40 protein-coding genes and 1 pseudogene are annotated in these 41,445 nt (G+C 67.2%); 20 read left to right on the forward strand and 21 right to left on the reverse strand.

The features are described 5' to 3' along the window. Positions 1 to 84: 84 nt before the first annotated feature. Positions 85 to 606, reverse strand: coding sequence for an O-acetyl-ADP-ribose deacetylase (locus LDO29_RS27100; RefSeq protein WP_224082829.1), 522 nt, complete (start codon positions 604 to 606; stop codon positions 85 to 87). 53 nt (positions 607 to 659) lie between these two features. Continuing rightward, positions 660 to 1,808 carry an iron-containing alcohol dehydrogenase gene (locus LDO29_RS27105; RefSeq protein ID WP_224082830.1) on the reverse strand — a complete coding sequence of 383 codons (1,149 nt, stop codon included), beginning with the start codon at positions 1,806 to 1,808 and terminating at the stop codon, positions 660 to 662. A 274-nt stretch (positions 1,809 to 2,082) separates the two neighbouring features. Between LDO29_RS27105 and LDO29_RS27110 the strand changes: the two genes are divergently transcribed. From LDO29_RS27110 to LDO29_RS27120, 3 genes are all read left to right on the forward strand, one after another. Then, entirely contained in the window at positions 2,083 to 3,111 is a 1,029-nt protein-coding gene (locus tag LDO29_RS27110) for an alpha/beta hydrolase (protein WP_224082831.1), read from the forward strand. A gap of 76 nt (positions 3,112 to 3,187) precedes the next feature. Continuing rightward, on the forward strand, positions 3,188 to 4,171 hold the full coding sequence (locus LDO29_RS27115; RefSeq protein ID WP_224082832.1) for a tripartite tricarboxylate transporter substrate binding protein: 984 nt from the start codon (positions 3,188 to 3,190) through the stop codon (positions 4,169 to 4,171). Between the two features lie 107 nt (positions 4,172 to 4,278). Continuing rightward, positions 4,279 to 4,716: a YbgC/FadM family acyl-CoA thioesterase gene (locus LDO29_RS27120; RefSeq protein ID WP_224082833.1), complete on the forward strand. Its 438-nt coding sequence runs from the start codon at positions 4,279 to 4,281 to the stop codon at positions 4,714 to 4,716. Between the two features lie 117 nt (positions 4,717 to 4,833). Here LDO29_RS27120 and denD read toward each other — a convergent pair whose 3' ends face one another. From denD to LDO29_RS27155, 7 genes are all read right to left on the reverse strand, one after another. After that, positions 4,834 to 5,808: a D-erythronate dehydrogenase gene (gene denD / locus LDO29_RS27125; RefSeq protein WP_224082834.1), complete on the reverse strand. Its 975-nt coding sequence runs from the start codon at positions 5,806 to 5,808 to the stop codon at positions 4,834 to 4,836. A gap of 20 nt (positions 5,809 to 5,828) precedes the next feature. Continuing rightward, on the reverse strand, positions 5,829 to 6,611 hold the full coding sequence (otnI, locus tag LDO29_RS27130) for a 2-oxo-tetronate isomerase (protein ID WP_224082835.1): 783 nt from the start codon (positions 6,609 to 6,611) through the stop codon (positions 5,829 to 5,831). Positions 6,612 to 6,648: 37 nt separating this feature from the next. Further along, entirely contained in the window at positions 6,649 to 8,025 is a 1,377-nt protein-coding gene (locus tag LDO29_RS27135) for an MFS transporter (RefSeq protein WP_396022725.1), read from the reverse strand. Between the two features lie 94 nt (positions 8,026 to 8,119). Further along, positions 8,120 to 8,773: a 3-oxo-tetronate 4-phosphate decarboxylase gene (gene otnC, locus LDO29_RS27140; RefSeq protein WP_224082836.1), complete on the reverse strand. Its 654-nt coding sequence runs from the start codon at positions 8,771 to 8,773 to the stop codon at positions 8,120 to 8,122. Beyond that, positions 8,770 to 10,071, reverse strand: coding sequence for a 3-oxo-tetronate kinase (gene otnK / locus LDO29_RS27145; protein WP_224082837.1), 1,302 nt, complete (start codon positions 10,069 to 10,071; stop codon positions 8,770 to 8,772). The genes otnC and otnK overlap by 4 nt, the downstream gene beginning before the upstream one ends. A gap of 15 nt (positions 10,072 to 10,086) precedes the next feature. After that, complete coding sequence (gene ltnD, locus LDO29_RS27150) at positions 10,087 to 10,992, reverse strand: L-threonate dehydrogenase (RefSeq protein WP_224082838.1); 906 nt, start codon at positions 10,990 to 10,992, stop codon at positions 10,087 to 10,089. Positions 10,993 to 11,044: 52 nt separating this feature from the next. Next, complete coding sequence (locus LDO29_RS27155; protein ID WP_224082839.1) at positions 11,045 to 11,791, reverse strand: FadR/GntR family transcriptional regulator; 747 nt, start codon at positions 11,789 to 11,791, stop codon at positions 11,045 to 11,047. A 197-nt stretch (positions 11,792 to 11,988) separates the two neighbouring features. Here LDO29_RS27155 and LDO29_RS27160 point away from each other — a divergent pair, with 197 nt between their 5' ends. After that, positions 11,989 to 12,414, forward strand: coding sequence for a GNAT family N-acetyltransferase (locus LDO29_RS27160; protein ID WP_224082840.1), 426 nt, complete (start codon positions 11,989 to 11,991; stop codon positions 12,412 to 12,414). On the opposite strand, the gene LDO29_RS27165 is transcribed toward LDO29_RS27160, so the two are convergent. The 3 genes from LDO29_RS27165 to ygfZ are packed head-to-tail and all read right to left on the reverse strand — an operon-like array spanning position 12,415 to position 14,585. Continuing rightward, positions 12,415 to 13,242, reverse strand: coding sequence for an NRDE family protein (locus tag LDO29_RS27165; RefSeq protein ID WP_224082841.1), 828 nt, complete (start codon positions 13,240 to 13,242; stop codon positions 12,415 to 12,417). Positions 13,243 to 13,270: 28 nt separating this feature from the next. Next, on the reverse strand, positions 13,271 to 13,561 hold the full coding sequence (locus tag LDO29_RS27170; RefSeq protein WP_224082842.1) for a DUF4936 family protein: 291 nt from the start codon (positions 13,559 to 13,561) through the stop codon (positions 13,271 to 13,273). Between the two features lie 16 nt (positions 13,562 to 13,577). Continuing rightward, positions 13,578 to 14,585: a CAF17-like 4Fe-4S cluster assembly/insertion protein YgfZ gene (ygfZ, locus tag LDO29_RS27175; protein ID WP_396022726.1), complete on the reverse strand. Its 1,008-nt coding sequence runs from the start codon at positions 14,583 to 14,585 to the stop codon at positions 13,578 to 13,580. 193 nt (positions 14,586 to 14,778) lie between these two features. On the opposite strand from ygfZ, the gene mltG reads away from it, so the two are divergent. The 8 genes from mltG to LDO29_RS27210 all read left to right on the forward strand — a co-directional run bounded on the left by mltG (position 14,779) and on the right by LDO29_RS27210 (position 20,169). Continuing rightward, on the forward strand, positions 14,779 to 15,774 hold the full coding sequence (mltG, locus tag LDO29_RS27180; RefSeq protein ID WP_224082844.1) for an endolytic transglycosylase MltG: 996 nt from the start codon (positions 14,779 to 14,781) through the stop codon (positions 15,772 to 15,774). A 6-nt stretch (positions 15,775 to 15,780) separates the two neighbouring features. Further along, positions 15,781 to 16,392: a dTMP kinase gene (tmk, locus tag LDO29_RS27185; RefSeq protein WP_224082845.1), complete on the forward strand. Its 612-nt coding sequence runs from the start codon at positions 15,781 to 15,783 to the stop codon at positions 16,390 to 16,392. Between the two features lie 116 nt (positions 16,393 to 16,508). Then, a complete protein-coding gene (locus tag LDO29_RS27190; protein WP_224082846.1) occupies positions 16,509 to 17,522 on the forward strand; it encodes a DNA polymerase III subunit delta' in 1,014 nt (337 codons plus the stop codon). 95 nt (positions 17,523 to 17,617) lie between these two features. Beyond that, complete coding sequence (locus LDO29_RS27195; RefSeq protein ID WP_224082847.1) at positions 17,618 to 18,013, forward strand: PilZ domain-containing protein; 396 nt, start codon at positions 17,618 to 17,620, stop codon at positions 18,011 to 18,013. Positions 18,014 to 18,049: 36 nt separating this feature from the next. Further along, positions 18,050 to 18,178, forward strand: a complete 129-nt coding sequence (locus tag LDO29_RS28265) for a hypothetical protein (protein ID WP_290369625.1) — start codon at positions 18,050 to 18,052, stop codon at positions 18,176 to 18,178. A gap of 37 nt (positions 18,179 to 18,215) precedes the next feature. Next, complete coding sequence (locus tag LDO29_RS27200) at positions 18,216 to 19,010, forward strand: TatD family hydrolase (protein ID WP_224082848.1); 795 nt, start codon at positions 18,216 to 18,218, stop codon at positions 19,008 to 19,010. Then, positions 19,003 to 19,749, forward strand: a complete 747-nt coding sequence (locus tag LDO29_RS27205; RefSeq protein WP_224082849.1) for an ankyrin repeat domain-containing protein — start codon at positions 19,003 to 19,005, stop codon at positions 19,747 to 19,749. Before LDO29_RS27200 ends, LDO29_RS27205 begins: the two co-directional genes overlap by 8 nt. Positions 19,750 to 19,836: 87 nt before the next feature. After that, a complete protein-coding gene (locus LDO29_RS27210; RefSeq protein ID WP_224082866.1) occupies positions 19,837 to 20,169 on the forward strand; it encodes a YkvA family protein in 333 nt (110 codons plus the stop codon). A gap of 32 nt (positions 20,170 to 20,201) precedes the next feature. Here the strand turns inward: LDO29_RS27210 and egtB are convergent, their stop codons facing one another. Further along, the gene (gene egtB, locus LDO29_RS27215; protein WP_224082850.1) at positions 20,202 to 21,491 is read right to left on the reverse strand and encodes an ergothioneine biosynthesis protein EgtB; all 1,290 of its coding nucleotides are present in this window, start codon (positions 21,489 to 21,491) and stop codon (positions 20,202 to 20,204) included. A gap of 168 nt (positions 21,492 to 21,659) precedes the next feature. Then, positions 21,660 to 22,280, reverse strand: coding sequence for an FMN-dependent NADH-azoreductase (locus tag LDO29_RS27220; RefSeq protein ID WP_224082851.1), 621 nt, complete (start codon positions 22,278 to 22,280; stop codon positions 21,660 to 21,662). A gap of 153 nt (positions 22,281 to 22,433) precedes the next feature. On the opposite strand from LDO29_RS27220, the gene LDO29_RS27225 reads away from it, so the two are divergent. The 5 genes from LDO29_RS27225 (at position 22,434) to LDO29_RS27245 (ending at position 28,259) form a co-directional block, all read left to right on the forward strand. Continuing rightward, entirely contained in the window at positions 22,434 to 23,381 is a 948-nt protein-coding gene (locus LDO29_RS27225) for a LysR family transcriptional regulator (RefSeq protein WP_224082852.1), read from the forward strand. Positions 23,382 to 23,551: 170 nt separating this feature from the next. Next, positions 23,552 to 23,965: a DoxX family protein gene (locus tag LDO29_RS27230; protein WP_224082853.1), complete on the forward strand. Its 414-nt coding sequence runs from the start codon at positions 23,552 to 23,554 to the stop codon at positions 23,963 to 23,965. A gap of 29 nt (positions 23,966 to 23,994) precedes the next feature. Next, positions 23,995 to 24,564: a DUF4136 domain-containing protein gene (locus tag LDO29_RS27235; protein WP_224082854.1), complete on the forward strand. Its 570-nt coding sequence runs from the start codon at positions 23,995 to 23,997 to the stop codon at positions 24,562 to 24,564. Positions 24,565 to 24,693: 129 nt separating this feature from the next. Further along, positions 24,694 to 27,885 (forward strand): DNA translocase FtsK 4TM domain-containing protein, encoded by a 3,192-nt coding sequence (locus LDO29_RS27240; RefSeq protein WP_224082867.1) that lies wholly within the window; start codon positions 24,694 to 24,696, stop codon positions 27,883 to 27,885. Between the two features lie 14 nt (positions 27,886 to 27,899). Beyond that, positions 27,900 to 28,259 carry a cupin domain-containing protein gene (locus LDO29_RS27245; RefSeq protein ID WP_224082855.1) on the forward strand — a complete coding sequence of 120 codons (360 nt, stop codon included), beginning with the start codon at positions 27,900 to 27,902 and terminating at the stop codon, positions 28,257 to 28,259. A gap of 53 nt (positions 28,260 to 28,312) precedes the next feature. Here LDO29_RS27245 and LDO29_RS28440 read toward each other — a convergent pair. The 3 genes and pseudogenes from LDO29_RS28440 to LDO29_RS27265 all read right to left on the reverse strand — a co-directional run bounded on the left by LDO29_RS28440 (position 28,313) and on the right by LDO29_RS27265 (position 31,920). After that, positions 28,313 to 29,442 (reverse strand): annotated as a pseudogene (locus tag LDO29_RS28440) (CMD domain protein). A gap of 26 nt (positions 29,443 to 29,468) precedes the next feature. Continuing rightward, positions 29,469 to 30,929, reverse strand: coding sequence for an NAD(P)-binding domain-containing protein (locus tag LDO29_RS27260; RefSeq protein ID WP_224082858.1), 1,461 nt, complete (start codon positions 30,927 to 30,929; stop codon positions 29,469 to 29,471). Next, complete coding sequence (locus LDO29_RS27265; protein ID WP_224082859.1) at positions 30,922 to 31,920, reverse strand: LysR family transcriptional regulator; 999 nt, start codon at positions 31,918 to 31,920, stop codon at positions 30,922 to 30,924. Before LDO29_RS27265 ends, LDO29_RS27260 begins: the two co-directional genes overlap by 8 nt. A gap of 211 nt (positions 31,921 to 32,131) precedes the next feature. On the opposite strand from LDO29_RS27265, the gene LDO29_RS27270 reads away from it, so the two are divergent. The 3 genes from LDO29_RS27270 to LDO29_RS27280 all read left to right on the forward strand — a co-directional run bounded on the left by LDO29_RS27270 (position 32,132) and on the right by LDO29_RS27280 (position 36,888). After that, a complete protein-coding gene (locus LDO29_RS27270) occupies positions 32,132 to 33,598 on the forward strand; it encodes an ABC transporter permease/substrate-binding protein (protein WP_224082868.1) in 1,467 nt (488 codons plus the stop codon). 152 nt (positions 33,599 to 33,750) lie between these two features. Continuing rightward, on the forward strand, positions 33,751 to 35,031 hold the full coding sequence (locus LDO29_RS27275; RefSeq protein WP_224082860.1) for a cytochrome c: 1,281 nt from the start codon (positions 33,751 to 33,753) through the stop codon (positions 35,029 to 35,031). Between the two features lie 18 nt (positions 35,032 to 35,049). Next, positions 35,050 to 36,888 (forward strand): NAD(P)-binding protein, encoded by a 1,839-nt coding sequence (locus LDO29_RS27280; RefSeq protein WP_224082861.1) that lies wholly within the window; start codon positions 35,050 to 35,052, stop codon positions 36,886 to 36,888. 2 nt (positions 36,889 to 36,890) lie between these two features. Here LDO29_RS27280 and LDO29_RS27285 read toward each other — a convergent pair whose 3' ends face one another. The 4 genes from LDO29_RS27285 to LDO29_RS27300 all read right to left on the reverse strand — a co-directional run. After that, positions 36,891 to 37,871, reverse strand: a complete 981-nt coding sequence (locus tag LDO29_RS27285; RefSeq protein ID WP_224082862.1) for a glutathione S-transferase family protein — start codon at positions 37,869 to 37,871, stop codon at positions 36,891 to 36,893. 173 nt (positions 37,872 to 38,044) lie between these two features. Continuing rightward, entirely contained in the window at positions 38,045 to 39,049 is a 1,005-nt protein-coding gene (locus LDO29_RS27290) for an acyltransferase (protein WP_224082863.1), read from the reverse strand. Between the two features lie 234 nt (positions 39,050 to 39,283). Continuing rightward, positions 39,284 to 40,231 carry a hydroxymethylglutaryl-CoA lyase gene (locus tag LDO29_RS27295; protein WP_224082864.1) on the reverse strand — a complete coding sequence of 316 codons (948 nt, stop codon included), beginning with the start codon at positions 40,229 to 40,231 and terminating at the stop codon, positions 39,284 to 39,286. 1 nt (position 40,232) lies between these two features. Continuing rightward, a partial coding sequence (locus LDO29_RS27300; protein ID WP_290369626.1) for a biotin/lipoyl-containing protein occupies positions 40,233 to 41,445 on the reverse strand: 1,213 nt, incomplete at its 5' end.

The raw sequence follows: 41,445 nt of genomic DNA on the forward strand, positions 1-41,445 counted from the left end.
ATGCTGGGCCGTATCACGGGCGGCCTCCGCGGGCCCTGCCCCGGCAGCGCGATGGCCGATGACGGCGCAGTGACGTGAATACCGTCAGGACAAGCGTTCGCGGTACAGGTTGTAGTTTTCGTCGTCGAAGCAGACGAATGTCACCTGTTCGATGCCGGGCACGGTCGCCAGCGCCTCGCGCACGGTGCGGATCGCGATGTCCGCTGCGCGTTCCCGCGGAAACCCGTAGATGCCGGTGCTGATGTTGGGAAAGGCAATGGTGCGCAGATGGTGTTCGGCGGCCAGGCGGATGCTGTTGCGGTAGGCGCTGGCCAGTTGCGCATCTTCGTTCTGCCCGCCGCCATGCCAGACCGGGCCGACCGCGTGGATCACGTATGGCGCGGGAAGCAGCCCGCCGGTGGTGATCACCGCTTCGCCGGTGGGGCAACCACCCTGCGCGTCGCGGATGGCCTTGCACGCCGCCATGATCGCGGGTCCGCCGGCGCCGTGGATGGCGCCATCGACGCCGCCGCCGCCCAGCAGCCCGCTGTTGGCCGCGTTGACGACGGCATCGACCTCCATCCGGGTAATGTCGCCATGCACAACCTGCAAATGTTCACCAGTCATTCGCTGTCTCCCGCAGTGGATGAATGCCCAGGGCCGGCCAGGGCCAGGCTGGCCTACATGGACGCTTCAAGCATACGCCGATAATCCTCCGCGCTGGCCTCTTTCGGATTGGTCTTGTGGCAATGGTCGAGCAGGGCGCCCGCGATCACCTTGTCGAACATGTCCTCGGTCACACCCATCTGGCGCAGGCCGGTGGGCAGCCCCAGGCGCGCGGTCATGTCGTGCACGGCCTGGGCGATGTCCGCGCCTTCCGGCAGGTGCATGGCGCGGCGCAGGCGCGCATAGCGGTCGTCGCGCACCACGGTGGGCGCGTCGGCGTTGAAACGCAGCACCGCCGGCATGACCACCGCGTTGAGCGTGCCGTGATGCAGGCCGGTCTTGCCGTCGATCTTCAGGCCACCCAGCGGATGCGACAGCGAATGCACGCAGCCCAGGCCCTTCTGGAACGCCATGGCGCCCTGCATCGAGGCGCTCATCATGTTGAGCCGCGCATCGCGGTCCTGGCCGTCGCGGGTGGCGCGCTCGATATGGGCCCAGCCTCGCTCCAGGCCGTCCAGCGCAATGCCGTCGGCAGGCGGGTTGAAGGCGGGGGCCAGGAATGTCTCGATGCAATGGGCGATAGCATCCATGCCGGTCGCGGCGGTCAGGCCCGCCGGCAGTCCCAGCGTGAGCTCCGGGTCGCAGATGGCCGATTTCGGCAGCAGGTGCCAGGAATGGAAACCCAGCTTGCGCCCGTCGTCGAGGATGATGATGGCGCCACGCGCCACCTCGCTGCCGGTGCCGGCGGTGGTGGGCACGGCAATCAGCGGCGCAGCGCGCTCGGTGATCTTCGTGCTGCCACCTTCGATGGTCGCGTAGGTGGTCAGCTCGCCCGGATGCGTGGCCAGGATGGCGATGCCCTTGGCCAGGTCGATCGAAGATCCGCCACCCACGGCGACCAGCCCGTCGCAACTAGCGTCGCGGTACTGCTGGGCGGCCTTGCGCACCATGGCCTCGGTGGGATTTGACGGCGTTTCATCGAATACCGTCACCGGCAGGCCCTGCATGGCGTCAATGGCGCGCTGGGCTACGCCCGCCGCGACGACGCCCTTGTCCGTCACCAGCAGCGGACGGCGGATGCCGATGCGCTCACATTCTGCCTTGAGCAGGCTTACCGCGCCGAAATCGAGATGGATGTGGGTCAGATAATAGATAAAGGCCATGGTTCGCTGTCTCCTGCGGCGATCCGCCGCGAATTTTGCTTTTTGGGAATCACTGGCAAAGCAGACCGGATAGGGCGATCATCGCCCAGAATTGCCTGCCGTGCCCATGCATGGGGGTTATCTCGTAATGCCCGTTTCCTGAAACACTGGCATGATACTAAAATCGAACGATCGTTCACAATTCGAACTTCCCCCGTTGCCCGGGGAGAGCAACAACATTTCTGCCGATGACGGTCTGGTGGTCGCCAGAGTCGCATCGAAATCAGTGTCTGCCATGTCTGCCATACCGTCCACATTGTCCGCCGCGCCCGCGAGCCAGCCTGTTCCCGGCAAGCCGGCTGCGCCGCTCGACCCGCAAGTGGCGGCGCTGCTGGACCTGATCGCGCGCGCCAAGCGCCCGCCGATCCATGTGATGGATGTCGAGGACGCCAAGATCGCGTACGAGAAAAGCGCGCCCATCCTCGATATCTCTCCGCCTGCGGTGCACGCGGTGGAGGATCTCCATGTCTGCGCGCGCGACGGCCACGCCATCCCGGTACGCCTGTATTCCCCGCGCGAGGCGAGCTGGGCCGAACCGCTGCCGCTGCTGGTGTATTTCCATGGCGGCGGGTTTACCGTGGGGAGTGTCAATTCCCACGACGCGCTGTGCCGCATGCAGGCCTCCCGCGCCGATTGCATGGTGCTGTCCGTCGACTACCGTCTCGGACCGCAATGGCGGTTCCCGACCGCGGCCAACGATGCATTCGATGTGATGCACTGGGTCTTCGAAGAGGCCGCCCGGCTGGGCGCGGACCCGCAGCGCATTGCGCTGGGCGGTGACAGCGCCGGTGGCACGCTGGCCACGGCCTGCGCGGTGCACGCGCGCGACACTGGCCTGGCGCCCGTGTTGCAGCTGCTGATCTATCCCGGTACCTGCGCACGGCAAGACACGCCGTCGCACCGGGCTTTGGCCGATGGCTACCTGCTCACCGCGGACATGATCCAGTGGTTCTTCTCGCACTACCTGGACCAGGAATCCAGCCGCGACGACTGGCGCTTTGCCCCGCTCGACGGCGGCGGCATGGGTGCCGATGTGCGCGGCTGCTGCCCTGCGTGGATCGCCGTGGCCGGCTACGACCCGCTGCATGACGAGGGCGTGGCCTATGCGGAAAAATTGCGCACGGCCGGCGTGACTGTCGCGCTGGCCGACTATGCCGGCATGATCCACGACTTCTTCAAGATGGGCCGCTTCGTGCCCGCCGTGGCGCAGGCGCATGCCGATGCCGTGGCGGCGCTCCGGGCCGCGTTCGGCACCGGGCAATAGCGTCGGGCCGCGGCATGAACCGCACCCGATCTCAAGATTTTCAGCAGTGACTTGCAGCACAAGGAGACATCGTCAAATGCAACGCCGCCAATTCATCGCCCGCGCCGGCCTCGCCGCCGCCACCGCCGCGCTGGGGTTCGCCGCCATGCCCGCGCAAGCGCAGGCAGAGAAGTTCCCGCAACGCCCGATCCGCCTGATCATCGGCTATACGGCAGGCGGTTCCACCGATATCCCGTTCCGCGTGCTGGCCGACAACGCGTCGAAGATCCTCGGCCAGCCCGTGATCGTCGAGAACAAGCCCGGTGCCGGCGGCGTGCTGCCGGCCCAGATGATGCAATCGACGCAGCCTGACGGCTACACGCTGGCACAGGTGGCCATGCCGGTCTACCGCCTGCCGTACACCACCAAGATCAACTGGAACCCGGTCAAGGACCTGAGCTACATCATCAACCTGGCCGGCTACTCGTTCGGCCTGGTGGTGCCGGCGGATTCGCCGATCAAGACTATGCAGGACTACATCGCCTACGCCAAGGCTAACCCGGGCAAGCTGACCTACGGCTCGCCCGGCAGCATGACCACGCTGCATCTGACCATGGAAGAACTGGCGATGAAGCAGGGCGTGCAGTTCTCGCACATTCCGTACAAGGGCAATTCGGAATCGATGCAGGCGCTGTTGGGCGGCCACGTGATGTCGGTAGCCGATACGCCCGCGTGGGCGCCATACGTGGAACAGGGCAAGCTGCGCCTGCTGTCGACGTGGGGTGAAAAGCGTTCGGCGCGCTTCCCCAACGTGCCGACGCTGAAGGAATTGGGCATGGGCATCGTGCAGACCTCGCCGTTCGGCCTGGTGGCGCCGAAGGGTACCGACCCGAAGATCGTGCAGAAGCTGCATGACGCGTTCAAGAAGGCCATGGAAATGCCGAACTATCGCGAATCGCTGGCCAAGTTCGACATGGAGCCGTACTACATGAGCAGCACCCAATACGCACAGTTCGCGGCAGAGACGGTGAAGAAGGAAAAGGGCATCATCGAGAAGCTGGGCCTGGCCAAGCCGCAGTAAACCCGCACGCGTTTTCCTGCATGACGGTTCAGGCCGCCATCCTGCCGGAGACCGGCGGGGTGGTGGCCTGAATGCCATGCGGAACCCTTTCCACGGAGACAAGCCAGATGGCAAAAGAAGATTTCCGCCACAGCATGCCGCTGCGCGTGCGCTGGGCCGAAGTCGATCCGCAGTCGATCGTTTTCAACGCGCACTACCTGACGTACTGCGATATCTGCGTGACCGAATACTGGCGCGATGCCGGCATCCGCTATCCGGAGGACGTGCTGCACGCGCATGGCGTCGATATCTTCGTCGTCAAGTCCACGCTCGAATACCACGCCTCGGCGCGCTTTGACGATGTGCTCGACATCCGCGGCCGCATGGCGCGGATGGGGCGTTCCAGCATGCTGTTCCGGGTGGAGATGTACCGCGGGGACGAGCACCTGATCACGGGTGAGATCGTCTACGTGTGTGCGGATCCGGAGTCGCGGAAGTCGGCGCCGATTCCGGGATCGGTGCGGGAGATTATTGAGGGGTATGAGGTGGTGAAGCCGGCGGGGTGAAGCCGACTGACAACCGGACTATCCTATCCTGTTGGTTTGCTCCCCTCTCTCGCAAGCGGGAGAGGGAACAGGCCTTCAGTAGATTTGAGGGTGGTGGCCATAGCCCACCCGCACGACTTACTTCGCCAACCCCGCGTCCTCGATATACGCGCGAATCACTTCATCGAAACTCGCATCGCTCTGGAACCCCAGCGACAGCGCGCGCTCCGCATTCCACGCCGCCGGCCACGTGCCGACAATCTTCTCGATGCGTTCCTCGCGCTGCCACGTAACACGGTTGGCTACCGCATCGCCCGCCACGCGGCGCAGCGCTTCCACCATGCCTGCGGCCGTCACCGACAAGCCAGGCAGGTTTACCACGCGGCGGTTGCCGAGGCGCTCGCCATCGAGCTCGATACCGTTGACCAGCGCCGCCACGGCCGCGCGCGGCGACAGCAGCCATAGCGGCGTGTCCGGCGCCACCGGGCAGTTGGCCTCCACGCCGGCCAGCGGCTCGCGGATGATGCCGCTGGCGAACGAGGAGGCCGCCGCGTTGGGCTTGCCCGGCCGCACGCTGATGGTCGGCAGGCGCAGCACGCACCCGTCGACAAAGCCGCGCCGGCTGTAGTCGGACAGCAGCAGTTCGCCGATGGCCTTCTGCACGCCGTAGGACGATTGCGGGTTCAGCGCCGTATCGTCCTGCACCACGGGGGGCAGTTCGCCGCCATAGACCGCGACCGAGCTCGTGAACAGCACGCGCGGCTTGTGGCCGAGCCCGCGACAGGTTTCCAGCAGTGCGCGCGAAGCGTCGAGGTTGACGCGCATGCCAAGCTCGAAGTCGGCTTCGGCCTGGCCCGAGACCACGGCCGCCAGGTGGAAGATGGCGCCCGTATCGGCATCGATGGCCTGCGCCAGTATGGCTGGGTCCGACAGGTCGCCGGTCACCACGCGCACGCGCGTGTCGTCCAGGCCTTGCGGTGCGACGACGTCGAGCAGCGTCAGGCGGTCGAACGCGATCGCGCGGCCGTCCAGGTTCAGGGTGCCGCGCTGGAGCAGCAGGCGCGCCAGTTGCAGGCCGAGGAAGCCGGCGCCGCCGGTAATCAGTACGTTCATGGCAATGCTTCTCAGTGGGTTCAGCGCTTCAGGTAAGGCTTGATCCAGCCCAGGCCGGCCGAGGTGCCGGCGCGCGGACGGTATTCGCAGCCGATCCAGCCCTGGTAGCCCAGGGCGTCGATGACGTCGAACAGGTACGGGTAGTTCAGTTCGCCAATGTCGGGCTCATGGCGCTCCGGCACGCCGGCGATCTGGATGTGGCCAATGCCGGCAAAGTCTCGCTGCAGCTTCTTCGTGACATCGCCCTCGACGATCTGGCAGTGGTAGCAGTCGAACTGCACCTTCAGGTTGGCAGCGCCGATTTCCTTGCAGATGGCCTGGCCGTCGTCCTGGCGGTTCAGGAAGTAGCCGGGTATGTCGCGCGTGTTGATCGGCTCGATCAGTACCGTGATGCCTTGCGCGGCGGCGGCGCTGGCAGCGTGGGCCAGGTTTTCCAGGTAGGTGGCGCGGCAACGGGTGCGGTCGGCATCGGCGGGAATCAGGCCGGCCATCACATGGATGCGGTCATTGCCGATGACACCGGCATATTCCAGGGCGCGGCCAAAGGCGGCTCGGAATTCGGCTTCGCGGCCCGGCAGGGCAGCGATACCGCGTTCGCCGGCGGCCCAGTCGCCCGGCGGGGCGTTGAACAGCGCCTGTACGAGGCCACTGGCATCGAGACGTGCGCGCAGTTCGGCGGCCGGGTACTCGTACGGGAACAGGTATTCGACTGCCTGGAAGCCGTCCGCCGCGGCGGCGGCAAAGCGGTCCAGGAAGTCGTGCTCCGTGTACATCATCGAAAGGTTGGCGGCAAAGCGCGGCATGATTGGATTCCGGTTGTGAGTCTTGAATGCGGGCCGGTCAGCGGTTGACCAGCCTGGCCGGTGTCAGCCACACGAGCACGGCACCGACGACCAGGATCGCGGACAGCACGTACATCGGCAACTGCGTGCTGTGCGTCATGTCCTTGAGCGCACCGACCATATACGGCGACACGAAGCCGGCCAGGTTGCCCACCGAGTTGACCACCGCGATGCCCGAAGCCGCGGCGATGCCCGACAGGAACGCGGTCGGCAGCGACCAGAACAGTGGCGCGCAGGTCAGCACCCCGGCGGCGGCCAGCGACAGCGCGGCGATGGCTACGGTCGTATTGTCGGTAAACGAGGCCGCAACCGCAAAGCCCGTGGCACCCATCAGCGCGGGCACGATCAGGTGCCAGCGGCGCTCGCGACGGGCGTCGGCGCTGTGGCCGAGGATATTCATCACGACAATCGCGCAAAGGAACGGGATCGCCGACAGCAGACCGATGTTGAAGTTGCCGCTGACGCCGCTGGCCTTGACCAGCGTCGGCATCCAGAACGTCAGCGCATACTGGCCCGTCACAAAGCAGAAGTAGATCAGGCACATCCACCAGACACGGCTGTCGCGGAACACGGCGCCGAGCGAATGGCCATGCGACTTGCCCGAGGCGGTGCCAGCCGCCTTGACCGCATTCTGCTGGTCCTCCTCGACATTGCGCTTGAGCACGCGCTTCTCGTCGGCGTCGAGCCACGGGGCCTTGTCGATGCCGTCGCGCAGCACGAAGACAGTCAGGACGCCGATCAGCAGCGAAGGCAGTGCTTCGATCACGAACATCCATTGCCAGCCGCGCAGGCCATGGGTGTTGTTGAAGGCGTCCATGATCCAGCCCGACAGCGGGTTGCCGAACATGCCGGCCACGGGAATGCCCGACATGAAGAGCGCGATCATCTTCGCGCGGCGGTTGGACGGGTACCAGTAGGTCAGGTACAGGATCACGCCCGGATAGAAGCCCGCTTCGGCCAGGCCGAGCAGGAAGCGCATCACGTAGAACTGGGTCGGCGTCTGCACGAACATGAACAGCCCCGAGACGATGCCCCATGTGATCATGATGCGCGCGATCCAGATGCGCGCGCCGAGCTTGTGCATCAGCAGGTTGCTGGGCACTTCGAACAGGAAGTAGCCGATGAAGAAGAGGCCGGCGCCAAGACCGAATACAGTCTCGGAGAAGGCCAGGTCCTGGCCCATCTGCAGCTTGGCGAAGCCGACGTTGACGCGGTCGAGATACGCGATCACGTAGCACAGCATCAGGAACGGCATGATGCGCCAGAACACCTTGTTATAGGCGCGCTTCTCGATCTGGGCTTCGGTGTCGAGCCGGGCGTTGCCGCCCAGGCTGTCGTAGGCGGGCACGCTGGCCGCGGGTTGGTTCGGGGTCACGGTGGTCTCCGGTTCGGGTTTCGGGGGCGCGAGTGTTCTCCGCGCGGCAGCCTGGCGGCAGCCGCGTCCGGGTCGCGTCGGTATCAGTGGGGTACTACCAGCGGGCCTGGAAGCTGTCCCGCAATTCAGCCAGTGCGCTTTCGCTGAGCGCGGCGCGGGCAGCGAAGCCCGGTATGTCCTTCATCATCATCCAGAGCTTTGCGGTCTCCTCCAGCTCCTCAAGCGCGAAGGCCGCGCGCGAAACGCTGGATTCCCACACTACCGGGCCCAGCCGCTCCAGCATCACGCCGCGCACCTTGGCGGCAAGCGTGGCAACACGGGCCGCCACAGCCGGATCGCCGGGGCGGTGGTATGGAATCATCGGGATGTGGCCGACCTTCATCACGTAGTAGGGCGTGAGCGGGGGCACGATATCGTCAGGCTGCCACACGCCGGCCAGCGTCAATGCGACGAGGTGCGTCGAGTGCGTGTGCACGACCGCCTTCGCATCGGGGTTGTTGTCGTAGATGGCACGGTGCAGCGTCAGCGTCTTCGACGGCTTGTCGCCCGAGACCCAGTTGCCGTCGCTGGACACCTTGGCCACCGCAGCGGGATCCATCATGCCCAGGCAGGCGTCGGTCGGCGTGATCAGCCAGCCATCTTCCAGCCTTGCGCTGATGTTGCCAGCGGAGCCGACGGTATAGCCGCGCTGGTAGAGGCTTGCGCCGATGCGGCAGATCTCTTCGCGCAGCCTGCTTTCCTGGCTCATCGCTGGCCTCCGAGTTGGGCGAGCGCTTCGGCGAAGAAATCCGCGCCGCCGAAGTTGCCCGATTTCAATGCCAGCGCGACCGGTTGCGCGTCGAGCGTGACGGTGGCGGGCACGCCCGGCGCGATCTGCGCGCCGATGCGCAAGGCGCGCACGCCGAGCGCCTGCACCACCGCGCCCGAGGTCTCGCCACCGGCCACGACAAAGCGCCGCATGCCGCGAGCGAGCAGGCCGGCGGCGATGCCCGCCAGCGCCTGTTCGACCAGATGTCCGGCGCGCTCTACACCCAGCTCGGCCTGCACGGCCTTGACCTCGTCGGGGCTGCTGGTGGCGTAGATCAGCACGGGCTCTTCGTGGCTGGCGGCAAAGGCGAGTGCGGCATCCACGACGGCTTCGCCGCGTGCGAGTGCCAGCGGATCGATGCGCAGCGCAGGGCGGCCCTGTTCGAGCCAGCGTGCCACCTGGCCGTTCGTCGCACGCGAAGCGCTGCCGGCCAGCACCACGCCGTGGCCGTCGAGTCGCGGCACCGATGCGGCATCGCCACGCTGCGGCAGGAGGCCGGCGCGGCGGAAATTCTCGGGCAGGCCCAGCGCGATGCCCGATCCGCCAGTGATCAGCGGCAGATTGGCGCAGGCTTCGCCCAGCGTGAACAGGTCGGCGTCGGACACCGCGTCAGCAATCGCGAGGCGAACACCGTCGCCGCGCAGGGCTTCGATGCGCTCCGCCGTGGCGGCCGCACCGCGCGCGACGGCGTCATAGCGCAGCAGGCCGACCTTGCCCTGGCTCTGCCGCTGCAGCACGCGCACGAGGTTGGCGTCGGGCATCGGCGTGAGCGGATGGTGCTCCATGCCCGATTCGTTCAGCAGCACATCGCCGACGAACAGGTGGCCGCGGAAGATGGTGCGGCCGTTCTCGGGGAAGGCCGGGCAGGCGATGGTGAAGTCGCAGTCCAGCGCTGCCAGCAGGGCTTCGGCGACCGGGCCGATATTGCCGGCGTCGGTCGAATCGAAGGTCGAGCAGTATTTGAAAACGAACTGCCGGCAACCCTGCGCACGCAGCCACGCCAGTGCGGCCAGCGATTGCGCCACGGCCTCGGCGGCGGGAATGGTGCGCGATTTCAATGCGACCACCACGGCGTCGGCCAGGCCGATGTCCTGCCCGGCACCGGCTTGCGGCACGCCAATGGTCTGCACCGTGCGCATGCCGTTGCGCACCAGCGTGTTGGCCAGGTCGGTGGCGCCGGTGAAGTCGTCGGCGATGCAGCCCAGCAGCGGGCGGTTTTGCGCTTGGGTTGCGGTCATGATGCGGGCTCCGCCTTACTCTGCCTTGGCCGGCAGTTCGATGCCGGGGAAGATCTTGATCACGGCGGAATCGTCCTCGCCACCGTGGCCGGCGGTGGAGGCCATCATGAACATCTGGTGCGCGGCCGCGGACAGCGGCAGCGGGAATTTGCTGGTGCGCGCGGTGTCGAGCACCATGCCGAGGTCCTTGACGAAGATATCGACCGCAGACAGCGGCGTATAGTCGCCGGACAGGATATGCGGTACGCGGTTCTCGAACATCCACGAGTTGCCGGCGCTGTGCGTGATGACGTCATACAGCGCATTCGGGTCCACGCCTTCGCGCAGGCCCAGCGCCATGGCTTCGGCCGCAGCGGCGATATGCACGCCGGCCAGGAGCTGGTTGATGATCTTGACCTTGGAGCCGGCGCCGTGGGTGTTGCCCAGGCGGTAGACCTTGCCCGAGATGGCGGCCAGCACGTCCTCGGCGAGCGAATAAGCTTCGGCGGGGCCGGACGTCATCATCGTCATTTCGCCGCTGGCTGCGCGCGCAGCGCCACCCGATACCGGGGCATCGAGCATCAGGATGCCTTGTTCGCCCAGGCGGCGGCCGAGAGCTTCGGCAAAGGCGGGCGGCACTGTCGCGCTGGCGATGACGAGCGTGCCCGGACGCATCGCGGTGGCTGCGCCATCGGCACCGAACAGCACGGCCTCCGTCTGCTGGGCGTTGACCACGAGGGTGATCACGATATCGCAGCGGCTGCCCAGTTCGGCCGGGCTGGCGCACGGCACGCCGCCGGCATCGGCAAAGCGCTGCAGCACGTCGGGCTGCAGGTCGCAGGCGTGCACCCTGAAGCCGGCACGCAGCAACGACTGCGCGACACCATTGCCCATGGCGCCAAGGCCGATCACGCCGATATTCCGGCCGATATTCCGGGACATAGAAAACTCCTGATGCAGGTAAGGCAGGTCAATCAATGAGAGTGGCGCCGGGTCAGTTCGGCGTGCCGGAACGCTCGCCGTCCCGTTCGTCCCCTTCGTCCTGGCCGAGGTGGGACAGGCGGCGGGCGGCGTTATACATGTGGTTCTGCGCGGCGTTGCGCGCAGCCAGCGCGTCGCCGGCGCGGATCGCGGCGACGATGGCCTGGTGTTCCTCGCGCACCTGGCGCGAAAAGTCGGCGCGGCGGGCCTCGTTGGTCCGCGTGACACGCGTGGCGGCTTCCAGGTACTGGCTGAGGAATTCCAGGGTCTTGAGGAAATACGGGTTGCCGGTGGCCGAGGCAATGGCGCGGTGGAAGGCCACGTCCGCAGCGACGCCGTCGCCGCCTTCGGCTACCTCGGCGTCCAGCCGGGCCAGCGCGGCGTCGATGGCGGCCATGGTGGCGTCGGTACGGCGGCGTGCGGCCTGCGCGGCGACCTCGGCCTCGATGGCGCGGCGCAGTTCGACGATCTGAAGGACAGAATCCAGCGTGCCGGTATCGGTGTAGTCGATTCGCAGCGGGCGGATACCGGCCTGTTCGGTCACGAACACGCCGCTGCCCTGGCGCGATTCGACCACGCCTTCGTACTTGAGCCGGGAGATCGCTTCGCGGATCACCGTGCGGCTGACACCGAATTCTTCCGATAGCACGGCTTCGGTTGGCAGCTTGTCGCCACGGGCGAAAGCACCACTCTGGATCTTGTCGAGCAATTGTTCGGCAACGTTGTCGGTCAGGGCACGGGCCGGGACTTTTTGGAACACGGGCTTATCCAGTCATCGGGTAGTCAGGTCATCATACAAATTTCACGTAAATCTGTTACCCGCGTAAACCCTGATCTGGTGCCTCGTGCCCAGTCTCGGTGCAGGCGACGCGCCCGGATTGTGGCGTATCATGACGGCCGCCAGCCCCATAGCCGGGCAGGCCGTTTAGCCATTTCTGCCATCTTCAACGTACCGCCATGCCTGTCACCGTCCTGATCTGCCCCTGGTCCGAAGCCCGCGAACGCGCCCGCGCCATTCGCTACGCCGTGTTCGTCGAGGAGCAGGGCGTTCCGGTCGAGCTGGAGTGGGACGAATGGGATGAACCGAGCTGGCACGCGCTGGCGCTGGCCGAAGATGGCAGCCCGGTCGCCACCGGCCGCCTGCTGCCGGACGGGCATATCGGCCGCATGGCGGTGCTCGGCCCGGCGCGCGGCACGGGTGTCGGAGCGTTGGTGCTGGACGCGCTGATGAAGAAAGCTGCGGAGCTGGGCTACCCGGAACTGGTGCTGAATGCGCAGACACATGCCGCACCGTTCTATACGCGCGCAGGCTTTGCGCAAGTCGGGGATGAGTTCGAGGAAGCCGGCATCCCGCATGTGGAGATGCGCAAGCGGCTGGCCTGATCAGCGCGGCGCCGGTACGGTGCCCGTGTCGCGGGCGAGGTTCAGCTTGCCACGGTACGAGACCTCGCCGGTCTGGCCGCTGGCGTCGAAGCTGCGCTCGCTCAGGTCGAAGCGTCCGTCGTGGCGCACGCGTAGCACCGTGCTGGCGCGCGTGCCGTAATTGGCCGAGCGGATGAACGCGGACGACAGCAGCTTTTCCCACTCGGGCGAAACACCGGTCGAAGGCAGTTCGAAATCCGCAGCCTTGCGCTCGTCCGCCAGCAACTGCAGATAGGGTTCGGCGCTGGCATTGGGGTGGCCGGTGTCGGCCGCGAGCACTTCCGCGAGTGCGCCGACGCGGCTGCGCACCTTGGGCCAGGGTGTGTCGAGCAGGGCGTTGGACAGGCCGTACAGCCCCGGGCGCAGACGCTCCGGCTGGCGCGAAGCCGACCGGTTGCTGTACCACCAGAGTTCATGCAGGTCGCTGGTCAGCAGGTTGAAGCCGTTGTAGCACCCATCCGCTCCAGCCAGCGCGCCGAGGTAGTCGGCCGGCGCGTCATGTCCGCGCAGGAAGCCGGATACCAGCTCGCCGCGCGAACGCGCATCGGTGCGCTTCTCCGATGGGGCGCGGTAGTTCGTCAGCGCGGCAAAGCGGCCTTCTCCGGCGACGCCCATCCACGTGCCGGGCTCCCCGATCACATCCGCCAGGTCGCGGCCAGCAAGCACCTGCGAGGCATCCTGCCACCAGTGCGCCGGTGCCGCGGGGCGGACATAGAATTCGTCGCGATTGCCGGCCACCACCAGGGCATAGTCCGGGTGCGATTGCCAGGCAACCAGGATCAGGCACATTGCTTTGCTTCCTTTACTGCGTTGGGATCTACAGCATGTCCAGGTCGATGAAATGCTCGACCTGGCGTTCGCCGTCCACCCACTGCTCCAGTCCGCTCTGACGCCACAATCCTGCTAGCGTGGCATCGAAGGCGGGCGGCACATCGGCGTAGCATTCCATCCAGGTCTGCACGCCGGCGCGGGTTTCGGGCCTGCGCATCAGCGTACCACCAATTCCGGTCGCCTCGGCAACCGTCTCCATCCAACGGTGCCAGTGCGGCAACGCTTCCGCCGCATCGGCCTCGGGAACACGGAAATAGACGAAGAGGTGATCGCTCATGGCAGCGTCCTGCGGGTCAGCCGGCGGCCTGAGTGGCTTCCGGCAGCGGTACTTCATACGGAAGGCTGCCCAGCGTCAGTGCGGCGCCGTCCACACTGCCCAGGTGCAGCGCGGATGCGGCGGCATCGATCTTCAGTTCGGCCAGGCCCGCCCAGCCGCCCTGGGGCGCCGGGGCGGCGTTGACGATCATGCCGCAAGGCTGCGCCGGGTCTTCCGGACGGAAGATCTCCGCGGCCGGCGCCGGCACGGCACCGTCGCCCTGCACCAGCCACATGCGGCGCTTGAGCGTGCCGCGATACTGGCTGCGGGCCACGATTTCCTGGCCGGGGTAGCAGCCCTTGCGGAAATTGACGCCGCCAACGATTTCGAAATTGACCATCTGCGGCACGAACTGCTCCTGCGTGGCCGCCACGATGCGCGGGATGCCGGACTGGATGTCGCACCAGTCCCAAAGTGCCGCATCGGCTTCAGCCAGCTGGCTTGTCAGGGCGGCGCGGATTTCGCCGGCGCGCCCAGCGGGCAGCACCAGTTGCCAGCGCGGCTGGCCGGCGGCGTCCGGCAGGCGGACGACGGTTATGTCGCCGGCACTGGCAGCGGCAAACACTGCCTCCGGAGCCGGCAGGCCGGCCGCGGCCAGTGCCTGTGCGGCTTGCGGACCGGCCACGCCCACCATGGCTACCGCGGCCGTGATATCGCTGAGCTTCGCCTTGGCGCGCAGCACGAACATGCTCAGGCGCTTCTGCAAGGCGGAGAGGATGTCGGCCGACAGCTGCAGTACGATGCCTTCGGCATCGCGCCACATCAGGAAGCTGGCCTGCAGGCGGCCCTTGGGCGAGCAGTAGCCGGCCAGGCGCGCGGCGCCCGGAGCCAGGTCTTCGACCGCGTTGGTCAGCTGGGTGTGCAGGAAAGTGGCGGCATCGTCGCCTGCCACCCGGATCCATCCGAGCCCGGCCGGTGCGCAGATAACGCCATGTTTCTGAAGGGCGTCAAGGCTGGTGGCGAGTTCCGTGGCTGGGGCATTCATGTCAGGCATTCCGATCAGGCAAATTGGGAGCATTCGGTAGGTGCGCGCCGTGCGGCGTAGGCCGGCAAAGTCGTGGCGGCGCGAGGCTCCCGGTATTATATGGGGCTGCCGGCATTTCAGCCGGCGCCGGCGGTGCGCGGCGGGCAGGGGGCATCACCCGCCGCACGGGCGCTGCCGAGACTGAACGGATTTCATGACACGTCTTTTCATCCGCCTGGGACTCATTGTCCTGGTTCTTGCCGCGGTTGCCGCCGGCGCCTTTGCGTGGTGGGCCAATCAGCCGCTGGGCCTGTCCACATCGCCTGTCGAAGTCGTCATCAAGCCCAATTCCAGCGTGGCCAGCGTCGGCCGCCAGCTTCAGCGCGGTGGCGTCGGCATGGACCCGCGCCTGTTCCAGCTATTGGTGCGGCTGACCGGCCACAGCCCGGACCTGAAGGCCGGCGGCTACACATTCGAGTCGGGCATCACGCCGCTGGGCTTGGTCGGCAAGCTTGCGCGCGGCGAGGTGACGCACTACGTGGTCACCGTGATCGAGGGCTGGGAATTCCGCAAGATGCGCGCGGTCGTGGATGCCAGCCCCGCGCTGCGTCACGACACGCAGGGCATGTCCGACGCCGATCTGATGAAGGCGATCGGCGCTGCGGAGCCTGCGCCGGAAGGGCTGTTCTTCCCCGACACATACCTGTTTGCGCGTGGCAGCAGCGATATCGAGCTATACCGGCACGCGTACAAGGCCATGCAGCGGCGCCTGAATGAAGCGTGGAACGCACGCTCGCCGGATCTGCCTTACAAGTCGCCGTACGAGGCGCTGGTCATGGCGTCGATTGTCGAAAAGGAAACCGGCCACGCCGCCGAGCGGCCGATGATCGCCGCGGTGTTTGTCAACCGGCTGCGCAAGAACATGATGCTCCAGACCGACCCGACCGTGATCTACGGCATCGGCGAGCACTTCGACGGCAACCTGCGCAAGCGCGACCTGCAGACCGACACCCCGTACAATACATACACCCGTACCGGCCTGCCGCCCACGCCGATCGCGCTGCCTAGCCTTGCCTCGCTGGCGGCAGCTACCGCGCCGGCACCGTCCGACGCGCTGTATTTCGTGGCGCGCGGCGACGGCACCAGTCATTTCTCCAACACGCTTCCCGAACACAACCGCGCGGTCGACCAGTACCAGCGCGGCAAATAGGCATCCATGCGCGGAAAATTCATTACCTTCGAAGGCATCGACGGCGCCGGCAAGAGTACCCATATCGACTGGGTAGCGGCCCGCCTGCGTGAGCGCAAGGACATTGGCGCCGTGGTCACCACGCGGGAGCCTGGCGGCACGCCGCTGGGCGAAGACCTGCGCCAGATCCTGCTGCACCGGAAGATGCACCTGGAGACCGAGGCGCTGCTGATGTTCGCCGCTCGGCGCGAGCATATCGCCGAGGTCATCGAGCCGGCGCTGGCGCGCGGTGACTGGGTGATCTCCGACCGCTTCACCGACGCCACCTTTGCCTATCAGGGCGGCGGCAGGGGGCTGGCCACGTCCCGGCTCGAAACCCTGGAAGACTGGGTGCAGGGCAGCCTGCAGCCGGACCTGACGCTGCTGTTCGACGTACCGTTGGAGACGGCCAGCGAACGCCTGGCTGGCGCGCGCGCGCCGGACAAGTTCGAGGCTGAATCACGAGCGTTCTTTGAACGCACCCGTGCCGAGTATCTGCGCCGTGCCGCACAGGCGCCCCGGCGTTTTTGCGTGATCGACGCCACGCAGAGTATCGAGGCAATTCGTGTCGAACTTGAGAAAATCATCACAACACTTTGATTTTCAAGCTTTATATTGATCGATAATATTGCCACGAATTCATGATGTTGTGCCTTCCGCAACGGCGTTGGTATGAAGAAGACACTTCAGCTTTCGTGGCTAACTGACTGATCTGCATGCTCTATCCCTGGCAAACGGAAGACTGGCAACGGCTTGGCGCGCTGCGCGAACGGCTGCCCCATGCGCTGCTGATCCACGGCCAGCAGGGGACCGGCAAGCGAGACCTGGCGCTGCACTTCGCGCAGGGCCTGCTGTGCGAATCGCCGCTGCCTGACGGCCAGCCTTGCGGCCAGTGCGCGGCATGCCACTGGTTTAGCCAGGGCAACCACCCCGACTTCACCGTGGTGCGCCCCGAAGCGCTGGAGGCTTCCGGCGCAGGCGAGACGGATGACAGCGGCAAGAAGAAGGCGCCCAGCAAGATCATCCGCATGGAGCAGGTGCGGGCGCTAATCGAGGCAATTGGTGTCGGCACGCACCGGGCCGGACTGCGCGTGGTGGTGATCTACCCGCTGGACGCGCTGCAGGTCGAAGGTGCCAACGCCCTGCTGAAGACACTGGAAGAACCTCCGCCGTCGACGGTTTTCCTGCTTGTCACCGATCGGCTGGACCGGATCCTGCCGACCATCCTGTCGCGCTGCCGCCAGTTCTCCACGCTGCGGCCGACGCCCGATGCTGCGCTCGCCTGGCTCAAGGGGCAGGGCGTGGCCGACGCCGAAGCCCAGCTTGCGCTGGCCGGCGGTTCGCCGCTGACCGCACTGCATGCGGCCGAGGCCGAGGAGCAGCCGCTGCAGCGCTGGCTGATCGGTCAACTGGGCGCCGGCGCCGAATTCGACGCCTCTGGTGCGGCGGAACAACTACAAAAGCTGCCGGTGCCCGCCGTGCTTGGCATCCTCCAGCGCTGGACGTACGATCTGCTGAAGTGCCGGCTCGATGCCTCCGGCGGCACGGTGCCGCGCTACTTTCCGAAGGAGCGCGCAGCGCTGGCGCGTTGCGCGAGCGCATCCAGCACTCATCGGCTGCAGGCGTTTGCCGCGCGCATCAATGCGCACCGGCGCAGCGAGAACCATCCGCTTGCGGCAAGGCTGGTGATGGAATCCGTGTTTCTCGAATACCGGCAGCTGTTCCACTGACAGCGCCGGCGCAGCGGGCAGGGCCCGGCCATGGCCGGATGCAGTTCCAAAACACCTATAAAACAAGGCTGTAGCAGGTCAGAAGGGGGTCAATCATGAGTACAGATGTCGCAACCATCCCGGGGCGAACGGCCGGGGCCACGGGCGGCGCGCCATCGCGGCCAAACGTGTTGTCCTTGTCGATCAAGGACCAGGCGGGGCTCTATGCGGCTTACATGCCGTTCCTGGCGCGCGGCGGCATTTTTGTGCCTTCGAACCGGCCGTTCCGGCTAGGCGAGCAGGTGTTCCTGGTCCTGTCGCTGCTGGACCGCCCGCAGAAGTACCAGGTTGCCGGTCATGTTGCCTGGATCACGCCGCCGGGCACGCCGATGAAGACACCGGGGGTGGGCGTGCATTTCCCTGATGACGACAATGGCCGCAACCTGCGGCGCGCGGTTGAGGAAATCCTGGGCAAGCAACTGGAGTCCGGGCGACCCACACAGACTTTGTGAAATACGCGAGGTTAGCTTCGCAACTGGTTGTTAATATTGAGTTTTCTGAGATTCATCCCGAGAATTGCCGATGCCGGGTACCTGCCCGGCATTGTCGCCATCCACCAGCGCACGGTGACGGCCGGTACTGCGCCGGTGTCCGTGGCGTTCCGCCAGGCCTGGTAATTTCCGGCGCCTGTGCCGCCGTCCCGAGGTTTTCCCCATGTTTGTCGATTCACACTGCCACATCGATTTTCCCGACCTGTCCGCCCGGTTGCCGGAGCTGCTCGACAATATGCGCGCCAACCAGGTGTCGCATGCGCTGTGCATTTCGGTGACGCTGGAAGACTTTCCACGCGTGCTGGCGCTGGCCGAGCAGCACCCGAACCTGTACGCCTCGGTAGGCGTGCATCCGGACTATGAAGAGGGCGAGGAGCCCACGCTGGCGCGTCTGCTCGAACTCTCCGCGCACCCGCGCGTGGTAGGCACCGGCGAAACAGGCCTGGACTACTACCGCCTGAATGGCCGCAGCATCGCCGACATGGAGTGGCAGCGCGAACGCTTCCGTACGCATATCCGTGCCGCGCGCCAGACTGGCAAGCCGCTGATCATCCATACCCGCTCATCGGCCGACGACACGCTGCGCGTGATGCGCGAAGAAGCCGCGCGCGACGCCGGCGGCGTGATGCACTGCTTCACCGAAACCTGGGACGTTGCCCGCCAGGCGTTGGACGAGGGCTTCCATATCTCGTTTTCCGGCATCGTCACCTTCAAGAGTGCGGCGGATTTGCAGGAAACCGCGCGCAAAGTGCCGCTGGACCGCATGCTGATCGAGACCGATTCGCCCTACCTGGCCCCGGTGCCGTACCGCGGCAAGACCAACGAGCCGGCCTGGGTGCGCCACGTGGGCGAGTTCATCGCCAGGCTGCGCGGCATTCCGGTGGAACAGCTGGCGGAGCAGACCAGCGACAATTTCTTCAAGCTTTTCAAGCATATCGACAGGGAAGTTCATGTTTAACTTGAAATCTATCCGCAGGCTGTCCGGTGCCATGCTGCTCGGATGCGCAGCACTTGCCTGGGCCGCACCGGCCGACGACATGCGCAAGGCCGTGGAATTCGACGACGCGCGCACCATACAGAAGTTGCTGGCCCGCGGCGTGGACCCCAATTCCGTCGACAGCCGCGGCGACCCGGTGCTGGTGGCGGCATTGCGGGAAAAATCGCTGAAAGCTGCCGCGGCGCTGATCAAGGCCAGGGACATCGACTTCGACAAGGCCAATCCCGCCGGCGAAACCCCGCTGATGATGGCTGCGCTGCAGGGCCAGCTCGACATGGTCAAGCTCATGGTTGACGACATGGAGGCCGAGATCAACAAGACCGGCTGGACGCCGCTGCACTACGCGGCCACCGCCGGCCATAACGATGTCGTCAAGTACCTGGTCGATCATGCGGCCTATATCGATGCCGAAAGCCCGAACGGGACCACACCGCTGATGATGGCCGCGCGTGGCGGCCACATCGAGACCGTAAAGCTGCTGCTCGACGAAGGCGCGGACATGCGCCTGAAGAACCAGCAGGGCATGACGGTGATCGACTTTGCCGAGCGCTACAACCAGGCGGAGATCGCCAAAGGCCTGAAGTCGCGCTGGCAGAAGCTGTACCCGCAGGTACCCATCGTGGCCGCGCCGCCGCTGAAGGCACCGGTGGCGCAACCGGGCGGCCAGCCGATCAAGGCGGCGCCGGCCAGCGGCAAATAAATACTGGCTTCCGGGACGCCGGCAGAGGTGGTGCCACCGAACCAGCGCCTGCGGCAGTGGGCGCGCCGCCTGAAATCCAGCCTGGTGATGCTGTGGTTCTGCAGCCGCCATCCGGACACGCCGCTCACGGCGCGGCTGCTGGCGGCACTCGTGGTGGCCTATGCGTTCAGCCCGATCGACCTGATTCCGGACTTCATCCCGGTGCTGGGTTATGTCGATGATGTCCTGCTGGTGCCGCTGGGCATCTGGCTGGCATTGCGGCTGGTGCCGGCGGCCGTGAAGGCAGATTGCCGCGTGCGGGCCGAGGCCTGGCAGGCGGCGCAGCGCGAGCGCCCGCGCAACCTGTGGGCGGCCGCGGCCATCGTGCTGGTCTGGGTGCTGCTGGCGTGGCTGGGCTGGCGCTGGTGGTCAGGCCGCTGACCGCTGCAGACCGCCGCTGACCGTAACAGGGCTCAGGCGTCGTCGGCCAGGCGCACACCGGCGAACTGCCAGCGCTGGTGCGGGTAGAAGAAGTTGCGATAGCTGGCCCGGATATGCGATTCGGGCGTGACGCAGGATCCGCCGCGCAGCACCATCTGGCTGCTCATGAACTTGCCGTTGTACTCGCCCACCGCACCGGCGCCCGGGCGGAAACCCGGATAGGGCAGGAACGCGCTGCCGGTCCATTCCCACACATCGCCAAACATCTGGCGCAGCACGCCCGCCGTGTTCTGCCGGTCTGGCAACGGCCGCAGCGCGCGGCCTTCGACGAAATTCCCCGTGGCCGGCAGGTCGCGCGCCGCGTGTTCCCATTCGGCCTCGGTCGGCAGCCGCCGCTCGGCCCAGCGCGCAAACGCGTCCGCCTCATAGAAGCTGATATGCGTGACGGGGCTCTCAGGGTCGACCGGATGCATGCCGCGCAGCGTCATCTGCCACCAGGTGCCTTCACGTTCCTCCCAGTACAGCGGGGCCTGGATGCCTTGCTCGCACACCCAGCGCCAGCCATCCGACAGCCACAGGCCGGCGGTCTGGTAGCCGCCGTCGTCGATGAATTCGAACCACTGGCGGTTATTGACCGGGTGCGAGCACAGTGTGTAGGGCTGCAGGTAGACCTTGTGGCGCGGCCCTTCGCAGTCAAAGGCAAAGTCTTCGCCGCGATGGCCGATCTCGACCACGCCGCCGTCAAAGCCGACCCAGTCCGGCGCGGGGCGCGGGTCGGCGATCACCGGTTCCAGCAGTTCCGGCGCGAACGCGGGCCGCAGCGGGTTCTGCGCGAACAGGTGGAGAATGTCGGTCAGCAACAGCTCCTGGTGCTGCTGCTCATGGTGCAGGCCGAGCGTGATCAGGGCCGCTTCGGCATCGGTCTGGGCGGCGCAGAGGAGATTCAGCATCGATTCGTCCACCGCCTCGCGGTAGGCCAGGATCTCGTCCAGCGACGGCCGCGTGAGCAGGCCGCGGCGCGGGCGCGGATGGCGCGGGCCGACGGACTCGTAATAGGAATTGAACAGGAAGCGGTAGTCGGGGTCGACCGGCTCGTAGTCCGGCACGCGTGCGGCCAGCACGAATTCCTCGAAGAACCACGTGGTGTGGGCCAGGTGCCATTTGGCCGGGCTGGCGTCCTCCATCGACTGCACCGTCGCGTCGGCGTCCGACAGGTCCGCGACCATGGCCTCGGTGGCGGACCGGATGTGCCGGTACAGCGATAGCAAGGCGGGTTCGTGCGGCGGGTGGACGGCGGCGGCTGGCAACAGGGCTGAAGTCATGCGGGCTCCCGGGATCGGTCGATGACTGGGCGAAGGACGCGGCTGGCCGTGCAGGCTGGCCAGTGACGTCGCCAATGGCACGCGGGGCGCCGTAGCGCCCCGCATCCATCATAGACCCGATCCGCCCCCGGGGCGACCCCAGGGGTGAGCCGGCGTGCCGGCGGCCGGTCAGGCGGCCAGGCGGGCGCCGTCGTTCAGTGCCGCGATCTCGGTGCGGGCACTGGTCAGGCCGGCTTCGCGAGCCTGCGGACCCATGGCCAGGCCGTGGGCGCGCACGTAGGTGATGTCGGTGATGCCCAGGAAGCGGAACACCACGTCCACGGTCTTTTCGTGCAGGTCCAGTTCATTGGCGTCCTGGCGCACGCCGCCGCGCGACGAAACGACGATCACGCGCTTGCCGCCAGCCAGGCCTACCGGGCCGGTCTCGGTGTACTTGAAGGTACGGCCGGCCTGGGCGATGCGGTCGATCCAGGCCTTGAGCTGGCTCGGGATGCCGAAGTTGTACTGCGGCACGCCCACCACCAGCACGTCAGCGGCCAGGAACTCGGCCAGCCACGTTTCGGTGCGCTGCAGTTCGGCTTCCTGCACGGCGTTCAGGCCGTCCTTCGGGCCGCCCAGCACGGGCAGCAGGTTGCCGGACAGGTGGGCCGGGGCATCCTGGTCCAGATCGCGCACGGTCACCTTGGCGCCGGGGTTGGCGGCGACGAGGTCGGCCACCACGCTGGCGGTCAGGCTACGCGAAACGGAATTGTCACCAAGAACGCTCGAATCGATCTGCAGGATGTTCATGTCTTTCTCCACGAAGGTGCGGTTGCGATGGAGGAAAGATAGCGTCTGGCCATTGGTATCGGTAGTGAGGCAAAATGCAAATAATTGTTCTATTCATGCAACGAGACGTGCCGCCCTGGCGAGCGCGTCGTCGTTGCGTTGGCGGAGGCCTTCATGCAGGACCTGAACGACTTGTCGCTGTTTGCCCAGGTGGTGGAACACGGCAGCTTTTCCGCGGCCAGCCGCGCCACGGGGATTCCCAAGTCGAGGCTGAGCCGGCGCATCGCCCAGCTCGAACGCGATCTCGGCGTGCAGCTGCTGCGCCGGACCACACGCCAGGTGCGCGTGACGCCGCTTGGGGAGTCCTACTACGAGCGTTGCCGCGCCATGCTGAACGAGGCGGAGGCTGCGCGTGATGTGATCGAACAGGCGCGCGACCAGCCCGGCGGCACGCTGCGCGTGAGTTGCCCGGTGGCGATCGCCCAGATCCTTCTGGCGCCGGCCATCGGGCATTTCATGCGCGCCAACCCGGCCGTGCGCATCGAACTGGAGGCCACCAACCGGCGTGTCGACGTGATCGGCGAGGGCTATGACCTGGCGTTGCGCGTGCGCGAGGTCATGGAGGATTCGAGCCTCGCGGTGCGTACCTTCGGCGAGAGCCAGCTCATGCTGGTGGCGAGCCCGGGCTTGCTCGACAGCATCGGCCGTCCGCGCACGCCGCAGGCGCTCGATGGCATGCCGGGCGTTGGGCAGAAGCCGCACGACGGCAAGCATGTCTGGATCCTTGGCTGCAAGACCGGTGAAACCATCCAGATCGCTTACGACCCCCGGCTGGTGACGGACGAGTTCGCACTGCTGCGCGAGGCGGCGATTGCCGGCATCGGCGTGGCCATGCTGCCGCGCATGTACTGCCGCGATGCCATCGACAGCGGCGAACTGGAACTGCTGTTGCCCCAGTGGGAAATGCCCGTGGGCACGCTGCACGCGGTGTTCCCCTCGCGCAAGGGGGTAACCCCGGCCGTACGGCGCTTCCTCGATTTCCTCAGCGAGATCCTGCCCGAGAACGCACGCAAGGTCGGCATGCACGAGCCCAGGCAGCCGGCGATGCACCGCGTGGTCTGAAGGCGCGGCCGTGAAACGCATGCGCCACTCTTGCGCCTTTACCTTCACGCCGCGGGGCACTAAGGTACATGGGCGAGCCCCGTGCGTGCGGGCGAAGTCGCTTGGCGGTGTCGACGGCCGCGGCGCTTCCCGGGAGCTCCGACTGTTCTCAACCGGCAAGGAGGATGGCCATGAGTGGCTCTCAGGGATCGCAGGACTTGGGCAAGGCGGTGTTGCGCATTGTGTTGGGGGTGCTGATCCTGCTGCATGGCATTGCCAAGCTGAAGGGCGGCGTTGACTTCATCACGCAAACAGCGACTGGGGCGGGACTGCCGGCGTGGGTCGCCTATGGTGTCTATATCGGTGAAGTCCTGGCGCCGGTGCTGCTGATCATCGGCTTGTGGACGCGTGCGGCGGCGCTGATCGTGGTCCTGAACATGCTGTTCGCGATTGCGCTGGTCCACTCGAAGCAGCTCGGTATGCTCAATGAAACCGGCGGCTGGCAGCTTGAGCTGCAGGGCATGTACCTGGCGGCCGCGCTGACGCTGGTGCTCATCGGCGGGGGCCGGCTGGGCGTGGGTGGTGCCGGCGGCAAGTGGAACTAGATACTGCCGCCGACCCCTGGAGACGTATCGTGGATGCTCCGAGAAGCAGGACGGCGACCGCCGTTGCCTTGGCGTCAGTGTTGCTGGCGGCCTGCGCCAGCACGCCAGACATCAAGACCGACTACAACCGCAGCGTGAATTTCGGCGCTTACCGAAGCTTTGGCTTCGTGAAGAACCCGGGCACGGACCGGCAGGGCTACGAAAGCCTGACGACGCAGTACCTCAAGGGCGCCGTGCAGCGCGAGATGACGTCGCGCGGCTACCAGTACAACGCCCAGTCGCCCGACCTGCTGGTCAATTTCAATGCGCGCACGCAGGAAAAGGTGCAGGTCACCCCGGTACCGCCGCCGATGGGCTACTACGGCTATCGCGGCGGGCTCTATGCGCCGTGGCCCGGCTATGGCTTCTATAACGACGTGTACACGTACACCGAGGGTACGCTGAACATCGACCTGGTCGACCGCAAGGACATGAAGCTGGTCTGGGAAGGCGTTGCCGTGGGCAGCGTGGACACAAGCAACCAGTCCAATATCCAGCAGCGCATCGAAAAGGTGGTGGGACAGATCTTCGCCAAGTACCCGTTCCGCGCCGGCCAGTAGGGCAGGGCGCCATGTTGCCGCCGCGCAGCGCTTACGAAAACTTGCGCTTTATTGCGCTGCCGGAGGCCATGGCCGGCCGCCTTAACCGCTACAATCGCTGCCCGTAGTTTTGAACGTGGCATGGCGATCATGGGTTTTGGCTGGTTCGGATTTTCGACTCTCTGGCTGGTGCCGCTGGTGTGGCGGTTCTTCGGCGGCCTGCTTGCGGGCGAACGGCGCCCGTCCGGCCCCGGCTCGCTGCGGGTCTGGCTCGGTACGCTGATCGTGCTCTGTGCGAGCGCCTCGCTCGAGGCGCTGACCAGTGGCGAGGGCGGGACCGCGGGCGGCTCGGCAGGGCGCGCGCTCGGCGGCATGGTCGGCAACCTGTTCGGCTGGACGGGCGCGTTATTCGTGATGCTGGGCGTGCTCGCGCTGGCTGCGCCGATGGTGTTCGGCGAGACATGGCGCAGCCTGTTCCTGTTGCGCAAGCCGCGCAGTGCCCCGCGTGCCGAAGACGAGCCTGCCGAGTTCGTATCGACCCAGCCGATGCGCGAACCCGAACGCTGGGAATCCGCCTCATCCAACGGTGCCGCGTCCGGCGGCTGGAACGCGCCATCGGGGCGCCACCGCAGTTTCGACGCCGTTTCCGCGCGGCGACAGCCGGCCTGGCAGCCGCCGCCGCGCACGCGTGAATCGCCGCCGCAGCCGGGCGAGATCTGGCTGCATCATGCCGAATCGCCTGGCGCGGTGAAGCCGCCTGTGCGACCCGCCGCGCAGGCCGTGGCCGAGACAACGGCACCGCGCGTCGCACAGACGCCTGCGCCGCGCCGGCCGGTCAGCCTGCAGGCCGCTGCGGCCGCGGTTGCCGCCTCGACCCCGGCTGCAGCCGCTGCGTCCCGCCCGGCCACGCCGGTGCGTGCCACGGTAGTCAGCACACCATTCCGCCAACCGCAGCCCATCGTGCGCTCCGCCATTACGACTTTGCCTGAAGCATCTGCCGCCTCCGCTCCCGCGAAGGCTGCGGCAACGGTTGCGGCGGCCTCTGCGGTGGTTGCCACGGCCGCGGAATCTGCTGAGCCGGAAGCTACGGTTGTCACTGCACCCGCCACCGCGGCAGCCGTTGCATCGGCTGAAACGGCGACCGATGACGCCGTCGCCGTGGCCGAGCCGGTCGTTGTCGAGACGCCTCCGTCCATGGACGTGGCTGACAGCCAGGCCACCGAGGCCACCGCGGATACCCCCGGGATGGACGGGTTTGACGCGGACGAGGCCACGCTCGAAGCCATCCGCCAGGAAGCCCTGCAATTGCTGGCCGAATTGCAGGTGCTGTCACGCAAGGCAGTGAGCGTTGAGGCTGATGCGGACGCGCAGACGCCCGTCGTTCCAGCGGTCGAGGAAGTTGCGCCGGAGTCGACGGAATCCGCGGAACCTTTATCGTCCACCGACCTCGCCGCCGAAGCCGAAGCCGAAGCCGAAGCCGAAGCCGAAGCCGAAGCCGAAGCCGAAGCCGAAGCCGATGTTGTGGTCGAGGCAGAGGTCGCGACGGAGCCCGCTTCGGAAGAAGCCCCGGCATTCGTCATGGAAGACGGCCCCCTTTCCGAATCCGCGACGGAAGACACGTCCGAAGCGGAAACACTCGTCGATGCCAATGCGCTGCTGGTTGCCTCGGAGCCTGAAGCGGCGCCGCTGCCGGAACCCGAACCCGAACCCGAACCCGAGCCGGTGGCCGTAGTGCCTGCTGCGAAGCCGCGCATCGTGTTGCCTGCCGTGGTGGGCAAGACGGTCCCTCTGAACGCGCAGTTGTCCCAACCGGCCCAGCCGGCGCTCGCCGTGCCGCCTCCCGCGCCGCGTGTTGTGGTGGACTATCGCTTGCCTTCTGCCGAGCTGCTCGAAGCCGCGGCGGACCAGACCGAACTGGTATCCGAGGAGCGCCTGCGCGAAACCGGCGAACTGATCGAGCAGCGCCTGTCGGAATTCAAGGTGCCGGTGGCCGTGGTAGGCGCCAGCGCCGGCCCCGTGATCACGCGCTTTGAAGTCGAGCCCGCCATGGGCGTGCGCGGCGCGCAGGTGGTCGGGCTGATGAAGGACCTGGCACGCGCGCTCGGCGTGACCTCGATCCGTGTGGTCGAGACCATCCCCGGCAAGACCTGCATGGGGCTGGAACTGCCGAATGCGCGCCGGCAGATGATCCGGTTGTCCGAAATCGTCCGCGCGTCGTCGTTCAAGTCGCACAATTCGCGCCTGGTGCTGGCGATGGGCAAGGACATCACCGGCCATCCGGTCGTGACCGACCTGGCCCGCGCGCCGCACCTGCTGGTGGCGGGTACCACGGGCTCGGGCAAATCGGTGGCGGTCAACGCGATGATCCTGTCGATGCTGTACAAGGCCACGCCCGAGGATGTGCGCCTGATCATGATCGACCCCAAGATGCTGGAGCTGTCGGTCTACGAAGGCATTCCGCACCTGCTCGCGCCGGTGGTGACCGACATGAAGCAAGCCGCGCACGCGCTCAACTGGTGCGTGGGCGAGATGGAGAAGCGCTACCGGCTGATGTCGGCGCTCGGCGTGCGCAACCTGGCCGGCTACAACCAGAAGATCCGTGCGGCCGAAGGGGCAGAGCAGAAGGTGCCCAACCCGTTCTCGCTGACGCCGGATGCACCGGAGCCGCTGTCCACGCTGCCGCTGATCGTGGTGGTGATCGACGAGCTGGCCGACCTGATGATGGTGGCCGGCAAGAAGATCGAGGAACTGATCGCGCGGCTCGCGCAGAAGGCGCGCGCCGCGGGCATCCACCTGATCCTGGCGACGCAGCGTCCGTCGGTGGACGTCATCACCGGCCTGATCAAGGCCAACATCCCGACACGCGTGGCGTTCCAGGTGTCGTCCAAGATCGATTCGCGCACCATCCTCGACCAGATGGGCGCCGAGAGCCTGCTGGGGCAGGGCGACATGCTGTTCCTGCCGCCGGGCACCGGCTATCCGCAGCGCGTGCATGGCGCGTTTGTCGCTGACGACGAAGTGCACCGCGTGGTGGAGCACTGGAAGCAATTCGGCGAGCCGGACTACGATGAGGCCATCCTTGCCGGTGATGCCGCCGAGGCCGGCGCCAGCGACCTGTTCGGCGAGAACGGCGGCGACGGCGAAGCCGACCCGCTCTATGACGAAGCCGCGGCCTTCGTCCTCAACACGCGCCGCGCGTCGATCTCGGCGGTGCAGCGCCAGCTTCGCATCGGCTACAACCGTGCCGCGCGGCTGATCGAGCAGATGGAAGCCGCGGGCCTGGTCTCGCCGATGGGCCGCAACGGCGCGCGCGACGTGCTTGCCCCCGGGCCGGGCGACTGACACCGGGAGCCGAGATGGATCTCCAGCATGGCAACCTGCTCTGCGATGTGCCGTCCGGCGTGCCGGACGAGATCTTCCAGTCCCTGCTGGAGCGGCCCGGCCTGAAGATCGAGCGGATCATCTCCAACGGCCAGGCCAGCCCGCCGGGCTTCTGGTACGACAGCCCGCAGGACGAATGGGTACTGCTGCTCGGCGGCAGCGCCGGGCTCGAGTGCGAGGGCGACACCGCCCCGCGCGTCATGCGGCCCGGCGACTGGCTGCACCTGCCGGCGCACTGCCGGCACCGCGTGGCATGGACCGATGCCGGTGAACCGACCGTCTGGCTGGCGGTGCACTGCGACGCAGATAGCGCACCGACCGCGCGCATCGGCTGATTTGCCGCTCCCGGGTAAAAGTGACTCGCCGGCAGAGCCGGCGAACCACCCCATCACCCCGGAAACACCGGCTCCCCCAAATTCAACATCAACCGATTCGCCCAGGCAAATATCGCCACGGAGTGAATCAAATCCAGAATCTCGGCATCGCCGATGCCAGCCGCGCGCAGGGCGGCCAGGCTTTCCGCCGATACACCTGCAGGATCTTCAGTCAACTCGATCGAGAACTTCGCAATCGCCTTTTCCCGCTCGGTCGTGCCCGCCGTACGCGGGTCCTCGAACACCTCCTTGATCACGTCATTGCGCTTGGCCAGCTGCTCGAAGCGCTGCGCATGCACCGACGCGCAATAAACGCAGCCATTGAGCCGTGACACCACCGTGGTGGCCAGCTCGCGCTCGGCGCGCGGCATGCCGCCAGGCGCGTACATGATGGCGTTGAACGCGGTGGAGCGCTGGCGCAGGATCTCGGGTTGATGCACCAGGAACCGGTAGTAGTCCTGCACCCTGGCCTTGGGGTGGCTCTCGTCGAGCACGGCGATCTGTTCCGGCGTGGCCTGGTCCAGCTCGACGACATCGAGCCAGGCCTTCCAGTCGAGCACTTCATTGGTAAAGCCGTGGGATTGGATGATCTCGCTCATGCCTGTGCTCCTGCGTTGTCGTTCAGTGCCTTCAGCGCATCAAGGCCGGCCACCAGCCGCACCTGATACGACAGGAAGGCAATCAGCTGCGCCAGCGTGACCACGGCGGGCGTGCTCAGGCCCGCGGCGGGCAGCGCTTCGAGCGCGGCCTTGTCGCCTTCTACGGGCTTTTCGATCAGCGTGCGCGTGAATGCCAGCATGGCACGCAGGCGCGGATCGGCGGCGTCTGCGGGAGTGCCTTGATCGGCAATGGCAATGGCCGCGGCATCGGCGCCGGCCGCAGTCAGTCGCGCGCGATAGTGAGCCGCCAGCTTCGGCGACGGCGTGAGCCGCGCGGCGTACATCGCGACCAGCAGGCGTTCGGCCAGCGTCAAGCCGGGCAGGGCCGGATCGAACAGGGCGTCGTGGCTGCCTTGGGTGGCGGCCACCACCTTGTCGCGCTTGTGGCGCAGCGCGTGCGTGGCGCTGCCGGGCTGCAGGCCGGTGACGGCGTCGATCAGGTCCGGCGGCGTGGCGCCGCCTTCGGGTGTGGGGGCTTGGTTCATGGCGGTTGTCACGGTTCGGGGTGGATTCAGGATTTCAGTACGGGCGGCGGTGCCGGCGCCCATTCGTCGCCGAAGATTTCAGGCTCGGCATAGGCCTGCAGCGCGGCATAGTGCAGTTCAACGTCTTCCTGGTACAGCAGGCCGGCGATGCCCTGACCCAGTCGCCGGGCGCCGTCGCTGATGGCCGGAATGTCGCCAGACACGGTGCCATGCGACAGCGCAGCCGGGTAGCAGAACGCATGGATGCGCGACAGCCCGGGACAGGCGCCCGGCGTCTTCTCCTGGAATTCGAAGACCGGGCCGAGGTCGGGCGAATCGGACAGCTCGCCATCCTCCTGCCCTGGCCGCGGCGCGAAGCGGTCGCGCCAGAAGCGGATATGCGGCGCGAACGCGGCGAACTCCGGGCGCGTTTCCAGCGCGATGCGGAAGCCCGTCGAGAAGATCAGGAAATCCAGCTCGAACACGCCCTTGGGCGTGCGCACGCGCAGCACGTCGCCGTCCACGTCGATGGCATCGAGCGCGCAGCCCAGGTGGAAACGCGCATTGACGTGGCGCGATACGCGCAGCGTGCTGCCGCGCGGCGGCGGCACCTGCTGGCTGTTGATGTAATGGCGCAGGCGCCATTTCCATTCATCCGGCAGGCCGTAGTGGCCAAAGGTCAGTCCGGGATTGCCGGCACCCTTGCCCTTGTTGACGCGCGGAATGTCCGCGCGGCGGATCAGCATGTCGACGCTTGCGGCACCGGCCTCCAGCGCGGTGGCGGCACTGTCCATGGCCGAAGCGCCGGCGCCGACCACGCCGACGCGCTTGCCACGCAGGTTGCCGTAGTCCATATCGTCGGAGGAATGCGCCCACAGCGTGCGGGGCAGGCGCTCGGCAAGCGGCGGCACATAGGCGCCGCCAAGGCCGTCGCGTCCGGTGGCCAAAACCACGCGGCGAGCCAGCACGGTACGCGGCCCGTCCGGCGTCGTCATCGCCAGCGCGACCAGGCCGTCGGCGCGCGGCAGCACCTGCTCGACGCGGTGTCCGTTGCGGATATCGAGGTCGAGCACCTGCCGGTACCAGCGCAGGTAGTCCATCCACTGCAGCCGCGGGATCTTGTCCAGCGCTTCCCACGCTTCGTTGCCGTACTGGGCTTCGAACCACGCGCGGAAGGTCAGTGCCGGCAGGCCCAGCGCAGGGCCGGTGAGCTGCTTGGGCGAGCGCAGGGTCTCCATGCGGGCGGTGGTGGCCCATGGCCCTTCAAAGCCGGCGGGAGACTGGTCGAACGCGCGCGCCTGGATGCCCAGGTGCTTGAGCGTGGCGCTGACGGCGAGTCCGGCCATGCCGCCACCGATCACGGCAACGTCGAGCACGGCTTGCCCGCCGTGGGTGCGCGGCATGGTCCAGGCCTTGGCCGGCAGTTCCAGCCAGGCCAGGTCCTGGCGCAGGCGCGCTTCAAGTGCGGCCAGTCCGGCCTGGCCGCGTGGGGTGTCGGTATCAGTCATGGCTTAGGGGTTCAGTGTCTTCAGTCGGGGCAGCGCCGTCGCCATACAGCGATTGCAGCAGTGCGCCGTGCTCGGCGGGGTCGCGGCGGACGAAGTCGGGCAGCAGCGTGGCGGATGCCTCGGCCAGTACATCGACCAGGCTCAGCACGACCGCGCTGGCCGGGCGCGCCTGTGGCGTGATCACGCCGAAATAGAACGGGATATCCGCGTCGACGGGGCGCACGGCAATGTCGGCCAGCGGCAGGCCACGCGCGGTCACCGGTTCCAGCACGGCGATGCCGAGCCCGGCGCGCACCAGTGTCAGCGCGTTGATCGAGGTGTTGGTGTCGATCACGCCTGCGGGGCCGATGCCGGCGCCGGCAAACGCGGCATCGGTGCGACGCCGCAGGCGGTAAGGGTTCTGCATCGTGACGATGCGGCGTTCACGGCAGTCCGTCAGGCGTACGGTGTCGCAGGCCGCGAGCGGATCGTCCGCGCGCATGGCCGCCACGCACGCCGCCTGGCCGATCCAGTGGACGTTCACGCCGCGGTGCTCCAGCGGCAGGCTGTTCAGGCCAATCTCGGCGGCGCCGGTCAGCACCGCATGGACGACCTGCTCGGGCGACACGCTGTGCACTTCCACGCGCTCCGGCGAGCACAGCCCGCGCCCGAACGCCAGCGCGAGCGCCGCAGGCAGCAGGCCGGCCGACAGCGCCGGCGTGGCGGCAATGCGCAGCGGCCGGCCGTCGCCGCGCGCCAGGGCCGCCGCGCGGTTGCGGATCTGCTGGAGCCCGGCCAGCGTCTGCTCCACTTCGTCATAGAGCAGGAAACCCTGCTCGGTGGGGCTGACGCGCGGGCCGCTGCGCGTGAAGAGCGCAAAGCCCAGCTCGCTTTCCAGCTCCTGGATGAGCCGGGTGATGGCCGGCTGCGAGCGGCCGAGCAGGCGTCCGGCAGCGGTGACGCTTCCGGTTGTAACAACGGCTGCAAAGGCTTCCAGTTGCCGGATTTCCATTGGGGCGCGGTTGGTCTTGTATGCGATTTATGGATTCTGCGGCTTTAATCATGCAAATGACAAATACTATTTCGCTATGACGTCATGCGCACGCACCCGCCTATGATGTAGAGATGCCGGATGCACATCGGCCAACCAAGCCCGTCGGAGCGACGTCTTGTCCTTCCTCAGCCGTAGTGGCATTCCCGCAGGGGTGACCTGGTTTGTCGGCCTGCTATTCGCGCTTGTGCTGGCAGGGGCGTGCCGGGCACAGGGCGGCGACACCCTCCGTGTCGGCTCCAAGCGCTTTACCGAGTCCTACATCCTCGGCGAACTGCTGACGCAGGCGGCCGGAAATGCGCACCACCAGGCGGGGCTGGGCAATACGGCGATCGTGTTCGAGGCGCTCCGGGCCGGCAGCATCGATCTTTATCCGGACTACACCGGCACGCTGGCCAGCGAGATCCTGAAACTGCCGCCGGGGGCGACGCTGGAGCAGATCAACCGCGCGCTGGCGCCGATGGGGCTGGGCACGGGCATCGCGCTGGGCTTCGAGAACACCTATGCGCTGGCGGTGCAGGAGGCGCGTGCCGGCGGATTGCAGCGGCTGAGCGACCTGGCGCGGCAGCCACAGCTGCGGCTGGGCCTGTCGCACGAATTCCTGGGCCGGGCCGACGGCTGGCCCGGATTGGCCCGGCGCTATGGCCTGCCGCAGCATCCGGTAGGGCTGGACCACGGCGTGGCCTACGAGGCGCTGGCGGCGGGGCAGGTCGATGCGATCGACATCTATTCGACCGACGCCAAGATCCGCAAGTACCGGCTGCGCGTGCTGGAAGACGACCTGCATTTCTTCCCGCGCTACGACGCCGTGGTGGTCTACCGGCTGGACGTGCCGCGCCGCTTCCCGGCCGCATGGCATGCATTGCAGTCGCTGGCCGGGCGTATCAGCGCAGCCGACATGGTGGCGATGAACGCAGCCGCCGAGATCGACGGACAGTCCTTTGCCGCGATTGCGCGCGGCTTCCTTTCCGGCCATGCGGAGCAGAGGGCCGGCCGTGGTGGGCTGGTACAGGCGCTGCTCGGCCCCGACACCCTTCGCCTGACCCGCCGCCATGTGGCCCTGGTGGCTGGTGCCGTCGGTGTTGCCACACTCGTTGGCGTGCCGCTGGGGATCGTGTCGGCACGGCGCCGGCGCCTGGGGCAGGGCGTGCTGGGCATGGTCAGCGTGCTGCAGACGGTGCCGTCGCTGGCGCTGCTGGCCATGCTGATCCCGCTGCTGGGGCGCATCGGCGTCTGGCCGGCGATGGTGGCGCTGTTCCTTTACGCCTTGCTGCCGATCGTGCGCAATACCTGCACAGGGCTGCAGCAGGTGCCCGCCGGCATGCGCGACGCGGCACGCGCGCTGGGATTGCGCGATATGCAGGTGCTGCGCTACGTGGAGCTGCCGCTGGCCCTGCCGGTGGTGCTGGCTGGCGTGAAGACCGCGGCCATCATCAGCGTGGGGACCGCGACCATTGCCGCGTTCGTCGGCGCCGGCGGCTATGGTGAGCGTATTGCCACCGGGCTCGCGCTCAACGACTCGGTGCTGCTGCTGGCCGGGGCGATTCCGGCCGCCGTGCTGGCACTGGTGGTACAGGCCGGGTTCGAGGCGCTGGAGTGGGCGCTGCGCCCGCGAGGGCGTGGCGGGCCGCCCATCTGATATGCAAGAATTTCTGATATCTGATCCTGTCATGTTCCGCGGCTGGCGCCGATAATCGGCGCCAGGACAGGCAGCGCCTGAGGCTGTTTGCCCGAGCGGCGACAGGCCAAACACGCCATGACCCCTTAGAGCAACAAGATCTGGACGCATCCATGCTTTTCCCCGCAAGGCGGTTGCTGATCGCCGCCACGCTGCTCGCCGGTCTGTTCGGCGGTGCTGCCTCCGATGCCGCGGAGGGTGCCACGGCCGACGTGGAGCGCGGCCGCTACCTCGCGCGCATTGCGAACTGCGTGGCCTGCCATACGAGCGAAGGCGGCAAGCCGTTCGCCGGCGGTCTGCCGATCCGCACCGCGGCGGGCACCCTCTATTCGACCAACATCACGCCGGACGCGACCGGCATTGGCGGCTACACGCTGGCGGAGTTCGACCGCGCGGTGCGGCAGGGCGTGGCGCGCGACGGCAGGCGGCTCTATCCGGCCATGCCTTACCCGTCCTACGCGCGCATGCGGGCCGAGGACGTGGCGGCCCTCTATGCCTATATGCGCGCCGGCGTAGCGCCCGTCAGCCAGCGCAACCGGGATGCGCAGATGCGCTGGCCGTACAGCATGCGTTCGCTGCTGGTGGTGTGGAATGCGTTATACCTCAGTGGCTCGCCGGTCCGGACCGATGCCGCGAAGGGCGCGGAATGGAACCGTGGTGCCTATCTTGTACAGGCTGTCGCGCATTGCGGCGCATGCCATACGCCGCGCGGCTGGCTGTACGGCGAGAAGGGGCTGGACGAGCGCAGCAAGCGTTTCCTGTCCGGCGCCAGCGTGGAAGGCTGGTCGGCCACCAATCTCACGGGGGACAAGATCACTGGCCTGGGCGCATGGTCGCGAGCGGAGATCGCCGAGTTCCTGCGCACTGGACGCAACGCGCACGCGACCTCGTTCGGGCCGATGTCCACGGTGATCTCCACGGCCACGCAATACATGACGCCGGCCGACCTCGATGCCGTGGCGGCCTACCTGAAGACGCTGCCCGGTGCACGCGGCGAGACCGAGCCGTTCCGGCATGACCCGTCGACGGCGCCGCGGCTGTTGCAGGGCCGCTTCGACAGCCCGGGCGCGCGCCAGTATTCGCAGTTCTGCATGCCGTGCCATGGCGCCGACGGCAAGGGGTTTGCGCGCGTGTTCCCGCCGCTTGCCGGCAACCCCACGGTCGCCGATCCGGACCCGGCCTCGCTCGTCAACCTGCTGCTGAGTGGCGCGGTGACCGCGCGTGTCGACACGGCGCCGACCGATTACCACATGCCGGGCTATGGCTGGACCTTGGACAACCAGGAACTGGTCAACCTGCTCACCTTCATCCGCGGCAGCTGGGGCAACCGCGCCGCGCCCGTCAGCGAAGCCGCCGTTGGCGCGCGCCGGCGCGAGCTGGATGTGGCCCGCTGACCCCGCCACGACGACCCCATGACCATTTCGCGCAGAGACTTCCTCAACGGCACCGTGCTGGCCATTGCCGCTGGCATGGCGCCTGCGCAACTGCTGGCCGCCGCGCAGGGGCAGCCGGGTGCTGCCTACCCGCCCGCGCTGACTGGCTTGCGCGGCAACCACGCCGGCACGTTCACGCTGGCCCACAGCCTGGCGCGCGAGGGGGCGAAGTACCCCACCGTGATGGCCCACGAGGCCTTCGATCTCGTAGTCGTGGGCGGCGGCCTGAGCGGGCTGGCAGCAGCATGGTTCTACCAGCGCCGCTTCGGCCCCGGCAGGCGCATCCTGATTCTGGACAACCACGACGACTTCGGTGGCCACGCCAAGCGCAACGAATTCACGGTGCGCGGCAAGCGGCTCGTGACCTATGGCGGCAGCGCGGAAATGCCGCCCACCGCCGCGGCCGATGCCGCCGTGCGGGAGTTGCTGGGTGGGCTCGGCCTTGACGCCGCGCACGCGCCCCTGGCCGAGCCGGCGGACCCTTACGCGGCACTGGGCATGGGCCGCGCGGTGTTTTTCGACGCCGACCATTTCGGCCGCGACCAATGGCTCCCGGGCGACCCGTTCGGCGATCTGGTCGATGCGCGCGGCGGGCGGCAGGGTGCCTCCTTGCCCGATGCGGCGGCCCTGCGGCGATTCCTGGATGCCGCGCCGTTGCCGCCGCAGGACCGTGCGGCACTGGCACGGCTTGCCGACGGCAGCACCGACTACCTGCAGGGCATGCCTGCAGGCGAACGTGCCACATACCTTCGCCGTACGCGCTACGCGGCGTTCCTGCGCGACAAGGCCGGCGTCGGGCTGGCCGGGCAGCGCTTCCTGCGCAGCCGCAGCAATGATGCCTTTGCACTCGATGCCGATGGCATCAGCGTGGCCGACGCCATCGGCATCGGCCTGCCGGCCGGCGCGGGCATGCCGGCGCCGGCGGTGGATCCGCGCCTGGGCAAGTCTCCGGCCTCGCGGCTGTGGTTCCCGGACGGCAATGCCTCGCTCGCGCGGTTGCTTGTGCAGAGGCTGATTCCTGCCGTGGCGAAGCTCGCGCGCCCGGCGGATATCGTGAACGCGGCCTTTGACTACGGGCGCCTGGATCAGGACGGCGCTCCGGTACGGCTACGGCTGGAAGCCACCGCCATCGCCGTCGATCCGGACGGCCCGATCACGCGCGTCACGTACGGCTGGCGTGGCAACCTGCACCGCATCGAAGCGCGCCACGTGGTGCTGGCGGGCTGGAACATGATGGTGCCATACCTGATGCCGTCGCTGCCGGCCGCGCAACGCGACACGCTGCGTGCCGAGGTGAAGGCGCCGCTGGTCTATACCAAGATTGCGCTGGACCACTGGCGCGCATTTGCCGCGCTCAAGACACGCAGCATCCACGCGCCGGCCATGGCCTATACCGACCTGTGGCTGGAGCCGCCCGCCGGCAACAGCCCGGCTGACCCGGCGGTGCTGCACATGCTGTACGTGCCGACAGTGCCCGACAGCGGCATGAGCGCACGCGAGCGTTTCCGCGCCGGACGTGCTTTCCTGCTGGGCACGCCGTTCAGCGAACTGGAGCGCGGTATCCGTACGCAGCTCGACCGCATGCTGGGACCGGCCGGGTTTGCCGCCAAGGACGTGATCCGTGCCATCACCGTCAACCGCTGGGCGCATGGCTACAGCTACCGGCCGGACAGCCTGGCTGGGGAAGACGGGGCTACGTGGGTGTCGCCTGCCGGCGTGGGCAACGTGAGCTTCGCCGGCAGCGACAGCACGGGCAGTCCGTCACTGACCGCCGCGATCGCGCAGGGCCGGCGCGCCGTGGACCGCCTGCCGGGCTGAGTTCAGCCCAGCCGCTCGCGCCCGTGCGGCGCGGCAAGGTCTTGCACCGGTCCGGCCGGCACGATGCCAGCCGGATTCAGCGTGCGGTGGCTTTCGTAGTAGTGGCGCTTGATGTGCTCGAAATTCACGGTGCCAGCGATGCCCCGGTGCTGGTAGAGATCTCGCACAAAACCGGACAGTGCAGGGTAGTCAGCAATTCGGCGCAGATTGCACTTGAAGTGCCCGACATAGACGGCGTCAAAGCGAATGAGCGTGGTGAACAGCCGGATGTCGGCCTCCGTCAGGCGGTTGCCGGCCAGGTAGCGCTGCGTCGCCAGGCGGGCTTCCAGCCAGTCGAGCGTTTCGAACAGCGGCCACACGGCTTCTTCGTAGGCTTCCTGCGTAGTGGCGAAGCCGGCCTTGTACACGCCGTTGTTGATGGTGTCATAGACGCGTGCGTTGACCGCATCGATTTCCGTGCGCAGTTCAGCGGGATAGTAGTCCCCCGGCGCCGCGCCAATCGCATCGAAGGCGCTGTTCATCATGCGCAGGATTTCCGACGACTCGTTGCTGACGATGGTGGAGCGCTCCCGGTCCCACAGCACCGGTACGGTGACACGACCGCTGTACTGCGGATCGGCTGCCGTATAGACCTGGTGCAGCACGCGTGTATGGTTGACCGTGTCGGGAACAACGCCGGGGCCGTCGGCAAAGGTCCAGCCTTCTTCGCGCATCAGCCAGTGCACCACCGAAACGCCGATCATGTCCTCGAGCCCCTTGAGGCGCCGCATGATCAGCGTACGGTGCGCCCACGGGCATGCCAGGCTGACATACAGATGGTAGCGGCCGGCCTGCGCCGCGAAGCCACCGGTGCCCGACTGCCCTGCGGTGCCGTCAGCCGTCACCCAGTTGCGGAACGCGGCGTCCCTGCGCACGAAACGCCCGCCTGTGGAGGCGGTGTCATACCACTTGTCCTGCCACTGGCCATTGACCAGAAGTCCCATTTCCTGCTCCTTGACGGCTGCGCGGGGCGATGCCGCGCTGATGCCGCCATGGTGGACGCTTTTGGTCGTCGCGCCATACGAATTTCCAGAGCAACATATTCGACTGTGTTGAACATGTTGACGCGCCGACTGTGGGTGTGGGCGCAGGGTGCGGCGCTTGCGTTGTCCGGGACTCAGCGGTCCGTGGTCCGTGCCAGCAGGCCGTCGATCTCCTCGTCCTTTTCCTGCCAGTGCCCGGCCAGCCAGCGATGGAAGTTGCGGCGGAATGCCGCGTCGGTACCGTAGTCCGCCGTGCAGAAAACGGGTGGTATGGGAACCTGCCGCACCCGCACGATGACCGGCCCGGTGCGCCCGCAGGCGAACTGCCAGAAGCTCGGCGCGCCTTGCGGGTAGACGATGGTCGAGTCCAGCAGCGCGCGAAAGCGGCTACCCATCGTGTTGATGGTCACAGCCAGCCCGCCGGCCCTGGGCTTGAGCAGGTGGCGATACGGCGAAGCCTGCGCCGCGCGCTTGGTCTCGGTGAAACGCGTGCCTTCCGTGAATACCATCACGCTGGTCGGCGACAGCGAGAATTTTTCGCAAGCACGGCGAGCCGTGTCCTGGTCGTCGCGCCGGAGGTCGGGCTTGCGGCGCAACTGTGCCCGCGTGTGGCGCTTCATGAAGGGAAAGTCCAGCGCCCACCATGCCAGGCCGATGAACGGCACATAAAGCAGTTGCTGCTTGAGGAAGAACTTCAATAGTGGAACGCGCCCGTTGAGCGCGCGCTGCAGCACGAAGATGTCCACCCACGACTGGTGGTTGCAGTTGACGAGATACCAGTCGGAGCGCTTCAGGCCCGCAATGCCGTCGATGTCCCAGGCATGGCGCTGGATTGTGCCGAACCACGCGCCATTGCATGTGATCCATGCGCGGGCGATGCCATTGAGTATCGGATCGATGCGCCGACACGCCCCGGGCATTGGCAAGACCAGTTTGAGCAGCGCCAGCGGGAACAGCAGCAGGCACCAGAACAGCGTATTGAGCGCCAGCACGAGCAGGCTCGCGGCGCCCAGCGGCCAGGTATGCAGCGGCGGGCGTGACTTGCGCTGGCGGACGTGGCGGGCCTTGTCGCCGTTCTGGACGGCCTGGCCGGCAGCGATGGCGCTGCCGGCGTTAGCGGGGGAGGGGGTCGATGTCATGCGCGCCAGTTTGGCGGCGCAAAGCCCGCGGGGATTTGCGCGGGATCAAGTTCGATCCGATGCAGTCGGGAAATAAACGATTGTGGCCGGAACGGCGCGGGGCTTGCCCGTGGGGTTGGACTGCGTAGCCTTGTCATCCCGGATACGCCGGACTGTCAGCGTAGTCGCCGGGTGCGTCCGGAATCGCCCCGGCGACAGCCGGCCGCCTGCGGTTGCGCTCTTGAAAGCACATGATCAGGCTGGCTGGCAGGCGAGCCCTAGCAGCGCTTTGCCGACGCGCGATCCATACGGCCGTCCGATCGCCTCCGAGATAAAGGCACCGGCCTGGATCACCTGGTCGAGGTCGATTCCCGTATGGATGCCCATGCCATGCAGCATGTACAGCAAGTCTTCCGTCGCCACGTTGCCCGAGGCCCCCTTGGCGTAAGGGCAGCCGCCAAGGCCCGCGACCGAGGCGTGGAAGATGCGGACGCCCGCTTGCAGGCTGGCCAGGATATTGGGCAGCGCCTGGCCATACGTGTCGTGGAAATGCCCGGCCAGCCGCTCGCGCGGGAAGACGCGCGCCGCAGCTTCCATGACGGCCTGTGTGCGCAGTGGCGTCCCAACGCCGATGGTGTCGGCAATGTCGATCTCGTCGCAGCCCAGGTCGCGCATGCGGCCGACCACGTCGGCCACCTTCCCGACCGCGATCTCGCCCTCATAGGGGCAGCCGAGCGCGCAGGAAATGCTGGCGCGCAGGCGCAGACCCGCTGCCTTGGCCGCTGCGGCAACCGGTTCGAAACGAGCAATCGATTCAGCGACGGAGCAGTTGATATTGCGCTGGGAAAACGCCTCGCTGGCCGCGCCGAAGATGACCGCCTCACCGGCTCCGGCGGCCAGCGCCGCTTCGAAGCCCTTCATATTGGGCGTCAGCGCCGAATAGACGGTGCCGGCGCGGCGCGCGATGGCGCCCATGACCTCGGCGCCGTCGGCCATCTGCGGCACCCACTTAGGCGAGACAAAGGACGCGGCTTCGATATTGGGGAAACCGGCCTCGCTCAGGCGATTGACCAGCTCGACCTTGACCGCGGCGGGAACATGGCGTGCCTCGTTCTGCAGTCCGTCGCGCGGGCCGACCTCGACGATCTTGACCGTCTCGGGCAGCGCAAGCGGCTGGGGCAGGGCAGAAGTGTTGAGTTCCATGTCAGGCAGCCTCCTGTTCCAGCGTCACCAGTTGCGCACCTTCCTGAACCTGGTCGCCGACGGCGTACAGCACCTCCTGCACCGTGCCGCCAGCGGGGGCGGTCAGCGTGTGTTCCATCTTCATGGCTTCCATGACGATCAGCGCATCGCCCTTGCTGATGGTGGCGCCGGCTTCGACCATCACGGCGATGATCCGTCCCGGCATCGGCGCGGCCAGCTTGCCGCCCTCGCCTTCGGCCTCGCCAGCGTGCTGCAGCGGGTCGACCAGCACCAGTGAACACTGGCCTTCGCCGCTGAACACGTGCAGGGTGTCGCCCTCGATATGGCACTGGCCCTTGACGGTGCGCTCGCCGAGATCGACGGTATGCACTTCGTCGCGCAGCGATGTGCGGAACGGCAAGGTCTTGCCGCGGGCGGTGAGGCGCTGGCGACCGGCTTCGCTGTGCACGGTGACGTCGATGTCGCCGTCGGGGCTTTGCAGGCGATACGTGATGCTGCCTGCGCTATTGAGCCGCCACGCACCGGCATGCGTCCACGGCGAATGCTGGTCGGCCGCGTCGATGCGGCGCTCGCGCGTTTCGCGGTCCAGCAGCGCGGCAGTCGCCAGCGCGATGATCTCCATGCCGACCGGCGCGGGCGGCGGGAACAGCGCGGCCTCGTTGCGCTCGATCAGGCCCGTGTCGAGGTCGGCCGTGCGGAACGCCTCGGACTTTACCAGCCGCTGCAGGAAGGCGACGTTGGTCGACAAGCCCACCACGTGGTACGCCGCCAGCGCCTGGCGCATGCGCGCGAGCGCTTCGTCGCGGTCCTTGCCCCACACGATCAGCTTGGCGATCATCGGGTCGTAATACGGGCTGATGGTGTCGCCCTCGCGCACGCCGGCATCAATGCGCACGCCGGCCGGGCCGTGCGCATCGCCGCCGCGCATGAACTGCACAGCAGGCGGCGTGCGCAGGAAGCGCAGCGTGCCGGTGGACGGCAGGAACTGCTTGTCGGGGTTCTCGGCGTAGATACGCGCTTCCAGCGCGTGGCCATCGATGCGCAACTGGTCCTGCTTCAGCGGCAGCGGCTCGCCAGCCGCCACGCGCAGTTGCCATTCCACGAGGTCTTGCCCCGTGATCATCTCGGTGACCGGATGCTCGACCTGCAGGCGCGTGTTCATCTCCATGAAATAGAACGAGCCGTCCTGGTTGGCGATGAACTCGACCGTGCCG

The sequence above is a fragment of the Cupriavidus laharis genome, from assembly GCF_914271435.1.
GTDB classification, from domain to species: domain Bacteria; phylum Pseudomonadota; class Gammaproteobacteria; order Burkholderiales; family Burkholderiaceae; genus Cupriavidus; species Cupriavidus laharis.

What these genes read in the sequence shown, in the direction of transcription:
- otnI (WP_224082835.1), bottom strand. Translation starts at nt 6,611, where the DNA reads ATGCCGCGCTTTGCCGCCAACCTTTCGATGATGTACACGGAGCACGAC.
- LDO29_RS27210 (WP_224082866.1), top strand. Translation starts at nt 19,837, where the DNA reads ATGCTGTGGTTCTGCAGCCGCCATCCGGACACGCCGCTCACGGCGCGG.
- LDO29_RS27265 (WP_224082859.1), bottom strand. Translation starts at nt 31,920, where the DNA reads ATGGAAATCCGGCAACTGGAAGCCTTTGCAGCCGTTGTTACAACCGGA.
- LDO29_RS27110 (WP_224082831.1), top strand. Translation starts at nt 2,083, where the DNA reads ATGTCTGCCATACCGTCCACATTGTCCGCCGCGCCCGCGAGCCAGCCT.
- LDO29_RS27220 (WP_224082851.1), bottom strand. Translation starts at nt 22,280, where the DNA reads ATGAACATCCTGCAGATCGATTCGAGCGTTCTTGGTGACAATTCCGTT.
- LDO29_RS27280 (WP_224082861.1), top strand. Translation starts at nt 35,050, where the DNA reads ATGACCATTTCGCGCAGAGACTTCCTCAACGGCACCGTGCTGGCCATT.
- tmk (WP_224082845.1), top strand. Translation starts at nt 15,781, where the DNA reads ATGCGCGGAAAATTCATTACCTTCGAAGGCATCGACGGCGCCGGCAAG.
- ltnD (WP_224082838.1), bottom strand. Translation starts at nt 10,992, where the DNA reads ATGTCCCGGAATATCGGCCGGAATATCGGCGTGATCGGCCTTGGCGCC.
- LDO29_RS27105 (WP_224082830.1), bottom strand. Translation starts at nt 1,808, where the DNA reads ATGGCCTTTATCTATTATCTGACCCACATCCATCTCGATTTCGGCGCG.
- LDO29_RS27275 (WP_224082860.1), top strand. Translation starts at nt 33,751, where the DNA reads ATGCTTTTCCCCGCAAGGCGGTTGCTGATCGCCGCCACGCTGCTCGCC.
- LDO29_RS27240 (WP_224082867.1), top strand. Translation starts at nt 24,694, where the DNA reads ATGGGTTTTGGCTGGTTCGGATTTTCGACTCTCTGGCTGGTGCCGCTG.
- otnC (WP_224082836.1), bottom strand. Translation starts at nt 8,773, where the DNA reads ATGAGCCAGGAAAGCAGGCTGCGCGAAGAGATCTGCCGCATCGGCGCA.
- LDO29_RS27225 (WP_224082852.1), top strand. Translation starts at nt 22,434, where the DNA reads ATGCAGGACCTGAACGACTTGTCGCTGTTTGCCCAGGTGGTGGAACAC.
- LDO29_RS27230 (WP_224082853.1), top strand. Translation starts at nt 23,552, where the DNA reads ATGAGTGGCTCTCAGGGATCGCAGGACTTGGGCAAGGCGGTGTTGCGC.
- LDO29_RS27200 (WP_224082848.1), top strand. Translation starts at nt 18,216, where the DNA reads ATGTTTGTCGATTCACACTGCCACATCGATTTTCCCGACCTGTCCGCC.
- LDO29_RS27115 (WP_224082832.1), top strand. Translation starts at nt 3,188, where the DNA reads ATGCAACGCCGCCAATTCATCGCCCGCGCCGGCCTCGCCGCCGCCACC.
- LDO29_RS27260 (WP_224082858.1), bottom strand. Translation starts at nt 30,929, where the DNA reads ATGACTGATACCGACACCCCACGCGGCCAGGCCGGACTGGCCGCACTT.
- LDO29_RS27160 (WP_224082840.1), top strand. Translation starts at nt 11,989, where the DNA reads ATGCCTGTCACCGTCCTGATCTGCCCCTGGTCCGAAGCCCGCGAACGC.
- LDO29_RS27170 (WP_224082842.1), bottom strand. Translation starts at nt 13,561, where the DNA reads ATGAGCGATCACCTCTTCGTCTATTTCCGTGTTCCCGAGGCCGATGCG.
- LDO29_RS27285 (WP_224082862.1), bottom strand. Translation starts at nt 37,871, where the DNA reads ATGGGACTTCTGGTCAATGGCCAGTGGCAGGACAAGTGGTATGACACC.
- LDO29_RS27165 (WP_224082841.1), bottom strand. Translation starts at nt 13,242, where the DNA reads ATGTGCCTGATCCTGGTTGCCTGGCAATCGCACCCGGACTATGCCCTG.
- denD (WP_224082834.1), bottom strand. Translation starts at nt 5,808, where the DNA reads ATGAACGTACTGATTACCGGCGGCGCCGGCTTCCTCGGCCTGCAACTG.
- ygfZ (WP_396022726.1), bottom strand. Translation starts at nt 14,585, where the DNA reads ATGAATGCCCCAGCCACGGAACTCGCCACCAGCCTTGACGCCCTTCAG.
- LDO29_RS27205 (WP_224082849.1), top strand. Translation starts at nt 19,003, where the DNA reads ATGTTTAACTTGAAATCTATCCGCAGGCTGTCCGGTGCCATGCTGCTC.
- LDO29_RS27295 (WP_224082864.1), bottom strand. Translation starts at nt 40,231, where the DNA reads ATGGAACTCAACACTTCTGCCCTGCCCCAGCCGCTTGCGCTGCCCGAG.
- LDO29_RS27190 (WP_224082846.1), top strand. Translation starts at nt 16,509, where the DNA reads ATGCTCTATCCCTGGCAAACGGAAGACTGGCAACGGCTTGGCGCGCTG.
- egtB (WP_224082850.1), bottom strand. Translation starts at nt 21,491, where the DNA reads ATGACTTCAGCCCTGTTGCCAGCCGCCGCCGTCCACCCGCCGCACGAA.
- LDO29_RS27100 (WP_224082829.1), bottom strand. Translation starts at nt 606, where the DNA reads ATGACTGGTGAACATTTGCAGGTTGTGCATGGCGACATTACCCGGATG.
- LDO29_RS27195 (WP_224082847.1), top strand. Translation starts at nt 17,618, where the DNA reads ATGAGTACAGATGTCGCAACCATCCCGGGGCGAACGGCCGGGGCCACG.
- otnK (WP_224082837.1), bottom strand. Translation starts at nt 10,071, where the DNA reads ATGACCGCAACCCAAGCGCAAAACCGCCCGCTGCTGGGCTGCATCGCC.
- LDO29_RS27120 (WP_224082833.1), top strand. Translation starts at nt 4,279, where the DNA reads ATGGCAAAAGAAGATTTCCGCCACAGCATGCCGCTGCGCGTGCGCTGG.
- LDO29_RS27290 (WP_224082863.1), bottom strand. Translation starts at nt 39,049, where the DNA reads ATGACATCGACCCCCTCCCCCGCTAACGCCGGCAGCGCCATCGCTGCC.
- LDO29_RS27245 (WP_224082855.1), top strand. Translation starts at nt 27,900, where the DNA reads ATGGATCTCCAGCATGGCAACCTGCTCTGCGATGTGCCGTCCGGCGTG.
- mltG (WP_224082844.1), top strand. Translation starts at nt 14,779, where the DNA reads ATGACACGTCTTTTCATCCGCCTGGGACTCATTGTCCTGGTTCTTGCC.